This window comes from Liquorilactobacillus satsumensis DSM 16230 = JCM 12392 (genome assembly GCF_001435195.1).
In the GTDB taxonomy this organism is placed as follows: domain Bacteria; phylum Bacillota; class Bacilli; order Lactobacillales; family Lactobacillaceae; genus Liquorilactobacillus; species Liquorilactobacillus satsumensis.
Map to the genome: position 1 here is coordinate 27,849 of NZ_AZFQ01000053.1, position 49,369 is coordinate 77,217.

The 49,369-nt window shown below is 40.4% G+C and carries 41 protein-coding genes, 1 pseudogene and 3 other annotated features; of the genes and pseudogenes, 9 read left to right on the plus strand and 33 right to left on the minus strand.

What is annotated here, in order from left to right:
* Nucleotides 1-5: 5 nt before the first annotated feature.
* Nucleotides 6-632 carry a DNA-3-methyladenine glycosylase gene (locus FD50_RS09935; RefSeq protein WP_056961404.1) on the minus strand — a complete coding sequence of 209 codons (627 nt, stop codon included), beginning with the start codon at nt 630-632 and terminating at the stop codon, nt 6-8.
* 758 nt (nt 633-1,390) lie between these two features.
* Between FD50_RS09935 and FD50_RS09945 the strand changes: the two genes are divergently transcribed.
* Nucleotides 1,391-2,761 carry an MFS transporter gene (locus FD50_RS09945; protein ID WP_056961408.1) on the plus strand — a complete coding sequence of 457 codons (1,371 nt, stop codon included), beginning with the start codon at nt 1,391-1,393 and terminating at the stop codon, nt 2,759-2,761.
* 325 nt (nt 2,762-3,086) lie between these two features.
* Here FD50_RS09945 and FD50_RS09950 read toward each other — a convergent pair whose 3' ends face one another.
* The 13 genes and pseudogenes from FD50_RS09950 to FD50_RS10010 form a co-directional block, all read right to left on the minus strand.
* Entirely contained in the window at nt 3,087-3,470 is a 384-nt protein-coding gene (locus FD50_RS09950; RefSeq protein WP_056961410.1) for an HIT family protein, read from the minus strand.
* A gap of 123 nt (nt 3,471-3,593) precedes the next feature.
* Nucleotides 3,594-4,847 carry a serine hydroxymethyltransferase gene (glyA, locus tag FD50_RS09955; protein WP_056961412.1) on the minus strand — a complete coding sequence of 418 codons (1,254 nt, stop codon included), beginning with the start codon at nt 4,845-4,847 and terminating at the stop codon, nt 3,594-3,596.
* 100 nt (nt 4,848-4,947) lie between these two features.
* Nucleotides 4,948-5,589, minus strand: a complete 642-nt coding sequence (locus tag FD50_RS09960) for an HAD family hydrolase (protein WP_056961414.1) — start codon at nt 5,587-5,589, stop codon at nt 4,948-4,950.
* 264 nt (nt 5,590-5,853) lie between these two features.
* Nucleotides 5,854-6,621 (minus strand): amino acid ABC transporter ATP-binding protein, encoded by a 768-nt coding sequence (locus FD50_RS09965; RefSeq protein WP_082610512.1) that lies wholly within the window; start codon nt 6,619-6,621, stop codon nt 5,854-5,856.
* On the minus strand, nt 6,554-7,297 hold the full coding sequence (locus FD50_RS09970; RefSeq protein WP_056961416.1) for an amino acid ABC transporter permease: 744 nt from the start codon (nt 7,295-7,297) through the stop codon (nt 6,554-6,556). The genes FD50_RS09965 and FD50_RS09970 overlap by 68 nt, the downstream gene beginning before the upstream one ends.
* On the minus strand, nt 7,298-8,116 hold the full coding sequence (locus FD50_RS09975; RefSeq protein WP_056961418.1) for a transporter substrate-binding domain-containing protein: 819 nt from the start codon (nt 8,114-8,116) through the stop codon (nt 7,298-7,300).
* 34 nt (nt 8,117-8,150) lie between these two features.
* Nucleotides 8,151-8,570: a GNAT family N-acetyltransferase gene (locus FD50_RS09980; protein WP_054757019.1), complete on the minus strand. Its 420-nt coding sequence runs from the start codon at nt 8,568-8,570 to the stop codon at nt 8,151-8,153.
* Nucleotides 8,554-9,588, minus strand: coding sequence for a D-2-hydroxyacid dehydrogenase (locus FD50_RS09985; protein ID WP_056961421.1), 1,035 nt, complete (start codon nt 9,586-9,588; stop codon nt 8,554-8,556). Before FD50_RS09985 ends, FD50_RS09980 begins: the two co-directional genes overlap by 17 nt.
* The gene (locus FD50_RS09990) at nt 9,585-10,796 is read right to left on the minus strand and encodes a pyridoxal phosphate-dependent aminotransferase (RefSeq protein ID WP_054757015.1); all 1,212 of its coding nucleotides are present in this window, start codon (nt 10,794-10,796) and stop codon (nt 9,585-9,587) included. Before FD50_RS09990 ends, FD50_RS09985 begins: the two co-directional genes overlap by 4 nt.
* Nucleotides 10,783-11,958 carry an amidohydrolase gene (locus tag FD50_RS09995; RefSeq protein ID WP_056961423.1) on the minus strand — a complete coding sequence of 392 codons (1,176 nt, stop codon included), beginning with the start codon at nt 11,956-11,958 and terminating at the stop codon, nt 10,783-10,785. Before FD50_RS09995 ends, FD50_RS09990 begins: the two co-directional genes overlap by 14 nt.
* A complete protein-coding gene (locus tag FD50_RS10000; RefSeq protein WP_056961424.1) occupies nt 11,939-13,270 on the minus strand; it encodes an O-acetylhomoserine aminocarboxypropyltransferase/cysteine synthase family protein in 1,332 nt (443 codons plus the stop codon). Before FD50_RS10000 ends, FD50_RS09995 begins: the two co-directional genes overlap by 20 nt.
* Nucleotides 13,257-14,339 (minus strand): annotated as a pseudogene (locus FD50_RS10005) (Ldh family oxidoreductase). The gene FD50_RS10000 and the pseudogene FD50_RS10005 overlap by 14 nt, the downstream one beginning before the upstream one ends.
* 91 nt (nt 14,340-14,430) lie before the next feature.
* Nucleotides 14,431-14,662: a binding site (T-box leader), on the minus strand.
* A gap of 49 nt (nt 14,663-14,711) precedes the next feature.
* Nucleotides 14,712-15,851 carry a trans-sulfuration enzyme family protein gene (locus FD50_RS10010; RefSeq protein WP_056961425.1) on the minus strand — a complete coding sequence of 380 codons (1,140 nt, stop codon included), beginning with the start codon at nt 15,849-15,851 and terminating at the stop codon, nt 14,712-14,714.
* 55 nt (nt 15,852-15,906) lie between these two features.
* Nucleotides 15,907-16,144: a binding site (T-box leader), on the minus strand.
* Nucleotides 16,145-16,440: 296 nt separating this feature from the next.
* On the opposite strand from FD50_RS10010, the gene FD50_RS10015 reads away from it, so the two are divergent.
* Complete coding sequence (locus tag FD50_RS10015) at nt 16,441-19,077, plus strand: cation-translocating P-type ATPase (protein WP_056961427.1); 2,637 nt, start codon at nt 16,441-16,443, stop codon at nt 19,075-19,077.
* Nucleotides 19,078-19,083: 6 nt separating this feature from the next.
* Here FD50_RS10015 and brnQ read toward each other — a convergent pair whose 3' ends face one another.
* The gene (gene brnQ / locus FD50_RS10020; RefSeq protein ID WP_082610514.1) at nt 19,084-20,499 is read right to left on the minus strand and encodes a branched-chain amino acid transport system II carrier protein; all 1,416 of its coding nucleotides are present in this window, start codon (nt 20,497-20,499) and stop codon (nt 19,084-19,086) included.
* Between the two features lie 123 nt (nt 20,500-20,622).
* Nucleotides 20,623-20,872: a binding site (T-box leader), on the minus strand.
* A 446-nt stretch (nt 20,873-21,318) separates the two neighbouring features.
* On the opposite strand from brnQ, the gene FD50_RS10025 reads away from it, so the two are divergent.
* Nucleotides 21,319-22,950, plus strand: coding sequence for a peptide ABC transporter substrate-binding protein (locus FD50_RS10025; protein WP_056961429.1), 1,632 nt, complete (start codon nt 21,319-21,321; stop codon nt 22,948-22,950).
* Nucleotides 22,951-23,446: 496 nt separating this feature from the next.
* On the opposite strand, the gene FD50_RS10030 is transcribed toward FD50_RS10025, so the two are convergent.
* The 4 genes from FD50_RS10030 to FD50_RS10045 all read right to left on the minus strand — a co-directional run bounded on the left by FD50_RS10030 (nt 23,447) and on the right by FD50_RS10045 (nt 26,472).
* Nucleotides 23,447-24,277, minus strand: coding sequence for a DegV family protein (locus FD50_RS10030; RefSeq protein ID WP_054757007.1), 831 nt, complete (start codon nt 24,275-24,277; stop codon nt 23,447-23,449).
* A gap of 103 nt (nt 24,278-24,380) precedes the next feature.
* Nucleotides 24,381-24,884: a zeta toxin family protein gene (locus FD50_RS10035; RefSeq protein ID WP_056961431.1), complete on the minus strand. Its 504-nt coding sequence runs from the start codon at nt 24,882-24,884 to the stop codon at nt 24,381-24,383.
* Nucleotides 24,885-24,975: 91 nt separating this feature from the next.
* On the minus strand, nt 24,976-25,374 hold the full coding sequence (locus FD50_RS10040) for a hypothetical protein (protein ID WP_056961432.1): 399 nt from the start codon (nt 25,372-25,374) through the stop codon (nt 24,976-24,978).
* A 681-nt stretch (nt 25,375-26,055) separates the two neighbouring features.
* Entirely contained in the window at nt 26,056-26,472 is a 417-nt protein-coding gene (locus FD50_RS10045) for a MerR family transcriptional regulator (protein WP_054757003.1), read from the minus strand.
* 76 nt (nt 26,473-26,548) lie between these two features.
* Between FD50_RS10045 and FD50_RS10050 the strand changes: the two genes are divergently transcribed.
* Entirely contained in the window at nt 26,549-27,388 is an 840-nt protein-coding gene (locus FD50_RS10050) for an oxidoreductase (protein ID WP_056961434.1), read from the plus strand.
* A gap of 197 nt (nt 27,389-27,585) precedes the next feature.
* On the opposite strand, the gene FD50_RS10055 is transcribed toward FD50_RS10050, so the two are convergent.
* Nucleotides 27,586-28,452 (minus strand): shikimate dehydrogenase, encoded by an 867-nt coding sequence (locus FD50_RS10055; protein WP_056961436.1) that lies wholly within the window; start codon nt 28,450-28,452, stop codon nt 27,586-27,588.
* 149 nt (nt 28,453-28,601) lie between these two features.
* Here FD50_RS10055 and aroD point away from each other — a divergent pair, with 149 nt between their 5' ends.
* Nucleotides 28,602-29,360: a type I 3-dehydroquinate dehydratase gene (gene aroD / locus FD50_RS10060; protein WP_056961438.1), complete on the plus strand. Its 759-nt coding sequence runs from the start codon at nt 28,602-28,604 to the stop codon at nt 29,358-29,360.
* 11 nt (nt 29,361-29,371) lie between these two features.
* Here the strand turns inward: aroD and FD50_RS10065 are convergent, their stop codons facing one another.
* Entirely contained in the window at nt 29,372-30,604 is a 1,233-nt protein-coding gene (locus FD50_RS10065; RefSeq protein ID WP_056961439.1) for an MFS transporter, read from the minus strand.
* Between the two features lie 498 nt (nt 30,605-31,102).
* A complete protein-coding gene (locus tag FD50_RS10070; RefSeq protein WP_056961442.1) occupies nt 31,103-32,137 on the minus strand; it encodes a YeiH family protein in 1,035 nt (344 codons plus the stop codon).
* A gap of 110 nt (nt 32,138-32,247) precedes the next feature.
* On the opposite strand from FD50_RS10070, the gene FD50_RS10075 reads away from it, so the two are divergent.
* A complete protein-coding gene (locus tag FD50_RS10075) occupies nt 32,248-33,114 on the plus strand; it encodes a LysR family transcriptional regulator (RefSeq protein ID WP_054756995.1) in 867 nt (288 codons plus the stop codon).
* A 363-nt stretch (nt 33,115-33,477) separates the two neighbouring features.
* Here FD50_RS10075 and trpA read toward each other — a convergent pair whose 3' ends face one another.
* The 8 genes from trpA to FD50_RS10115 all read right to left on the minus strand — a co-directional run bounded on the left by trpA (nt 33,478) and on the right by FD50_RS10115 (nt 41,768).
* Nucleotides 33,478-34,263: a tryptophan synthase subunit alpha gene (gene trpA / locus FD50_RS10080; RefSeq protein WP_054756992.1), complete on the minus strand. Its 786-nt coding sequence runs from the start codon at nt 34,261-34,263 to the stop codon at nt 33,478-33,480.
* Nucleotides 34,256-35,473, minus strand: a complete 1,218-nt coding sequence (trpB, locus tag FD50_RS10085) for a tryptophan synthase subunit beta (RefSeq protein WP_056961444.1) — start codon at nt 35,471-35,473, stop codon at nt 34,256-34,258. Before trpB ends, trpA begins: the two co-directional genes overlap by 8 nt.
* Nucleotides 35,470-36,057: a phosphoribosylanthranilate isomerase gene (locus tag FD50_RS10090; RefSeq protein WP_054756989.1), complete on the minus strand. Its 588-nt coding sequence runs from the start codon at nt 36,055-36,057 to the stop codon at nt 35,470-35,472. The genes trpB and FD50_RS10090 overlap by 4 nt, the downstream gene beginning before the upstream one ends.
* A gap of 1 nt (nt 36,058) precedes the next feature.
* Nucleotides 36,059-36,838 (minus strand): indole-3-glycerol phosphate synthase TrpC, encoded by a 780-nt coding sequence (gene trpC, locus FD50_RS10095; protein WP_056961445.1) that lies wholly within the window; start codon nt 36,836-36,838, stop codon nt 36,059-36,061.
* Nucleotides 36,835-37,869: an anthranilate phosphoribosyltransferase gene (trpD, locus tag FD50_RS10100; RefSeq protein WP_056961447.1), complete on the minus strand. Its 1,035-nt coding sequence runs from the start codon at nt 37,867-37,869 to the stop codon at nt 36,835-36,837. The genes trpC and trpD overlap by 4 nt, the downstream gene beginning before the upstream one ends.
* Nucleotides 37,870-38,450: 581 nt before the next feature.
* Nucleotides 38,451-39,026, minus strand: a complete 576-nt coding sequence (locus FD50_RS10105) for an NADPH-dependent FMN reductase (RefSeq protein WP_054756984.1) — start codon at nt 39,024-39,026, stop codon at nt 38,451-38,453.
* The gene (locus FD50_RS10110) at nt 39,016-40,227 is read right to left on the minus strand and encodes an MFS transporter (RefSeq protein ID WP_056961450.1); all 1,212 of its coding nucleotides are present in this window, start codon (nt 40,225-40,227) and stop codon (nt 39,016-39,018) included. Before FD50_RS10110 ends, FD50_RS10105 begins: the two co-directional genes overlap by 11 nt.
* Before the next feature lie 11 nt (nt 40,228-40,238).
* A complete protein-coding gene (locus tag FD50_RS10115) occupies nt 40,239-41,768 on the minus strand; it encodes an FAD-dependent oxidoreductase (protein ID WP_056961452.1) in 1,530 nt (509 codons plus the stop codon).
* Between the two features lie 148 nt (nt 41,769-41,916).
* Between FD50_RS10115 and FD50_RS10120 the strand changes: the two genes are divergently transcribed.
* Nucleotides 41,917-42,831: a helix-turn-helix transcriptional regulator gene (locus FD50_RS10120; RefSeq protein ID WP_054756982.1), complete on the plus strand. Its 915-nt coding sequence runs from the start codon at nt 41,917-41,919 to the stop codon at nt 42,829-42,831.
* Nucleotides 42,832-42,928: 97 nt separating this feature from the next.
* On the opposite strand, the gene FD50_RS10125 is transcribed toward FD50_RS10120, so the two are convergent.
* Nucleotides 42,929-44,215, minus strand: coding sequence for an NRAMP family divalent metal transporter (locus FD50_RS10125; RefSeq protein ID WP_082610516.1), 1,287 nt, complete (start codon nt 44,213-44,215; stop codon nt 42,929-42,931).
* A gap of 174 nt (nt 44,216-44,389) precedes the next feature.
* Here FD50_RS10125 and nrdD point away from each other — a divergent pair, with 174 nt between their 5' ends.
* Complete coding sequence (gene nrdD / locus FD50_RS10130) at nt 44,390-46,579, plus strand: anaerobic ribonucleoside-triphosphate reductase (protein ID WP_056961454.1); 2,190 nt, start codon at nt 44,390-44,392, stop codon at nt 46,577-46,579.
* Nucleotides 46,580-46,836: 257 nt separating this feature from the next.
* Here the strand turns inward: nrdD and FD50_RS10135 are convergent, their stop codons facing one another.
* Together FD50_RS10135 and FD50_RS10140 are read right to left on the minus strand one after the other, a co-directional pair.
* Nucleotides 46,837-47,301 (minus strand): DUF3021 domain-containing protein, encoded by a 465-nt coding sequence (locus FD50_RS10135; protein ID WP_056961456.1) that lies wholly within the window; start codon nt 47,299-47,301, stop codon nt 46,837-46,839.
* On the minus strand, nt 47,298-47,741 hold the full coding sequence (locus FD50_RS10140) for a LytTR family DNA-binding domain-containing protein (protein WP_054756980.1): 444 nt from the start codon (nt 47,739-47,741) through the stop codon (nt 47,298-47,300). Before FD50_RS10140 ends, FD50_RS10135 begins: the two co-directional genes overlap by 4 nt.
* 312 nt (nt 47,742-48,053) lie before the next feature.
* On the opposite strand from FD50_RS10140, the gene FD50_RS10145 reads away from it, so the two are divergent.
* A complete protein-coding gene (locus tag FD50_RS10145) occupies nt 48,054-49,235 on the plus strand; it encodes an SAM-dependent methyltransferase (RefSeq protein ID WP_056961458.1) in 1,182 nt (393 codons plus the stop codon).
* The last annotated feature ends 134 nt before the right edge of the window (nt 49,236-49,369 follow it).

Genomic DNA, 49,369 nt, shown 5'->3' on the forward strand with positions numbered 1-49,369 from the left:
CTATACTATTTTTTCCAACCATAATCGGTGAGCTGCATTTCCCTTTTTCTCAAATTAGACACATATGGATTTCCTGCAACATAAAAGCGTAAGGGAGCAAAAGTCGCTGTCCCTCGTTGACTAACACCAATCCTTGGTCCAGCTATTATTTGCTGAGGTTGTCTGCGCTGCCTTAATGTCAGCGACAAAGGTCCTGTACCGATAAGCGTCCCATTAAGTTTTTTATCTCTAATCCCCCAGGCTTCCATAAATTTAGCTGGTCCATTAGTCAATTCAAAACCACTTTTAGGCCGGTGCCGCTCCATCAAGTCTCTCCCACAGCAGGGTTCAACCGCACGAATCAAAATTCCTTGTGGCACATCTTTTTCTTGCGCCACAAGATTAAATAAATACAAACCGCGCAAAGTATAGATATAAATTGTTCCAGGTGGTCCATAAAGTGCCTCATTAAAAGAGCTTCTGCGTCCCTTAAAAGCATGTGCCGTTGAATCTTCTTCACCAAGATAAGCCTCTGTTTCAACAATATAACCACCCACGATTCCTTCACTACTCGCATAAGTCAATTTCCGTCCTAGCAGATCTTGTGCAATCACCGCTGTAGAACGCTGACTAAAAAAAGAGATGCTTGTCATCACCGTTTTCACTTCCTTAAATTCCGCTAGTCTGCACCTGATTCTAATAACTTCGTGGGTTATTTTTAAAAATTAGCCTTGGCTCAAAAAATAAGCTTTCAAAAACAAAGCTGTTCCCGCAAAATAATTAAGTAACTAGCACTTAATCATCATATAACTTAATTTTCACAGTTTCATCCTAAAAGAAGTTGCTAGCTATTGAAAGCGCTTCTATTATGTGTATAATACAGAGTGTAAGGGGTTATAGCAAACGCTATAATCGAAGGTTCGGCGATCTGCTTGCAGATTGGTCGAACAAAAAGAGCTGTCGCAAGGCAGTTAGAAAAGAGGTTAGAGTTTGGCAATCCCTTATTCTTCAGCAGTCCAGTGAGATAATTGATAGAGTTGTCGATTTTAGCGGAAACAAAAAAGTCGATGGTTAGATTGGTTAGATCAAAAAAGATAGAGTTTAAGTAGCTTGTTAGTGAAAGAAATTTATCTTGCTGGGCTGTTTTTGTGTGCCCTTTTTTAGTTTACCCTTCTTTGGTGACTGCATTTTAGAGTTATATTAGTCTTTCAAATTCTAATTTCCAAAAAAATTGACTTAACTGAGCGACTTTTACACTATTTTTTATTTTTATTGGATAATAATAAAAGCTAGATAATAATTTTTTAAGTTTAGAGCCTTATCCTTATTAAAATCCCCCTTGAATGAACTAGAATAGAAGAGAGGAATACACAAATGGTATACCAGCGCATTAGAGGGGGATAATTAAATAATGCAACTTACAACAGCACATCTCAGCGAAAGCAAGCGCAAGTGGTTTATTGCTACACTTTTACTGGGAACTTTTACAATGTCAATTAGTCAATCTTCACTGTCAACCGCCTATCCGACCTTTATGAAATATTTCAATCTGCCAGCAAGCACAATCTCATGGCTTACAACCGGCTTTATGCTGATTATGTCAGTGGTTATGCCCTTATCGCCCTGGTTGATGAATAATTTTAGATTCAGGCCGCTCTATCTAACTCTACTTACGCTTTTTGTTGGTGGCACAATCATTATTATTTTGGCCCCCAACTTTCCGATTATGATGTTTGGGAGGTTGTTAGAAGGCGTTAGTGTCGGAATTCTTTTCCCATCTTATCAATCCATTATCTTGGAAATTACAGCTCACGCACAACGTGGTGGAATTATGGGAACAGTCGGTTTAGTAATGGGCTCTGCACTTGCCGTTGGCCCCATCATTTCAGGAATTGTCCTTCAATTTCTTGATTGGCAGGCAATTTTCTTTTTATTTCTCATAATACTTGTCGGCGTCTTCATAGTTGCGCTTAAAACCGTGCCTAGCCCACTTAAAAAAAAGAAGACTCCTTTTGATTTTATCTCAGTCTTCATGTCCCTTGGAATAATCGGACTGTTATATTTTATCAACGAGCTCGCTCATATGTCGGCAAACAACTACGTCAATTGGCTAATCCTAGTAGTCTCAGTTATCTTACTTGTGTTGTTTGTAAAAAGACAATTGCAGCTGCCAGAACCTCTATTAAGACTGGATATTTTGAAAATTCCTAATTTTGATCTTGGAGTTGCACTCACCTTTCTCTCTTATATGTCGTTGATTACTGTCACTATTATTATGCCATTATACTATCAGCAAGTTTTAAAAATGTCGCCCCTGTGGTCTGGCCTTGCACTCGTTCCCGCAGCCGCTTTGCTTTCATGGCTAAACCGACGCAGCGGATTATTAGCGGATCGCATCGGCTTCAAACCTGTCATCATGAGCGGCTTTGTACTCTTTATCGTTGGCTGGGGAATGCTTCTCCTCTGGGCCTCATTTGCAAATGTCTGGATGACGATTATCTGTTCAATGTTAATTGAAGCTGGAAATGCTTTTGCAATGATGCCTGCAACTACACTAGGAGCAAATTCCTTGAACGATGACTTGATCCCGCATGGCTCTTCAATCATTGCAACTTTCCGCCAGGTCATGGGTTCAGCTGCGATCGTACTTGCTACCGTAATTTTAGGCACGCGTAATTTCACTGGCGTTTTCTTCACATTTTTAATACTGGAAACCATTGCACTAGTCCTTGTCTTTTTTATCAAAGACACCCAAGCTACTTCTCAGCATGTAAAACCTTAATTCGAAAATAATAGAACGACTGGGGCTGTGACAAAAGTTAAATTTTGTCACAGCCCCGCTTTTGTTCTGGATAAACGTGTTCCATAAGTCAAAATTCTCCGTCTACCTTCGAATTACTCATAGCAAAGTACTCGCTCTGTTCGTAATTTCGAGTTAGCACTCAAATTTTTCCGACTTATGTCACACTCTCAGTCCCTTTTAGTTTAATACTTAAAAAACAGTAATTAACATCTTTGAAAAAATTATTTTTCTGTGTCTAGTGTATATCACAACGTTAATACTCTATGAGCCCAGCACAAAACCTCTCAGTGCTTAATCCAGCAGCTTAACTGTTCTTCTTGTGATCTGCTGGTAATAATTTACGAATCCCGCCAGCTGGATTGGGATCATCCCCAATATAACGTGGAATCAAGTGAAAATGACAATGCATCACTGTTTGTCCACCAGCCTCTCCAACATTAACACCGATGTTAAAACCCGCTGGATTGAATTTTTTAGTTAGCATTCTTCTACCAGCATGCAATAATTGTTTCATTGCCAGGATTTCGACATCACTGAGTTCAAAAAAAGTTTCTCGGTGCACCTTTGGAATAAACAGCAAATGCCCCTGACTAACCGGATTAAGATCCCAAAATGCCGCAACCAGTTCATTTTCTAAAATATATTCATTTTGATCTTTCTTACAAAAAATACAATCCTTTTCCTCCAAATTGGATGCTCCTTTCACAAGCCGCAAATAAAAACGCTAATGCACAAAAATAGTTCATTGCCAAGGACCTGCAGTGAACTGTTAAATTCCTTCAAACCTTTTTGTTTCAACTCAATTAAATTACTATCTAACCGACTCAGGTGCATATACCGGATGAGCTTGAGTTAATTTACCAACTTCTGCTTTAACTTTTTCTAAGCATGCAGGTTCTCCAGCACACACCAGCACCTCTAAGATTAGTTGCGCTACTTTGCGCGCATCGGCTGCATCAAAACCACGGCTTGTAATCGCTGGCGTTCCAATCCGAATACCACTCGTCTTAAATGGACTAAGTGTCTCGAAAGGAATTGCATTTTTATTGACTGTAATATTGACACTATCAAGCAACTTTTCAGCTTGCTTGCCATTGATGCCAAAGCCACGAACGTCAACCAAAAGAAGATGATTCTCTGTTCCACCTGCCACCAATCGAGCCTTATCACTTTGTGAAAAGACCTGTGCCATTGCCTGGGCATTCGTAATCACTTGTTGACAATACACTTTAAAGTCTGGGCTAAGTGCTTCTTTGAGCGCAACCGCCTTCCCAGCAATTACGTGCTCTAGCGGTCCACCCTGAGTTCCCGGGAAAAGCGCACTATTAATTTTTTTAGCCAATTGCTCGTCGTTGGTCAAGACCATCCCACCGCGTGGTCCGCGCAGTGTTTTATGTGTCGTTGTTGTGGTGATATCTGCATAGGGAACAGGGCTCGGATGAAGCCCAGCTGCCACCAGCCCGGCGATATGTGCCATATCAACCATTAATTTTGCACCGACTTCATCGGCAATTTCTCTGAATTTAGCAAAATCGATTTGATGTGAATAGGCACTCGCCCCTGCCACAATTAACTTAGGCTGCTGCTGACGTGCTAATTCAAGAATCGCCTGATAATCAAGTTGCTCGCTTTTTTGATCAACCCCGTAACCAATAAAATGATAAGTTTTACCACTAAAGTTAACCGCTGCACCATGTGTCAAATGACCACCTGCAGCTAAATCCATCCCTAAAACAGTATCACCTGGTTTTATCAAAGCCAGATAAGCAACCTGGTTTGCCTGAGAGCCAGAATGCGGTTGTACATTTGCATATTTGGCACCAAAAAGACGCTTTGCTCTTTCAAGCGCCAGGTTTTCAACAACATCGACAAATTCGCACCCACCATAATAACGTTTACCAGGGTAGCCTTCTGCGTACTTGTTCGTCAAAACACTGCCTTGCGCAGCTAAAACACCCTTCGAAACAATATTTTCAGATGCAATTAATTCTAAATTATTTTGTTGCCGTTCTGCTTCATTTTCAATCGCCGTCCATAGTTCGGGATCATAATCTTTGTAATCCATCTGCTCACCCCTTGTCTGCTTTGTTTGAATTGTATCATATGTTAGGTTCGTACCCCATCGACTTTTTAAAAAATTAGACTTTTAACCCTGTTGTTGAACTTTACGATTGTCTTAAAAAATCGATCACTCCAAAACCATCCTGACACTGAAACGTTTGCGCAAGCTTTTTCTTTGCAGCACTTATCAAAATTACTGGAATTCCAGCTGCAAGTGCAGCTTGACAGCCCAACGTGGTATCTTCAAGTGCAAGTGCAGTTTTTTCATTAAACAAGGGTGATTTTAAAGCATTTAGATAAATATCCGGCGCTGGCTTGGGGTGTTTGACAGTTTCAACTGTAACCAATTCAGCAAAATAATCTCTAACGCCGTTACTTTTAAGAATATGTTCTGCCCGTTTTTTGCTGGACATTGTTGCAACTCCCAAATTATAGCCATCAGTTCGTAAAAAAGTGAGTAGTTCCTGCATTCCTTTTTTTAAATGAATTCTTCCAGTATCAATGGCCTCATTCACCAGTTGCTCGCGCTCTTTACGCAATGCTTGAACCGGTGCTTTATTTTGAATAATTTCTGCAATCAGCTGATTATTAGTCTGCGCATCTCGCCCTTTCATCTTTGCCAGCGCGTCTACTTCAACTTGAAAGCCATGTTTTGCCAATACTTCAACCCAAAGCTGTAGATAGATACTTTCAGATTCCACCAGCGTTCCATCCATATCAAATAAAACACAGTCATATTTCTTCACTGCCGTTAACCTCTTTTCAGCATTTAAAAAATCTATATAGTAACAATACCACAGTCAAAGACTGCAATCAGTTAAAATAGACATGGCTGTCAACTCCAGACACTTCAAAACAACAATCCAGTTCAAGTAAGCGAATTTTGAAGTGCGGTAATCACCGACAGCTGCTGCAATTCGGTAGCCCAGAAAATAAAGAAAATAAACTGTGTTATTTTTAGTAATTTACAAATTTTTGCCCGCAACGCTTGCATTTTCAAACTTTAAATTCTAATTGCCGGCAACTTCTATTTGTCCTTGATTAACCAAGGAATTGACAAAATTAGCAATGCGTCCGTTTCCTTGAGTTGAAAGTAGTTCCTTGGCAACACCTTGGTCAACGATTTCACCATCTTCGACAAAAATTGCTTGATCCGCAATTTGTCGTGCAAATTCAATCTCATGAGTAACTATGACCATCGTAATATCTTGTTCAGCTAGCTTGGCAATTGCATTTAAAACGCCTGCAACCAGTTCAGGATCTAATGCAGAGGTGGGCTCATCAAATAACACGACTTTCGGTTTAGCCACAATCGCACGGGCAATTGAAACTCGTTGCTGCTGCCCGCCTGAAAGTGTAACCGGATATTGTGCAGCAATTTTTTCCAACCCAAAATCCTTTAGCACAGCTAGAGCCGTTTTACGCGCCTCATTTAGCTTCGTTTTTTTATTATAAACTAATGGTGACATTACATTTTCAAGCGCCGTTAAATTTTTAAAAAGATTAAACTGCTGAAAAACCATGGTTGACTTTGTTCTGATTTGTTTAATCTTTGCACGTTCAATGTGTTGTGCATCTATTTGGGCATCATCAATCGCAATGCTACCATCGCTTGGTAACTGCAATAAATTTAAAGTTCTTAATAACGTTGTTTTTCCTGATCCACTCGGTCCAACAATCGCAGTAACTGACCCTTCTGGGATCTCTAAATTAATGTTGTTTAAGACCTTCTTCTTTCCAAACTGCACTGCGAGGTTCTTCACTTTTATCAATGGCATTTTCAACCCTCCTATAAGGTGCTTCTAAAATATTCTCAACACTGCGCTGCGCCCATGAATAGAGCACAATCAAAAACCAGTAAATTAATCCCACCGCAACATAGACCTCAAAAAAACGTAGCGATGCACTTGCAAGCAGCTTGCCATCAGCAAAAATTTCGGTGACTCCCAGCGTAAATGCCAATGAAGTTTCCTTTAACAATGAAACGAAAGTGTTCCCAGTTGCAGGCAGTGCATTCAATGCAGCTTGAGGCAACACAATGTTGCAAAAGATTTTAGCATAACTGAAGTTTAATGATTCACCTGCTTCAATCTGTCCTTGATCGACAGAAGTAATCCCTGCTCTAAAGATCTCAATCAAATAAGCTGATTCCTTGACCCCTAGACCTGCAATCGCAGCTGCCGTCGCAGGAACTCCTTTAAAAACGGGAAAGATTTCCGGCAATCCGTAATAAATAATAAACAAAAGAACCAGTGTTGGAACTCCTCTAAAAAAGGAAACATACAGTTTTACTAATCCCTGAAACGGTTTGAGTGCGTACAGATAAACAAGGGTCAACGCAGCCCCTAGAACAACTGCCAGCACCATTGCTGCAATTGCCATCAAAATGGTCAGCGGAATATATGGAATCAGTTGCGGAAACAAGTTTAGAAAATAACTCCAATCAAATTTCATTTATTGTCCTCCTGACTTTGAAATTACATTAGTAATTGCATACCCAAAGTATTTAGTGGAAATCTTGTCTAATTGTCCATTGCTTTTTATCTTTTTCAGACCCCGATTAAAAATTTCCTGTGTCTTCTTTCCTTCCTGACTGTTTTTAAATGGAAAAGCCACTAATGCTGAGGCTGCATCCCCCTTAACTACTCTCCAATCAAGGTGCTGGTACTTGGCAATTGCACTAAGCGTGCCGCGAGAATAAAGCAGTCCTTCAACTCTTCCAGTCTTTAAAGCTTGAATAGCTTGGTCCCGGGTTTCAAATACTTTGATATTAATCTTAGGGTCATATTTTTGCAAAGAAGTAATGAAGTTATTCCCAGCACCACTTGTAGCAACTGTCTTGCCTTCCAAATCCTTCAATTGTTGATAACTTGCATTCTTTCTAACCGCAATGTTAGTTGTTTCATTATTATACGGTGTTGAAAAAAGATATTTTTCTTTGCGTTGCGCGGTTGCTCCAATATCATTAGCAATCGTATCAACTCTTCCCGCATCAAGCTGTCCGAAAATACCGTCAAAATCGGTGGTTACATATTTAACGGTGTAGCCCTGCGTTTTAGCTGCTGCATTAGCAACCTCAACATCATATCCCGTCAGTTTATTGTTTTGCTTGTATGCATTCGGAAAAATCGTTCCAGCCGTTGCAATCTTAATTGTTTTCGTAGTAGCTGCACTTTGCGCTGCCTGACCTTTAGTTAAGAAAAACCCTCCCCCAATAATCAAAAGTAAAACTACCACACCAATGATCCATAACCCATAATGATGCTTTTTCATTGCTAACTCCTCCTTTTAAGTTGTCCCATCCAGTTCACAGATCCAAATCTAAATACTTAATGTCAGCTCTTTCTTTGAAACCCTGATGTACCCAAAATTCCTGTCCTGCTTGATTATCAGCGACCACAAAAAGTCCCAACTTGTTAATCTTTCTGTGTTTCAAACGTGCAGTAATGGTGTGAACCAGTGTTTTAGCAAGTCCTTGACCACGTTGTTTCTTTGCCACCGCGACGTGATACAGATAACCTTTTCTACCATCAGTTGCACCTAAGGCAGTCGCAACAACTTCACCCTGCGCAACTGCAACCAGACACAATGTTGGGTTTGCCGCGATTACACGGGCAATTCCTGCAAAGCTATTATCCAGTGAGCTAAGATGCATTCCAGGGACGCTTTCCCACAGAGCATATGCTTGCTGATAATCTTGCGTTGTCATTTCACGTATTTCTACCATTTTTGCTCGCTGCCACCTTTTTAAAATTAATTTCATGTGCACTAGTGTGTCCCATAATAATTGTCAATGCATCATCAAGTGCTTGTTTGACCATATTTTCAACCGCAATATCTGTAAAGAATCCGATATGCGGGGTTAACAAAACATTAGGTAACTTTTTTAACTCGTTGTAATTAGCCACTGGTGTTTCTTGCGCAAACTTCAAGTTGAAGATCTGGGTTTCACCTTCGACTACATCCAGCGCGCACGCTGCAATTTGTTCATTTTTTAAAGCTCTCAGCAAATCCTCGGTATCAACAACTGGTCCACGTGAATCATTTATAAAATATGCTGAATTTTTCATTAAAGCGAATTGTTCTTCAGAAATTAAATGCTGGTTCTGCGAATTATAATAAACATGCACTGTCACTATGTCTGCTTGCCGTAACAGTTCTTCTTTTGTGGTGTAGCGCAAAATTCCTTCAAGCTCAGCTCGGGGTTGGGCGATATCATTTCCCAAAACGGTTGCTCCTAGAGCATGAAAAATCTTCGCCACGGTTCCGCCAATTCTGCCAACCCCAATAATTCCAATCGTCAATTCTGATAATTCACGCGCTCGCAGGCCGTTAACGCAATAATTATTCTCATTTATCCTGCTTTCAAATTGCGGCAGCTGTCTTACTAATTGCAGTGTTTGAGCTAAAACCAGTTCCGCAACGGCTGTGGGAGAATATGACGGAACATTTGTCACGGTAATTCCATTTTGTTGTGCCCATTCCAAGTTAACCGAATCAATCCCTGCAGAGCGACATGCCAATTGTTTGATCCCCAAAGCACGTAATTGTTCATAAAACTGCACATCTTTACTCAAAACACTGCGTTGTTTGTAAACCACCCCGTCATAGCCCTTTGCCCATGAAACCGTGTCTGCATGCAATTCATCAGGAACACTGTCAACCTGAATTGCATGCTCTTTTGACCACTCATCAATCAAAGGCTGTTCATCATCACGGACATGATACACTAATATCTTAGTCATTTACGGACCTCCTGAATGTGACTCTTGTCAGCAACTGTGTTGTGTACAAAGACTGTCAATCTTTGTACTGCTAGCTGTAACTTTTCCATACTGACAGCGTAACTAATTCTAAAATAACGCGACCCAGCAGCCTCAAATGCTGAACCTGGAATAACTGCAATTAAAGCTTCATGTGCTAATTTATCTGCATAAGCTGCAGCATCTTTTTCAAATGTCGTCGGAATACGTACATAGACATAAAAAGTTCCTTGTGGTGGAACAAACTCTAGGCCGATCTTTTGCAGTTCTTTACATAGATATTTTCTTTTTTGCAGATAAACTTTCTTCATTTCATTAATAGCAAGATCGCCATGCTGCAAAGCTGCAGTTGCAGCGTCCATGTTAGGTGTTCCCACCGTAGCAACATTAGCTTGGTGAACTTTGGCCAGTTCTTTAATAATCGCTGCATTGCCGCAAAGGTAACCAATTCTCCAACCAGTCATTGCATAAGCTTTAGACACGCTATTTACTAGTAAAACCTGCTCAGGCAGATAGCGTGCCAAGGAAACATGTTGCTGAAAATACGTCAATTCGCTATAAACCTCGTCACTCAAAACCGCTACCTGATATTCACGCAAAACCGCTGCCAAAGCTTCAAGTTCTGCAGCAGTATAAGTAACTCCAGTCGGATTATTAGGATAATTAAGTACCACGAGCTTGGTCCGCTTGCCGTAGTGCTCCAAGGATTGTTTTAGGACACTTGGCGTCAGCTTAAAGTGCTCATGCGCTGCATTGAGCGTAATCGGAATACCATTGTTAGCCAATGTCAAAGTACGATATAAGCTAAAAGCCGGTTCCACTAGCAATACAATATCTCCCGGTTCAATAAGTCCGTTAATTACTGTGCTAATTGCTTCACTTGCTCCATTAGTCGTAATGATTTGCGTCTGCGGATCATACTGTAACTCAAAATGTTTTAGTAAATAGTCACTAATCGCTTGCAGCAGCTGCGGTGTTCCTTTATTAGGCGCATAATGTGTATGATCGGCTAAAATACTTTTAATCGCAGCCAACTTGACATCCGTAGGCGTTGCAAAATCAGGTTCACCAATTGTTAGATTTATTATTCCTGGAATTTTACTGTATTTCTCACTTAAAGTCCGAATCAAAGAGGGCGTCAATTGCTGCAAACTTCGCTTAAGTAATGGGGTAAGTTTAATTTCTGACATGCTGCTCACCTTGCTTTGTCTCAAAATACTCTAAAAGACTGTGCGCACTCTCAATAAAGTAGTCAATCCCAGCAGCAATCGTACCATCTTTTCCTACGTAACCAGGCTCATGCCAATCTGCTGCTCCAACAGCTCCGTTTGATCCGATAAATGCAAATACTCCCGGAATCTCATTTTCAAAGGTGGCAAAATCTTCTCCTGCCATCGTCAGCTCTGGAACAGCTACCTGTGTTCTTAATCCATGAATCACAGCAGCCGTTAATTCCGGATCATTATGAATGGGATAAGCTCCAACACTCCAATCAATGTCAACTGTCTGTTCAAACGCAGCCGCCACCCTTTTCACAATTTCATAGAACCTTTTTTTAACTAAGGCGGTGCTTTCAGTGGTAAAGGTACGGACCGTTCCTTCAAAAGTCGCTGTTGCCGGTAAAACATTCCAAGTTTGTCCAGCTTGAACTTTAGTTACACTGACAACGACTGCATCCAGTGGCCGAATACTGCGGCTAACAATTGTCTGCAGCTGTGTAATAATTGCAGCCTGTGCGACAATTGGATCCTTTCCCTTCTCTGGACGGGCTCCATGTGAACCGGAACCATGAACCGTCACCTCAAATTTATAGCACCCTGCCATCAAGGGACCAGCTTGGACTGCAACCTGTCCAACTGGCAAATTAGGATTATTATGAAACCCGACAATTCCTTGTACCCCATCTAAAACATGTTTTTCTAATACCTGATCTCCACCGTGCCCAGCTTCTTCTGCCGGTTGAAATAATAGGCGGACAGTTCCTTTTAAATGCTCTTTTTCTGCATTCAAGAGATACGCTGCACCCAGCAGACTAGAAAAATGAAGATCATGACCACAAGCATGCATAATTCCTTTGTGCTGTGACTTAAAAGGCAGGTCCGTTTGTTCAGCCACTGGTAAAGCATCAAGATCTGCGCGAAGTGCAATAACAGCTCCTGGTTTTCCTCCTTGGATTTCGGCTAACAGCCCCGTCTTCAAAGTCGTGGGAATAATTGAAATTCCCCATTCCGTAAGAATCTGTTTGATTTTTTCGGTAGTTGCAAATTCCTGATTAGAAAGTTCTGGATGTTGATGAAACTGATGTCGCAAGGTTATCATTTCTGCTAGAACTTCATCCTTGGTTTTTGTCATCGGTCTCCTCCTCAAAAGCTTGTGCAATAGCTGACTTTAAATCCGAAATCAGATCTTCACTATCCTCCAACCCAATTGACAAACGCAGCAATTGGTCAGTTAAGTGTCCAGCGGCCTGATATTCCACCGGGACTTCCCGGTGCGTAATCTTATTTGGATTAACAATCAAGGAACGACTATCACCGACATTTGGTAAATATAGAAATAATTTGACTGCATCAACCACCTTTTTGGTTTGTGCGGCGGTCCCTGCAATTTCAAAAGAAAGAATTGTCCCAATTCCCTTTGGAAAATATTTTTTGCGTAATTCAGCTTGCGGCGCATCTTCTAAACCTGTGTAATAGACGTTTTTAACATGTGGCTCTTGCTTTAAGTAGTGTGCGATTTTAAGACTAGTTGCAACTTCTTTATCAAGTCGCTCAGAGATAGTCTCTAATCCAAGCAGCTCCAGGTAAGCTTCAAAAGGTCCTAAAACAGCTCCCATTAAACGCAAATACTTCATTTTGATCCGTTTGATAAAGGCAGCATTCCCGAAAACACCTGCATAACTGTAATCTTCTTTGGCTGCAACCTCTTTTAAAATAAATTCTTTTTCTTGAAACTGCGGAAACTTTCCATTATTCCAATTAAATTTGCCGCCATCAACAATTAAGCCGGAAACCGCATTTCCATGTCCGTTAATTCCTTTTGTAGATGAATATAAGACAATATCTGCTCCATATTTAAGCGGCTGAAATAGATACGGCGTTGGGAAGGTATTGTCAACAATCAACGGAACTCCAGCTTGATGTGCCACAGCTGCTAGACCAGCAACATCTGAAATCTTGGTAGTTGGGTTTGAAATGCTTTCTGTATAGATGGCTTTTGTCTCTGGTTTAATGAGGCGCTTAATTGCTGCTAAATCATTGATATCCGCAACAAGATCAAATTCGATACCGTATTTTGGAAACAACGTTTTAAATTCATCAAGTGCAGCACCATAAAGATCAAAGGGGGCGATAATTCTCCCGCCACCTTCTGCAACATTCAAAATACTGTAAGTAATTGCAGCCATCCCTGAACTAACTGCAACTGCCTCGATACCACCATCCAAGATGGCAATTCTTTTTTCCAAAACAGCGACTGTTGGATTGCCAACCCGTGAATATGTGTAAGCATTTGGAACATTTCCACGTGCAATTTTTTCGGCATGTTCAGCATCGCCTAAAGTAAATGCCACATTTTGATAAATTGGAACTTCCGCTGCGTTCTGATGCTCTTCAGGTATATAGCCACCATGAATCCGAGCCGTATTAAATTTATAGTTTGTCATTTAAGCCATCCTCTTCCCTTTTTTCAGTAACTGCTAAGCTTGGAAGTCCCAACTTAGCAGCTATTTTATTAATTTCAGCATATGTCGTATCGTCAATTACAATTCCTGCCGTAAGATTCTTCAAATAATTCTGATTTTCCTTATCACCCGGAACTAATCCAGGGGCAGCTTCATTCTGCTGCAGCGCTCTAATTCGTGCCAACATCGATTCCAAGTTTTTTTCAAGGAGCGTAAGTTCTCCAAATAAGGCAGGATCAAAAACTAGAAAAAAATGACTGATATCGTAATTTCCATTGCCAAGATCAGCTGAAAGCGAACCCTAGGCTAATAATGCGGTTAAACATTCTATTACTAAGGCATTCCCGAAGCCCTTATAATTCCCATTTGCTTCATCCTTCCCACCTAGTGGTAAAAGACCCCCACTGCGTTTTTCTTGGGATAATTCTGCCAAGATTGCTTGTGGATCTTTTTCAATTTTTCCATGTGCGTCTATTGCCCATTCTCCTGGAACTTTCTTTTTATTCTTGAGCAAAACCTCGATCTTTCCGAGTGAAACAGTTGAAGTCGCTGCATCAAAAACAAACGGTTCCGTTGTTGTTGGAAAAGCAAATGCAAATGGGTTGCTGCCCAAAAAAGGCACCCTTGCATGCGGAGGAACCAGTAGTGGATTAGTATTGGTCGCTGAAATTCCGACTAATCCAGCGTTAGCAGCCATTCTTGCATAATATCCTGCTGCTCCAAAATGAGTAGCGTTTCTGACAACACCAATTGCAATTCCATTTTTATGTGCCTTTTGAATTAATTGCTGCAGCGTAAATACCGCTACTAGTTGTCCCGACGTCCGTTGCGCGTCTATCAGCACACTTGTCTTTGTCTCTTGCAAAATGTGCCAGTGACTCCCAGGGACAACTTTTCCAGCTGCTATTTTTTGTGTATACATTTCCAGCCGTTGTACCCCATGAGAACTAATTCCTCGCAAATCAGCATCAATTAGTGTTGCCGCAATCACGCTGCTTTCGGCCTGCGAGAAACCTTCTCGTTTAAAAATATTTGCGATGAAACTCTGCATATAATTTGCTGCGATCCTCACTGTTATTCACCTCACAATTTTAAAAATTCAGCGTTTTTATTTTCTAACCCAAACAAAAAACGCCCTCATTCATCAGGACGTTAAGTAACGTGGTACCACCTTCTTTTAAATATTTTTCACAAAATATTTCTCATTAAGAAAATCTTTCTTCACCGTGTAACGGCGGTTGCCGACAATATCTAATTATTCGATATTCTTCATGCTCCCAGACCATCTTCACTAAGTCTTACTCGCTCTTTTTCACCAAGCAGAGCTCTCTGTTGGGGTAACAACTTACCTACTCATCTGTTCAATGCACCTTTATTATTAAAATTTCCAAATTGTTTTTTCAGATTTCATGTATTTTTTGACCTATTCCCCAAGCGCTTGGGCTAAGTCTGCAATCAAGTCCCGCGGGTCTTCAATTCCCACTGCTAATCTGACCAATTGAGGTGTAATCCCCACTGCCAATTGCTCTTTGGGGGAAAGCTCAGCATGCGTCATCTTAGCGGGCAACTCAATTAAACTCTCAACTGCGCCGAGGCTAACCGCTAATTTGATCAGTTTTAGTTTCTCGACAAAGCGCTGTGCATCAAGATCCTGACGCAGTTCAAAGGAAAGAACACCGCCGTATCCCTTTGCCTCTGCCGTTGCAATCTCATAATCCCGTGTACCCGGAATCCCGGGATAATAAACATGCGTAACTTGTGCTTGTTTTTGCAAAAAAGAGACCACTTTGGCGGCATTACTAGTATGTTTTTCCATTCTTAACGCTAACGTTTGAATCCCTCTGCGAATCAAATTTGCATTTTCAGGAGATAACACTGCACCAATTCCATTTTGATTAAAATAAATTTGCTGCGCGAGTGTTGCACTTTTTGCCACTGCAATTCCAGCAACTGTGTCTGAATGCCCTCCCAAATACTTTGTAGCTGAATGAATCACGATATCGGCCCCCAAAGCAAGTGGTTGTTGCAGATAAGGTGTTAGAAATGTATTATCCACGATCGTCAACAAATTATGCTTGCGCGCAAGCTGTGCAATCTGTTTGACACTTGTCACTTTTAGTAGCGGATTAGTAAAGGTTTCAAAGTAAATTGCTTTAGTATTTTCTTGTACTGCAGCTTCTACTTGTCGTGGGTCCTGCGTATCAACCGCTGTAAATTCCAGCTGCCAGCGTTTAAAAAATTGATTAATCAGCCTAAAAGTCCCCCCGTAAATCGTATTACCGATTACTAAATGGTCACCCGGTGAAAAAATTGATAGCACTGCGTGAATTGCAGCTAATCCCGAAGAAAAAGCAAACCCTTGAGCGCCGCCTTCAAGAGCAGCAAGCTGATCCTCCAAATAATTTCGCGTTGGATTCCCTGAACGGGCGTAATCCCACCTAATCTTTGCTGCTACTTTTGGAAAGATGTATGTTGATGAATTATAGACAGGTACATTAACAGCACCTGTTTGATTATCATTTTGCGGTATTCCGTGCACTAATTTGGTTTCAAATTCAGTCATGCTTACTTTTCCTCGCTTTCTAAAATAAAAAAAGCCCCTGCGCAGAAAAATCCTGCACAGGGACGATTTTAATCGTGTTACCACCCTTTTTTGTATAGCCGTTGCCAAAAACTATACCTCAAAGACACAAACATGTCCGGAAACTATAACGTGTCCCCACGTATTGCTAGGCTTGCACCTGCAACATTGCTCTGAGTTCATCTTCAGGAAGCCTTCTAGGTCTATCTTTTCACCAATTCAGATAGTCTCTTTAATCCAATTGACTCACTTACTCTTCTCTTCATCACATTATTATTAAATTTCAATTAAACTACTGTAATGAACAATAACTAAATAATTTGCAGATGTCAATACAATTTTTTGGAATTTTGGGATTATAGCTTTTTTACTGCTTTAAAATACCGCTAAAACAGCATTTTTAAAAAACAATAATAAAAAAATAATTTATTTATCTTAAATTATTTGTAGATCTCATCAAACTGCGCTCTAATTCAAACTTAACTTTTTTAATACCTCAATTGCTGAACTATGCCTAATATTTGACTAATATTTTTAATATTCTTTAAAATACAATTAAGGAGGTTATCAAATGAAAAAGGAAGCAGCCGCTTTAACCCAGCTTTCCCCTTCAGAGGTCACACAGCTTTGTGAAACTTCTGGGACACACGGCTTAACATTGTCTACAGTAAAAATGCGCCAGCATAAGTACGGCGCTAACGCATTGGTTGAAGCCAAAAAGCCCAACTTAATCATGCAGATTCTGCATCACCTCAGCGATATCACTTCACTCATTCTATTATTTGCAGTTGCGCTTTCAATATATCTAGCACTTACTACTGCTAGCGACTGGACAAAGGCTAGCGTAATTGGGGGCATTGTCATTTTAAATGTTGGTATTGCCCTCTTTCAGGAACACAGCGCTGAAAGAGCACTTTCTGCTCTCAAATCAATGACTGAACAGACTGTTACCGTTATTCGCTCTGGAAAAAAACAAATTACCCCTGCAAGTAACCTAGTTCCTGGTGATTTACTTAGTCTAAAAGCTGGAGACGTGGTACCAGCTGATTCACGTCTGATCAAGGCCGTTTCACTCTCAGCCGATGAAGCTATTCTAACAGGAGAAAGTTTATCTGTTGTAAAAACGGCAGCTGCCATGCCTCACATTCCAGAAAGTCTTGGAGATTCACAAAATATGCTTTTTTCTGGAACAGCACTTACCCAAGGAAGCTGTACTGCAATCGTCACTGCAATCGGTATGAAAACTGAACTTGGGAAAATTGCAACATTGCTCAATACGACAGAAAAACAGCAAACCCCTTTATCTCGTCGTTTGAATTCTTTAACAAAAAGACTCTCACTTGTAGCCATCTTAGGGGGCGTCACAACAATTTTAATTTCAACGCTTTTCCACCATGAAACCTTTACTGAAAGCCTAATGGTCGGTGTAAGTCTTGCAATTGCTGCTGTTCCAGAAACGCTTCCTGTAATTGTCACACTTAGCATGGCTTATGGGATCCAAAAGATGGCTAAAAAGAAGGCAATTATTCGTCAAGTCACTGCCGTTGAAACTATTGGTAACGTCAATGTAATTGCTTCTGACAAAACGGGTACATTAACCCAAAATAAAATGACAATCACTAAGTACTGGCCTGGAACCGGGGAACCACGAGTTGTCAGTAATTTAACTAAAGAACAGCTACCCGTTCAAGATACTCGCTTTCTAACTTATTTAGGGCTAGCAACCAATGCAGAACTCACAGCTAAAGGGCTAGCTGATATCGGAGACCCTACTGAACTGGCAATTGTTAGCTTGCTTGCACATTTTGGCATGACGCGTTCAAAAAGTGAAAAAAAATATCCGCGAATTGCCGAAAACCCGTTTGACTCAGACAAAAAGACAATGACAACGTGGCATCGAACCCCTTCTGGTAAGTGGATTGCAATTATTAAGGGCGCTATTGATCGGCTCCCCTTTGCTACCAATGTAGATCACACAGAATTAGACTATTTCCATGATCAATTTGCTGCTGAGGCACTTCGCGTCCTAGCTGCTGGCTTCCAAGTTTTTGAAACTGAACCACTAAAAAAGGATGATACAGCTTTAACAAATCTTCAACCTTTAGGCTTAATTGGTATTATCGACCCTCCGCGCCCAGAGGTTATTCCTGCAATTACCGCCGCTAAAAAAGGCGGAATTACAACAGTTATGATTACAGGAGATCATCTGGAAACAGCCAAAGCGATTGCACACGAGATTGGAATTTTACAACCTGGACAAGTTGCACTTACAGGAAAACAGTTAAATGACATGAGTGCGTCGGAACTCGCCGCTAAAATTGATACTATTCGCGTGTATGCTCGAACGACTCCTTCAGATAAAATTCGTATTGTAAAAGCTTGGCAGCAAAAAGGGGCAATCGTTGCTATGACAGGTGACGGTGTCAATGATGCACCAGCATTGAAAGCTGCTAATGTTGGAATTGCAATGGGCGTTACTGGCACGGAAGTTTCAAAAAATGCCGCCGACATGATTTTAGCCGACGACAACTTCGCAACAATCATTGCAGCTGTTAAACAGGGACGCACAGTTTACGAAAATATTTTAAAAGCAGTTGAATTTTTGATTTCTGTCAACTTCGCCCAGATTTTCACCATGATTATTGCCATCACATTAGGTTGGGGAGCTCCAATGACCCCAGAGCAATTATTGATTGTCAACGTCTTAGCAGATGGAATCCCTGGCTTCTTTCTCAGCCGTGAAGTCGCGGAACCAGGTATTATGCGGCAGCCCCCACTCACAAGGGCTGCTAGCATCTGGGCACGAGGCTTAGGTAAACGGGTGGTTGTACGGACAATCACCTATATGATCATAATTTTGGGAATTTATGCTCTTGGACGTTTTGGACTAAACAATGATACTCCAGGAGTTGGTATGACAATGTTATTTCTGGTTCTTGCACTTGGTTCAATGCTAGATATCTACCCAATCAAAACTCGTCAAGCTCTTTCAAAACATGCTTATCTCAATAACCCCGCTCTAAATAGCAGCCTTGTGCTCACTTTTTTAAGTATCATTGTCATTGTACTTTTTGAACCTTTAGCAAAAATTTTTCAGCTCTCCTCGCTGAATCTACTTGAATGGCTAATTGTTATTTTCGTACTTTTCATTCCGACAATCGTAATCGAAGCCGCTAAAAAAATCGAAAAACAGACACGTACTAGGTAGCACTAACTACCTGCTTTTTTCATCTTGTCTTTTATAACTCGCAGTAGCCTTAACACTGGAAAAAAATGGTGCAAAAACATGGTAGCCAAGCCCCAATATTGTCCCGAGTAAAGCTGGCACTACCCAATCCATCCCTAACGCTGCAAAAGGCAAAAAGCTATGTTGTAAGGCTGCAGCAGCTTTACCAAATGCGCTTTGACTCACGACTGGTGGAAATGCAGCTATCATATCTAAGAAAGCCGGCAGAACGGTAAAAGCAACTACGAAGGCATAGACATGCGGATCGCGTTTAAACAACGGTGAACAAACCGACAATAAAATCAAAACCATTGCAAAAGGATAGAGGAACATCAACATTGGTGTCGACCATGCGATAATAGTATCCAAGCCAAAATTTGCGGTGATAAAAGAAGCCAAACACATCAAGCCTAACCAAACACGGTAACTAATTTTAGCAAAATGTTTGTGAAAATCTTGTGCAAAGGCTGCCACTAACCCAACAGCAGTTGCCAGACAGGTAACAGTCAATAACGTTGCTAAAAGTGCATGTCCAAATCCGCCAAGATAATATGTTACTAATTGATTAAATGCAACTCCACCATTATCTGATAATTTGTAAACTGTTAATGAGGTTGCGCCTATCCAGATCAGCACGATATAAATTAGTCCAATTGCACTTGTCGCCAATAGCCCGGCACGCGCAGTTACCTTTGCATTGCTGCTTGGAGTGGTTTTACCCAGTTGCCTGACCGCACTCACAACTGTTACTCCAAAAGCCAAACCGGCCAGTGCATCCATTGTATTGTATCCTTGTAAAAATCCATTAAAAAAAGAATCATGTTGATAGGCAACACTGACCGTTGCACTTGCTGCTTTGCCTAATGGGCTGGAAAAAGCAAGCAAAAAGATTCCAAATAATAGCAATAAAAATAGTGGATTCAAAATCTTACCAATGCTGGCCATAATATTCGATTCCCGATAAGAAATGAAAAAGGCAAATCCAAAGAATAATGCCGTGAAGATCAACAAACCAGCAGATCCCCATGAAGCAGGTAACAGTGGCTGGACTCCGACAGTAAATGGCACAGTCGCGGTCCTAGGAGTTCCAAAAAGAGGACCGATGGTAGCATGGATCAAAACCATAAAGGTTAATGCAAAAACTGAACCCAGCGGTTTACCAATGTCGTAAACCCCTTCTGCTCTAGTCACACTAATCGCTAATACTGACAGCAAGGGCAAAAGGACAGCTGTTAAAAGAAAACCAACTGTTGCCCATCCCCAATGTGAACCTGCCAACTGTCCTAGATGAATTGGAAAAATCAGGTTGCCTGCTCCAAAAAAAAGTCCGAATAATAACGAACTAACAACTAAATAATCTTTTTTTGATAATGGTTTATCATTTAAATCACGCATCTTTTGCATATTAACTACACTCCCACTTTTTTTAAGGTTCACTTAGTATTGATACTACTGCTTTTATTTCTAATCTGGGGTTCCATGTACCCACCTCCTTTAAAATAAAAAGCACCCTCTGATTCAAATGAATCAGAGGGTGCTTTTTGCACGGTACCACCTCGTATTTGCAACAATTACCTGCATTTCAAAAACTGTTGCCACTTCACGTACAGTCAAAGACGATACGCTAACACTATAATGGGTGTCACCAATGTACTTTACTAAAATTCAGAACATCGCTCAAAAGGGATTTTCCTAATGCAAAAGTTATGCTTTCTCTCACCAAACAAAGCTCGCTTAATACTTTTTGCATCGTACTCAACTTTTTCACAGCGCTTTTAAATTATATTTTTAATAATTGTAAAAAAAAACTTTTAAGTTGTCAATGCTAATTTATTGCTTAAAATCCAGCATTTATTTTTTAAAATTAGTCATTGCTTTTTTTAGATAACCCGCTATAATTGAGTCATTCGTTAAAAAAGCTGCTTTGCGGCAAAAAATAAAGGGAGGTTAGATAACGATGCCATGTTTACATATTCGAAAAGCCATTAATTTATTAGCAATTTTAATTATTAGCCTAGTCATTATTAGCACGCATGGTGTGTTATCTAATGTCTCGGCTTTTTAGAGAATTCAAATTAGAGCTCACCATGCGTAAATGTTTTTCCTAGCTGGTGAGTTAATGGTTATTTTATTTCTTTAACTAACCCACCTGCTAGTCCATAGCAGGCGGGTATTTTTGTTTTCTTCTGAAAAGTTGAGCGTGCTTCCAAGAGGGAATTTTTTATGAATTGGAAAAAATTTTTATCGGCATCACTAGTAGTCACAGCTAGTGGTCTACTGCTCGCCAGTTGTGGGAGCGCAAAAAGCTCAGCACAAACTGCTAGCAAACAGGTCTTACGTTGGTCGGAGCCATCCGAAATGCAAACTTTAGATCCTTCTAAAGTCGTTGATACTGTAAGTTCCGATATGATCAGCAACAGTAATGAAGGTCTTTATCGTCTTGGGAAAAACAGTAAAGTTCAACCAGGAATTGCTACTAAAGTCAAAGTCTCAGATAACGGTCTTAAATACACCTTCACACTGCGTAAAAATAGTAAGTGGTCTAATGGGGATCCGGTCACTGCCGCAGATTTCGTCTATTCTTGGCGTAGAACCGTGGCTCCTAAAACTGCATCGGAATATGCTTATATTTTCGAAGGCATCAAGAATGCGGCTGCAATCACAGCAGGACAAAAACCCGTCTCAGATCTTGGTGTACAAGCTGTCGGAAAATATCAACTTGTTGTGACCCTAGAGCGTAACATTCCCTACTTCAAGCTGTTGATGGGGTTCACCCCCTTCTTCCCACAGAATCAAAGAGCAGTTGAAAAGTATGGTTCAAAATATGGCACAGCTGCAAAATATATGGTCTACAATGGTCCGTATAAAATGACTGGTTGGTCCGGCTCAAATCTGAAATGGAACTTGGTCAAAAACAATCAGTATTGGGATAAAAAGCATGTTAAACTTACCGACATTTCGTTCCAGGTAACCAAGAGTCCTACAACCTCGTACAATCTTTATCAAGATAACAAATTGGATGAAACATATTTAAATGCTGAACAAGCAAAACAATTAAACACCAATAAAGAATATGTATCCTTAAAGCAAGCACGAACAACATACTTAGAATTTAATCAAACCAAAAAGGAGTTCCAAAACAAAAAAATTCGTGAGGCACTCTCTTATGCTGTTAATCGACAGCAACTGGTCAATAAAGTCCTTGGCAATGGTTCACTTCCTGCTAAAAGCATCGTTTCAAAGGACCTGGCCCTTCACAATGGCAAAGACTTTGCAGACACAGCTGCCACTACAGCTGGTGTCACCTACAATAAGGAAAAGGCACAAAAGTTATGGAAAGAAGGTCTTCAAGAATTAGGCGTTAAATCATTAAGTTTTTCATTACTGGGTGATGATGACGATGTTAGCAAATCCGTTTCTACTTATCTTCAAAGTCAATTAGAAACAAATTTACCTGGCGCCCAAGTTTCCGTGTTGAATCTTCCTAAAAAAACAAGAATCACACGGTCAACTACTGGTCAATTCGATGTTGTAATCTCCGGTTGGGCAGCTGATTTTTCAGATCCAATCAGCTTCTTAGATCTCTTTACTAAAGACAATTCGTATAACTTTGGTAAATGGAGTAATGCACAATATGACAAGTTGGTCACAGCTTCAAAAACTACTGACGTTAATCACGATACTCAACGCTGGAATGATTTGGTCCAAGCCGCTAAATTGCTGAGTACGGAACAAGGAGTTGCACCACTTTATCAAGTTGCACAGGCGCAGATGTTAAAATCCAAGGTTAAAGGTGTGGTTTATAATACGGCTGGAGTTGCTTTTAACTTTAAGAATGCGTATGTAACACAATAAAGAAGTGTGCAAAAAGGCGCTAGGTTTTGAGGCTTAGCGTCGGATCGCAGTGGTAACTGAACTTGTTACCGGTGTGATCTATGCTAAACACAAAAACCTGCCTTTAATAGAAGTGTCGACAACCAGCGCTTAGCCGCCGTAGACTAAGGCTTAAATTACAAAGTAACCCGAACTTGGTTACGCGTAATTTAGTCTTAGGCACAGGGGGCTGCTGGATGGAGCATGTTATGAAGAAGTGCCGACAAGCAACGTTAGACTTTGAGCACTAACATCAAATTGCAAAATAGTTGGGCTGTAACTATGCGCAATTTGTGGTTAGGCGCAAAAGGCTGGTGCTGGGAGCACGTTATGAAGAAGTGCCGACAACCAGCGCTTAGCCGCCGTAGACTAAGGCTTAAATTACAAATAAGAGGTGCTGTGACAAAAGTTAACTTTTGTCACAGCACCTCTTTTATTCCGGATAGACGTGTTCCATAAGTCAATCTTTCCCATTTAATCAAACAGTAATAATTGCAAAGCCCGCATGACCAACATGCGCCATGATCACCGGACTAGTTAGTGCACAAAAAATTTTAAGTTCAGGCCGCGCCTGTTCAAGTTGCCTTTTAATGTCAAGAACCGTTGTTTCTTCGTCAACGTACGAAAGACCCACTTGAGAAATACTGCGATCGGCAATAATCTGCTTAACAATCTCATTAATTTTCAAATTAAATCTCTTTTGTCCATGTGATTTTCCGATAACTTTAAACTTGCCTTCTTCCAAGGTCACCAAAAGCTTTAGCTTTATCGCAGATGCAATAAAACCGGTTGCCCGACTAGCACGTCCGTTCTTGACAAGATAATCAAGGTTGTTAATAAAACAGTCAAGTCTAATTTTTTTTGCATATTGATGAATTTCTTTAACAAGCAGATTCACATCAGTTGTCTTTCGTCCAAGTTCGGCTGCTTTAATGACAATCAGGCCTAACGCGCGGTCAGTGAAATTACTGTCCAGGACTGTCACTGCAGCCTTAGTTTGGGCAGCAGCAATTCGGGCCGTTTTCACCGTACCACTCAAAGTTTCAGTTAAATGAATGGATAAAAGCGGTGCTGCTTGTTGTCCCAAACTATCATAGACCTGTAAAAATTGTCCTAGTGCCGGTTGGCTAGTCTGAGGCACATCATCACTAACAGCTAGTGCTTTCGAAAAGGATTGCCGTGAAATGTCTTGACCATCTAACCCTGACTTTCCTGCAAGCGAAACTTGAAGTGGAATGACGGTTATTTGATACTTTTCAACTTCTTGTTCTGATAATTGGGCTGTTGAATCGGTGATAATATGTATCATTTCTATCTCCTCCATAAACAAACGTGACCGCACTTTACTAGTAAATATCATCTTAGCTAGTAATTAGAAATTACCCACCCTTCAGCAAAAACACTCCCGCACCCTAAAAGTCATCATGTGCTTGTACAATCTCACTAGTGATTGTTGCAAAAAAAGTATTGGTTCCGCCCTTAGATAACCTCCGCTCAGCGCTGTTTAAATAATCTTTTTCTCTCCACCAACTTTGCAAAAGCTCAGTTGTAAAAGGTTGCGGCTTTTCATTGTTATGCTGGAGTGTCACCTCAAAAGGAACATCAAGATAATACATACAAACATTCCCCGCAAAAATTCGGCAAACCCGCTGTAGCATCTTTCCATAAACGTCGCGCCGCAAAATCCCCTCTAAAATTGTAATCTGGTAGTGGGACTCGCCAAAATGTATTAGAGTTTCAAGCAGATCAACTGCAGGAGTCCCTAGATGATCATTGGTATGCAAGAAATCACGGCGTAAGACATCCTGTTGTAACAATAAACACTTTTGACTGCCAAAATATGTTTGTAGTTTTTGTGCTAGCGTGGTTTTACCGCTTCCTGAATTTCCACGAATTATAATCAAGTATTTATTCATTAAAACACCTCTATTTGATTTACAATTAAACACAATAAAACAGGATTCCAAACTAAAGATGCACCCGTTTGAAATCCTGCAGTTGATTTAGCTATTTCTTTTTAAGAGTAACTTTTAGAATAACACCGTCACTGCAAGGCTGCTCCCCGGCTTTATGCTGTTGTCCCGGTGCATTATGGAATGCCAAAGGAACTGGACGCGGGGCAGCTGTCTGAGCCGGCTTAGCAGCACTGCTGCTCGCACCAGCACTAACTTTTTGCACCTTTTTTGTAACTGTTTTAACAGTCTGAATATTTTTAAGCTGCGCTCCACTGTATTTTCGCGGTTGGCTGAAATTCGTAAAAAGGAGCGAACCTGAAAAAATTACGCACACAGCAACAACACACAAAACAAAAGGCTTCCAAGAAGTTTTGGTGGATAATGCTGTATAGAGAAATATGATTGCTGCCAAAAATACTACAACAGAAATTGAAGCAAATAAGAAAAGCATTTCTACCTCCTGATTTTATCGGTACATTTGTTTAACACTAAATTCAAAATAAATTCGAATTGTGGTGTTATCCTTATCTTGTTTAAAAGTACATATCGACTTTTAAACTATCCTATATTCCTGTGAGGGAGACTCTGTTGTAAAACAATTACAGCAGGGTCTCTTTATACAAAAAGAACTACAGGAATTAAAAAGTCCCCCGACTTTATAGTCACCCCGAATTACCTATCTTCACTTGATTAAGTTCTATCAGTTAATGTTATGCAGCTAAAATACCAACTGCACCACACTTTTTCGAATTCAACTACTACGTTAAGTATAACATTATACAGCATACTACAAAATCTATTTCTGTTCACTGTTATTATACCCAAAAATCTTCTAAGATAAAACAAATTTTAATTTAAACTCCACTCAAAAAAACGTGTTATATATTAACCTTTTCACCATTTTTCAAAGCTGTCATACTCCAAAACAATCCGCCACATCCATAGCTCATATTAGCAAAATCATAGACTGTACTCTTGGCATGTAGCAATTTAATAACGTACGCCGGTGCTAAAACATTAAATAACAGTGTCTGTCGCAATTGATAAAATTGAAATCACACCTAACCTCAGCAACACTTTATGTTGCCAAAGATATTGAAAACCAGCCAGCTAAAAAGCAGCAAAATTAGTTTTAGTCTTCGTTAAACACGGTCCACCTATGCTGCGGTGCCCACATGATCTGTTTTTCTCCCTTGAGTCGTGCTTGTTGATAGTACTTTAATTTTTCCGCTAACAGCTCATGTTGTCTGTGACTTTCTGCGAGCTTCGCAGCTGATTTATCAACTTCCGCTTTCATAATCTGATAGCGTTGTTCAACTGTCGCTTCACCTTGTTCGCACAAATCAATATACTTTTTAATGTCTCTTAAGGACATGCCAGTCGTACGTAGCGCCTTGACAATTTCAACATATTCCAAATCTTTGTTTGAAAACAAACGTACATTGTGTTGGTCACGTGTAATTCTCGGAAAGAGTCCTTTTTTAGCGTAAAATCTGACTGTGTGAGGTGATAGCTGTACAATTTCTGCTACTTTTTGAATTGTATACATTGTGCTCCTCCTCTTGACTGAGAGTTACTCTCAGGATTTATAGTAACTATTATTCAATAAGAGGAGGAAATAAACAATGAAAAAGAAAGTATGGTTTGTGACTGGAACTTCAACCGGTCTTGGCAAAGAGCTTGTTAAATACCTTGTACAGCAAAAATGCAATGTCGTTGCGACTGCCAGAAATATTGCTACCATTAAAGAGTATTTGCCAAATTGGCAAGCGCTTGATAATCTGTTGCTACTAACATTGGACATCACAGATCCACATCAAATAAAAAATGCGGTTCAAAAGTCCCTTGAAAAATGGCACACAATTGACGTACTTGTAAACAATGCCGGTTATGCCTATTTCTCACCGGTGGAAGGAGCTGCTGAAAATGAAATTGCCGCAATGTTTAAAGTTAACTTGTGGGGTGTAAAAAAAATGCTGGATGCTATACTACCAATCATGCGCCAACATAAAAGCGGACATATCCTGAATGTTTCCTCACTCGGTGGATTACGAGCCTTTGCGGGTTTTGGCTACTATCATGCCTCTAAATTCGCACTCGAAGGTCTTTCTGAAAGTTTATCTCTAGAAGTTGCCCCTTTAGGAATTCAAGTGACCTTGGTGGAACCTGGCGATTTCAAAACTGATTTTGCAAGCCGTTCGGCAAAAGAAAATCCCAAACCACTTGCTGATTATGCCGCAACTGCTGGACAAAACATTGCAAATCTTAAAAAGTTGTCTGGTAATCAACCTGGAAATCCCGCAAAGGCAGCGAAAATCATTTATGCGTTGACTGAAGAATCCTCCAAAGCCCCTTTGCACTTATTATTAGGTCAAGACGCGTATATTCGTGCACTGGAGAAGCTTCAGGCTATGCAGGACTCTTTCAATGAGAATTATGCACTAACGATTCAAACGGATGATTAAGCAGCAAGTGCGACAACCACTGGGAGCCTTTGAGCACTAACAACAAATTACAAAATAGACGGGCTGTGTCTATGCGTAATTTGTTGTTAGGCGCAGAAGGCTGGTGATTGGAGCACGTTAATAGAAGTACCAATGCAACGCTTTCCTCGACAGCTATGGCGTGCAGTCTTTAAAAATTTAGAGTTCTTCACCTGAACTTAAAACAACAGTTTTCTAATATAATCTACTGGCATTTTTGCACCCGTCCATAAATTAAATGCTGCTGCCCCTTGTTCAAGCATCATCTCCAAGCCATTAAAAACATGCTTGACTCCCGCTGCGTGCGCGACAGTCATCAATTTTGTTACGCGCGGAGCATAGACAGTGTCGTAAACAATCATATCTTTGCGAAACCAAGCTGGATCACTAACTAATGTTTTATCTTCTAGTGGTTTCATCCCTACACCTGTAGCATCACAGTAGATCATTGAAGAAGCAATCTCTTGTTTAAAAGCATTCTGCTCAGTAATCTCAAATAAAACAGCATGACAGTCGGTTTTTTGATTGATAGTGGCAGTCATTCGTTGTGCATTCTTCCAAGTTTGATCATGACGATTGAAAATCGAAATTTCTTTTACACCATCTAAGGCAGCTTGAATTCCAATCGCCGTTCCCGCACCCCCGGCACCTGCCAACGTCATTTTTTCGCCACGAATATCTAGTCCTGCATTGGCCAAGGATTGCATAAAGCCAATTCCGTCCGTTGTATATCCGGTCAATACGCCATGATCATTCACAATTGTATTAACTGCACCGATTAATTCCGCTGCCGGATCTAATTTATCTAACAGCGGAAGCACCTTTTGCTTATTTGGCATCGATACATTTGAGCCGCGCATCTCAAGTGTCCGGATAGCGTCAACTGCGCCGGTAAGTTTTTCATTGTCAATTTCAAAAACTAAGTATGCATAGTTCAAACCTAGTTTTGCAAAGGCACTATTATGCATTGTTGGCGACAGCGAATGCCGAATTGGATCCGCCATTAAACCGATTAAAAGCGTATGTCCATCAAGTCGATCTTTCATTAAAAAAAACTCCTTTTGAATTTATAATTAATATTAAAACAAATATTTTAGTTTGATTTAAGCAATGGTGGACTAGCAAAACCCCATTGCTTTTTGCTTCAGCCTGTTGTTACACTAAATAAAATACAACAGAAAGAGGATGTCCTATAATGCTCAAAAAACTCCAAGTCAAACAAACACTTTTCAAATCCGGTGAAACCAAAATTGCCGTTCCTTTGACAGCACCAACCCCCAAAAAACTGCTTGAAGAAGCAAGGAAAGCTGTTGCTGCAAAGCCAGATGTAATCGAGTGGCGAATCGATTTTTATAAAAATGTATTGGATCAGCAAGAATACCGCAACACACAACAGCAGTTAATCCACATCTTAGGGAAAATCCCCTTGCTAACAACCTTCAGAACGCAACATGAAGGTGGAGTTGCACCGCTCAGCGATGAACAGTATTTTAAACTGATGCAATGGATCAGCTTAAATCAACTGACCGACCTCCTTGACCTAGAGCTTAACCGTGATGCATCACAAACCATTCCAATTATTTCTGCTGCCCATCGTGCCGGCTTGAAAATTATTATCAGCAACCATGAATTTCAGCAAACTCCGTCTGAAGAAGAAATTATCACACGTTTGCAGCAGATGGCCACAATGCATGCAGATATTGCTAAAATTGCGGTTATGCCCAAAAACGCAGCTGATGTACTAACATTGTTAAACGCCACCTATCACGCAGATCAGCAAATTAGTATTCCACTTATCACGATGGCAATGGGGCAATTAGGTAAACTTTCCCGCATTTCGGGTTCACTCTTTGGTTCTGTTCTTTCATTTGCCAGTGTTGGAGAAGCTTCTGCCCCCGGGCAACTAACTGCTGCTACGTTACGCAAAGCACTAGAAATGCTTTCGGCTAAATAGAAGTGCGATCTTTATTTAATATTTGTAGGCAAGCGCCTATTGACTGTCTGACGTAAGAAGCTGGCAACCTTTGAAGTCTCCAGTAAAAGTGCAGTCACAATCACCAAGGCCGCCCCAAGCGCACCTACCAAGACATCAAAGTTCATTACTGCATATAAATTAATCTTAGACAACATCCCTGTTACTAGTGGAATTGTAAATGCCGCAACACTGCCAAACATAAAATATAACCCTGTGATAACGCCCTTATGTTTTGGAAACATCTGCAACAACAAGTTCAATGCAACTTGGAGTACTCCACCTGCAGCCGAAAAGCCAAAAATAAACGCCGCAAGCGATGTGACCCACACAACAGATGCATGGATAACTACTAACAATGCCAGTAAAGAAAGCACATTCATTGCAACCAGAATCTTGTTTTTGGAAACGTTGAATTTTAATAACGTGAAGATTACCAAGACCCCAGTAATTGAACCTGTACTGTAAAGCGACAGCAATGCATGTGCAGCTAGACCTGAATAGCCCAGCTCTTTTGTAGCAAAAAGACTGATCCATTGAGTGAACAGAATCATCAATGCCATCGTAGTATAACCATAAATCGACAATGCAATTGTAGCCGCAATACGCCGTGCTTTTGAAACTGGCTGCTGCTCTTCAAGTTCTGCAGGCTGTTCACTATTTTGGGCTGGAAATTTGGTCCCAGCTAATAAAAAGAAATTGAACAACAGTATCACCGCAACAATCATAAATGACCAACCGTACCATAATGCGTGTATATCTAGGAAAACAATGAACAACGGTAGAATAAACTCACCAACGGCAACGAAAGCTTTAATAAAGACACTTGAAGCATCTGAATTACCGCCCATCTCCATAAATGTCGGATAAGTTCCCGAATCTAATGCTGAATTCGCGACCCCTGCCAAAATTGTCAACAAGTATGCAACTTGAATACTATGTGTAAACGGAATTCCAATAAAGAAAATCATGTAGCTTAAAATTCCCAAGGAAATTAATTGTTTACGTCCAAAGCGATCTGAAAGGTAGCCAAACAAAAAATATGAAAGCAAGCGCCCAATGCCAATTCCAGAAACTACATATGAAACGGTCGCAAGTGGTACATTCCAAAATTTTTCTAAAGACTGCATGTTTTGTGTTAAAATAATTAACCCAATTCCGTGAACTAAGTAATTCAAGTATAAGCTTAAAGCTAATCTGCGCTGATTGCTGCGTGTCGTTGCCATCAAATAAATTCCTCCTAAATGTAAAGTACAAAAAAAGCCAACTGGACTAAGAATCCAGTTGGCAATTCTTTACTACATACGTAAAAGAATTAACTTATCCAACTAGACTCAGACGTCTAGCTGGCAACAACCAAAGGTAACGGTTAGCTCCTGTTAGACGCGAACGCGTGGGCGCCCGCATCTCAGCAGGCGCTACCTAAACCAGGCATAACCGTAATAATACGCATTAAGTTGTTGGACAAATTTTGTCATAATTAAATTCCTTTCATTTACTCAATGGCTAAATTAAAACATAATAATAAATGTTCGTCAACCATAATTTTATTTTTTTAAGCTGCAAACAATTTCCCCAGTTGTTCTAAAGTATAATTCCTGCTAAACCATGACTTGTCACTTTTCTTTTACCTAATTAGTCATACAGTTTGATCGGGTAGCTAACAGTTGGCTTTCAATTTAAATTTTTATTAAATTAAATAGTTCTCATTTTAAAGCAAAAAGCTAGAACAAGAATTTGCTGGCAAGCACGACTGCGACCATCAGGACACAAGAAGATAGAAAAGCTGCTAAGAATGCTTTACCACCCCGCTGAACAATCACTTTAAAATTAACACTCATTCCTAAAGCAGCCATTGCCATTCCGAGTAAAATGTAGGCTAATTGAACTAATCCAGCCAGCATAGCTGCAGAAAACGGCAAAAAAGTGCCTAAGATACTTGTCAAGATAAAGCCTACCATAAACCAAGGAATTGGTAGTTTAGCCTTCTCACCGGTTTGTGCAGAAGTACCTTTAGTTGTTCTTTGATACCAAATACCAACTAAAAGTGCAACCGGAGCCAGCAAGAGAACACGTGAAAGTTTAGTAATAATTGCGGTATCCAAAGCAACTGGGCCAGCTGCACTTCCAGCAGCAACTGCATGCGCTATCTCATGCAATGAACCCCCAGTTAACACTCCGAATTGTGTAGGTGTCATATGTATTAATGGTTTTAATCCAATTTCAATTAATGTAAAAACAGTTCCCAAAATACAAACGATTGCAACTGCTAAAACTTCATTTTCCGCTTGTCTTTCTCTTTTTTCTGCTGGCACTTTGATCTGTGGGGAAACACCCATAATTGCAGCAGCACCGCAAATACTTGAACCTGTCGCAGCAAGAATTGCAAGCTCTTTTTCTACCCCGAATTTGCGTGAAACCCAATAAGTCAAGGTAATCATTCCAGCAACAATACAGATAGCTAATAAAATTGACTTAACTCCTGCTTGAGCCAGTTGAATCAGATTTAACTTAAATCCCAACAGAATAATTCCAAGACGTAAAAATTTATTCGAGATAAATCCGGTCCCATCCTGCGCTCCACTCAATAAAACTGGACTAGTGTGCAGTAACATTCCTAACAGCAATGCAAGAACTAACGCACCTACTAGCGATAAATACGGTAGCTGAGCTAAAAAAGAACCAGCGAATGCACAGACGAGTGTCAACCCAAATGAAAGCCAAAACCCGCTTTTTTTAAAGATACTAATTATTGTCATGATACTTCCTCCCTTAAGCAATACTTAAAGTATACCCGCCATCTTGCATAACTTAAAATAATAGTTTATTATTGCATAATAATTTACACTTATATAAAGGAATTGATTAAATGCTTACTCAACCCTACATTACATTTTTATCACTGACACAAACTCTTTCATATACTCAAACGGCGCAACATTTATTCATCACTCAACCCGCAGTTTCTCAGCAAATTCAACGTTTAGAAAGCGAGTTGAAGCTAAAGTTAGTTGAGTATCATCGTCCGCATTTACTGATTACTCCTGCAGGGCTGCAACTGGCTGATTTTCTCCAAAGAACCAATGTTCAAGCTGAGCAACTCTTACAGCAGCTGCAAACACCTAAAAAAGCGCAAAAAATCACCTTTAGTGCCACACTTTCTTTAAGTGAATTCTTGGTTCCTGAAATCATCAAGAAAATGTCAGCACAAGGTGATTTTACCAAAATAAACTGTCGCGTCGGAAATACACAACAATCTCTGGCTGCAATTAAGAAAGGACAAAGTCAATTCGCCCTGATTGAAGGTAATTTTGACAAAAGTGAGTTTGACTACCAGGTTATTCGTTCAGAACCTTTCAGTGCAGTCGTGTCTAAACTCCATCCCTTAGCCAAAAGAAAGTCCTTGTCTTGGTCGGAGTTGCTGCATGTTCCGTTAATTGTCAGAGAAACGGGCTCCGGTTCTCGCGAGATTCTAGCCAGCTTAGCTTACGCAGAAAACATTAGTCTACATGATTTCACTCAAATTATCACGGTCTCTGAGCCTGTCTTGATTCGTCAATTACTGCTGCAAAATGTTGGCGTCAGTTTCTTGTATCATTCTCTAATTGGAAGGCAGCTTGCCCAAGGAGAACTCGTTGAATTACCGCTGGCAAATGGGCGCACGACGCATGATCTTTACTTAGTCTATCCTAAGGGAAGCTATTTTAAGCAAGATTATGAACGTTGGTTAAAATAAGAAGTGCGCAAAAAGTGAAGTGCCGACACTCAGCGTTCAACCGCCGTGGACTAAGCAATGAATTACAAAGTAACTCGGGTTTGGTTACGCGTAATTCAGGCTTAGGCATCGGGGGATGCTGGGTGGAGCACGTTATGAAAGAAGTGCGCAAAAAGGCGGGAGGCCTTGAAGATTAGCGACAGGTAACAAGGGTAACTGGCCTTGTTACCATTGTCACCTAAGCTAAGCATAAAGGGCTGCCTTTTGGAGCACGTTAAATAGAAGTGCCGACAACCGCCGGGAGACTTTGAGCACTAACAACAAATTACAAAATAGACGGGCTGTGTCTATGCGTAATTTGGACTTAAACAGTTTTATACCAACTTATTGCTCTACCTTTGTTCTGAGCGCCGTACAAATTTCCTGAGTGTACTTCTCAAGAGCCTGCGGAGCATTTGTTTTTTCCTTTGCCACAATATCTACAATTGCGCTCCCGATGATGACACCATCGGCAATCTTTGCCATTTCAGCCGCTTGTTGTGCCGTATGGATTCCAAAACCAATTGCTGTCGGTACATCTGTATATTCCTTAATTTCAGCAACTAAATTGCTTAAGCCGGCAAAGAAGCTGTCGCGTTCTCCTGTGATTCCTACTGAAGAAACTACATAGATAAAACCTGAAGCTGCTTTTGCTATTTTTTGAATTCTTTGTCCAGAAGTCGGCGTTATGAGAGGAATAATGTCCACATCATATTTAGCTGCTAGCGGAACAATTTCATCTCGATTCTCATACGGTAGATCAGGAATCACCAGTCCGGAAACTCCTAATTGCTGACATTTTTTCAAAAAACGTGCATAACCGTACTTAAACACAATATTCAAATAAGTCAAAAAGACAAGCGGTACATCTGTTTCCTTGCGTGCAGCCGCAACAATCTCAAAAACAGTTTGGGTAGTAACTCCAGCTTCAAAGGCCCGCAAATCAGCTTGTTGAATGACAGCCCCATCTGCAACTGGATCCGAAAATGGAATTCCTAATTCAACAATATCTGCCCCGCCTTTAGCTAAAGCTGTGATATTTTTAACTGTCGTCTCAAAATCTGGATCGTCTGCAACAATAAAAGGGATAAATACTTTTTGGTTTTTAAAAATTTGAGCTAAATTACTCATCAATCTGCACTCCTTTATATTTGGCAATACTGGCAACATCTTTATCTCCACGCCCTGAAAGTGTACAAATAATGATTTGGTCCTTTGCCATTGTCGGTGCAATCTTTTGCACGTAGGCCACTGCATGACAGCTTTCAATCGCAGCAACGATGCCTTCTTCTTTTGCAATATAATCAAAAGCAGCAACTGCCTCATCATCTGTAATCCCGACATATTGTGCGCGATTGCATTCTGCCAGCGCCGCATGCTCCGGTCCAACACCTGGATAGTCAAGCCCCGCCGAAATCGAATAGACTGGATTAATTTGTCCATCTTCATTTTGCATAAACATGGATTTCATTCCATGAAAAATCCCAACGGTTCCACGCTCGATGGTTGCAGCCGTCTTGTCAGTCTGAACTCCTTTACCTGCAGCTTCGACTCCAACCAGCTTGACAGTTGGATCCTGAATGTAAGCTGCAAAGCTGCCAATCGCATTGCTCCCACCGCCAACACATGCCACAACCATGTCAGGTAAACGACCTGCTTGTTCTTGGAGTTGCTTTTTTGATTCTTTTGAGATCACACTTTGAAAATGTTTAACCATTTCTGGGAACGGAGCTGGTCCCACCGCCGAGCCCATTACATAAAAGGTATCTTCACTGCGGCTGGCCCAATCCTGCAAAGCTGCGTTAACCGCATCTTTTAAGACACGCGAACCTGTCGTAACAGCCTTCACTTTGGCTCCCAATAAATTCATCCGGTAGACATTCAGCCGCTGACGTTTTGTATCTTCTTCACCCATGAAGACTTCACATTCCATCCCCATCAGCGTCGCAATTGTTGCAGTGGCAACTCCATGCTGACCCGCACCCGTCTCACAAATCAATCTTTTTTTCCCAAGATGCTTAGCTAGTAATACTTGTCCAATAACATTGTTAATTTTATGCGCACCAGTATGATTTAAATCTTCACGTTTCAGATAGATTTTTGCGCCACCAAGATCTTCTGTCATATTTTTAGCATAATACAGCAATGAGGGTCTATTCGCATAGTTATTCAATAATTCATGCAATTCAGCTTTAAAAGCAGCATCATCTTTGAGTTCATTGAATACCTTGTTAACCTTTTCAAGCTCAGTCATCAATGTTTCAGGTACATATTGCCCACCAAAATTTTTACCATAACGTCCAGCTTTTACTTTTTGTTCCTGCTCGTTCTTTAATTTCATAATTTTTGCACTTCCCTTACATTTTTTACAAACTGTTGAATCTTTTCAGCATCTTTTTGTCCATGAATTTCAACACCACTTGAAACATCCACTACTGCCGGTTGAACCTGATCGATCGCAACCCGTACGTTCTGTGGTGTTAGGCCTCCCGCCAAGACTAAGGGACGCTCAGTCTGGGGAATCTTCCGCAAGTCCACTAACTTTCCTTTACCGTGACTTGCATCAAGCATCAAATAATCTGCAGTAAAATATGGGTCAAAATACTGATAATCAAAAACTCTGATTGTTTCAAGTCCTGCACTTGCTAAAATTGCACTTGCGGTCTCAGAATAAGTGCCATGCAATTGTGCCACTGTAATTGCACCTGCATGATAGATTTGTAAAATGTTTGCTACCGGTTCATTCACAAAAACACCAACTCTTTTGATATGCCTGTCGAGCCGTTTGCCCAACGCAAGGGCCTGTACCAGTTTTATTTGATGTCTGCCACTAGCAAACACAAAGCCTGCAAAATCAGGCTGCGCATCGTTGACTGCCTGAATGTCAGCCATATTCATTAATCCGCAGATCTTTACTTTTACCATTTTAAAACTCCTTAAATGCCCGAATCATTTCCCGCTTATTGGTGGCTTTCATCAAGGCTTCACCTACTAGGACACCTTTGAAATCCGCTTGTGCAAGTCGCTTAACATCAGCTGGACCACTGATTCCACTTTCGGCTATTACTGGAATTTTCGCTGGAACCAGTGACCGCATTTTAAAGCTATGTCCAAAATCAACTGCAAAATTCTTTAAGTTTCGGTTATTAATGCCGATGATTTTCGCGCCAGAACGAACCGCTCTGGTAACTTCAGTCTCAGTATAAGCTTCAACAATTGCTTGCATGCCAAGACTTTCAGCTAATTTTCGCAGATTACACAGCTGTTCATCAGTCAAAATTGCAACAATCAGCAAAATGATTGCTGCTCCATTCAATTTAGCCTCGTAAACCATGTATGGATCAATTGTAAAATCTTTGCGCAAGGTCGGAATTGAAGTTGCTGCACTAATTTCATTCAAATAGCGCAATTTTCCCTTAAAATAGTCGGGCTCAGTCAGCACTGAGATTGCGTCTGCCCCCGCTTGCTCGTATGTCCGCGCCACCTGCAGGTAAGGAAAATCGGTTACAATTGTCCCCTTGGAGGGCGAAGCTTTTTTAACCTCCGCAATCACATGGATTCCTGGCCGTTGTAACACCGCTAAAAAATCAAGTTTAGCAGTTGCATTCAATTTAGCAACCTCTTGCTTCAATTTAGGCAGCGAAACTTTTTCTCGCTGTCGTTCCAACCGATTATGCGTTGCCGTCACTAATTCATCAAGAATCATGCAATCACATCCTGTGAGCTTTGATTTTGCCGTGAAAACTCAATTAATTTATTTAATTCAGCTAAAGCTGCACCGCTATCAATTGTTTTAGCCGCAAGTTCAATGCCTGCTTGAATTGAAAGCGCTGGATGTGCTAAATGCAATGCTGCGCCAGTATTTAAAAGCACAACATCTCGTTTAGGTCCTTTTTGCCCCTGTAATACTGCACGGGTAATTTGAGCATTTTCGTTTGGATCGCCTCCCAGCAAATCAGCAGCGCTGCATTGCTTAAGTCCAAATTGCGCAGGGGTTATCGTATATTTCGTTAACTTGTGCTCCTTTAACTCAACCACTGCAGTTTCCGCGGCAGTTGTCAGCTCGTCTAAGCCGTCACGTCCATGAACTACCATAGCAGTCGCAACCCCCATTTTCTTCAATACATTAGCCAACGGTTCGAGCAATTGTTCATCATAGACCCCCAGTAATTGGTAAGCTGGTCGTGCTGGATTGACAAGCGGACCTAGAAGGTTAAATAACGTGCGAAATCCTAACTGCTTTCTTACCGGAGCCACATACTTCATTGACTTGTGGTATTCCTGAGCAAATAAAAATGCCAAGTTATTTGCCTGCAAACTCTGGTAACTCACTGCCGGTTGTTCTTGAATATCCAAGCCTAAAGCTTCAAGCACATCAGCTGCACCGCTTTTAGACGAAGCAGCCCGATTACCATGTTTAACTACTTTTGTTCCTGTCGCCGCAGCTACAAGCGCACTTGTCGTTGAAATATTGAAAGTCCCGGCTTTGTCGCCGCCAGTACCTACGATTTCAAGGACATTTTCTACTTTTGGAAATGCTAGTGCATGTTCGCGCATTGCAGTTGCAGCACCTGCAATCTCGTTAATCGTCGGTTCTTTAAATGCTAATGCAGTTAATAGGCTGGCTGTTTCCGCATCTGAGGTCTTGCCACTCATAATCTCATTTAGGATGCTTTTACTTTCTTCAAAGGTCAGGTCATGGTGGGCAACAATTTTATTAACAGCTTCTTTTATCATTTTGAATCCTCCATTTTTTACGTTAAACCAAAGTTACGCTCATTTAATCAAATCCCGAGCTGCCATCGCTTAACTCCCGTATAATGGATTTGAATACGTCTTTTTAATCTTAACCACAAACAATTTTGCTCCATTACACTTCTTCCCTTCCGCTGCAAATAATTTTACGACAAAAAATCCGCCCTCAACTAGTAACTAGTTAAGGACGGACTGCTCCGTGGTGCCACCTTAGTTCAATTAATTAGACTACTCCAAAAAAGACTTCTTTTTTACATCTTTTTTGCTAATCAATCACTCTCTATAGAAGACCAACATCTTCCTGACAACTGACGTATGTCTTGACGTTTCCCCATACTATAATTCAGGGGAACCCTCAGTGGTCCATTTAATCATCTGCGTCCGATTGCACTCACAGCAGCGGCAACTCTCTTGGCGTGCACGATGATTTTGATCTCCACTTCAACGGTTTCATGAATGAGTATTAAATTAACAATAGATTAAACCCTACTTTCAAAATTGTCAACTAATTTTTAAATTAAGCCACACAACTTTTTACAAAGAATGGCAGCACAATTGCATCCTTATTCGCGAACTGCAATCAAATTTCTTTGATTGTCCAATACAAATTGTTGAAAATGCTTAAAACACTCGTCTAAAAAACTCAGTGTTGCTTGATCTGTCAATTGACCTTCACTATCGAATTTTTCTTTTGCAAGTCCAAGTAAAAACTCGTATCCAGGGAGTACAAATGCATTGATTCCTGGAGAATTAAGAATCTGTCGCAAATTATCTTGGGCTCTGGAAGTTCCCTGGACCCCAAGTGAAGTTCCCACAATCATAACCGGCTTAGTTGTGAGCGCATTTCCATAACAGGATAACCATTCTAACGTACTCTTGAGGCTGGCTGGAATGGCATGATCATATTCGGGAGTTGCAATAATAAGTCCATCTGCCTGCTTAATATCTGCAGCTAATTGTTTTACAACTGCTGGGACCGTTTCTAAAAGTTTTTCACTAAACAATGGAATTTCTGTGATCTCTTGGACTGTCAGTCGGACATTAATATTTTGATAACGTTCTTTCATGTAGCGCAGCAATAAGCGATTGTAAGAAAAAGGTGCATTATTACCAACTAGGCCAATCAGTTTAATTGTCATGCTTCACAACTCCTTTAGTTAAATTATGTGGATGATTTTTGGTGTCGATTAGCGTATAGACTGCATCGACAAAAGTCAAGACTACAAACCCAATGCCGCACATTATCAAAACGGCCTGCGGACGATCATTACCCAACATTTTGGCAATTGCATTAACAATTGTGGGCGATAAAAATGCACCCAGGTTAATTCCCATCAAAATAACAGATGTTGATAAATTTTCAGAATTCGCAGGCGCAATTTGTGCCATTCGGAAAAAAGCCTGCGGAAAGACCCAACCAAAGAAAAGACCTGCAATGACTACTCCCATCGTTACCGAAACAACTGACGTGGAGTACGCAATAATGAAAAAACCGACAGCGATTCCAATAAACGCTAAGGGCATGACATAATTCCCGATTGCACGACTAAGTCTGCCAAACACGATACTGGAAAACATTGAAGTGGCTCCCATAACTGCCAAAATAACCGAGGCTACTGCCGGTGTTGTAATATTTTGAATAGTTACAAAGCTTGCCAACTTGATTGTAATCATCATAAACATGCCAAACACTAACAATAACAGCAAAGCCAGCAGAAATACTTGCCCATTTACATGTTGCTTTACTGTTTTTTCTCCTGTTCGTTGTGCGTGTTCTTTTGGTATTTTAACAAACATGCCAAACAAAATAAGCGGAATCAAGGCTATTAAGTATCCACTAAAGGCTGCTTTCCAACCAAACAACACTAAAATCCCAAGTAAAAGTCCAAAACCGGCGTTGCCTAAGTTCTGCGCGGTATTTTGATATCCAAGCATATCCGCCAATTCTTGTTTTTGATAAAACAGATACATTAAACTCACCGAAAAAGGATTGAATAACCCAATTCCGCATCCCATTAAGAAGCGAAAAACGACAATTGCTACATAATTCGGAATAAGGATAGGCACTAAGCCGCCTACTAAATAAAGGCTTAATCCTAACATAATAGTTCTTTTAACTCCCAATTTTTTAGCAATCACCGTTGAAAACATAATCATCAAGAGCACACCTAAATTGGGTAGAGTTGCTATCATCTCAATTTTTGCAGTAGATTCTTGCGCAAATGTTTTTTCTAATAATGGATTAGCTACCGCAATTGAGGGAGCTGTCATTGCTAATATTGAGATTGAAAGCAGTGACAACTTAAAAAGCCAACTATGTGTTTTCGTTAAAGTTTTCATAAACTGTCCCCCTATTTATAAACGTTTTTAGCTGGCTGGCTTGGCAAAGTCTGCTTGTTTTTAACATACTTTGCTGCACTTAGACCGGCAATTCGGCCTGATGTCCAAGCAAACCCCGAGGCTAACCCTTCATATGCCGGATAACTGTGACCCTCATAGTAGCCGCCTGCATTCGCACCTCCAGTATAAAGTCCTGGGATTGGCCGCATTTCAGCATCCAGTACGCGCAAGTGTTCATCCACGCGCACTCCACCAATTGTTCCTAGGTGTGCTACTTGAGTTGTAAAAGCGTAGAAAGGGGCCTTTTTAATTGCATAAACTAAGGACTTTTTCGACTTTCCAAACTGTTGATCGACACGCAACTGCACACTGTCGTTATATTTTTTAACAGCTTCATAAAATTGTGCCGTCTCAAAATGAGCATTTTGTGCTAGTTCAGCAAGTGTATTGCCTTTATACGCCGTCCCATCTTTTACTGCTGCTTCTGCAAGTTCTACAAAATTACCGGTTGTTGTATCCGCGCCAGGTCCAGCCTGTGAGACTTCCAATTTTCCACCATGCTCCGTAAAATCATTTAAAGTTGCAGTATCCACAACAAAATAATATTGGCCTCCAACTGACCAGCCTGCATTTGCCCACTCGACTGTGTCATAAACTACATCCTCATTTGTAAAACGCTCCCCATTCATATTTACCCAAAAAAGTGGAGTTAGTAATAATTGTGTCAATGGATTTTTCACAAATCCAGCTAAGTGCTGCTTCGAAGTTTTGCGCGTAATTTTCGATTTTGCTAATTGGGCTGCATGAATTAATGCCGTTGCATCAATATTTTTTCCTCCCGCTTTGACCATTGCATCCAAGCCTTCACCCATGTTTGGCACACCAATCGTACGTAAATAGGGCGTCTGCATAACCGTCGCAACTCTTTTTTTGTCTCCTCCAAAACCACCTGTGGCAACAACCACGGCTTGAGCATGAACTTCAAACCGCTCCCCCGCTTCATTCACTGCACTAATTCCTGTAATCTGGCCTTCACTGCTTAACAGTTCCTGCATCGTGATTCCAAACTTGAATTCCACTCCTGCACGCTCTAAAGTCTGTTGAATTTTCTGATATCCTTGCGCTTTATCTTGGTACATGTGATAAGATCCACCCTTGTAATCATCTTCACGATGAGCAAATTGAGTTGTCGCAGCTGTTGGATTCAATTTAATCTTCATGCCCATCTGCTCTAATGTTTCCAAAGCTTCTGCAGCGCTATTTACAATTTTGTGAATCAATGGTCCATTAGCCAAAAAATGATTATAATTCAGCAAACGTTGCACAGCGGTTGCTTTTGAAAGCTGCAAACCAGCCGCTTTTTGTTCTCTAGAATTAATTGCAAAAAAGCCGCTCGAAATACGAGTATTGCCTCCAATTTGCTGCAATTTTTCTAAAACAATTACTTTTAGGCCCGCCTTAGCTGCAGCATATGCAGCTGCCAACCCTGTACCCCCGGAACCAGCGACAACAAGCTCGGTCATTATTACCTTTTTTTCCATAATATTTGCTCCTTTGCTAATTTTATGCTGTCTTTAATTTCTTTTCTTTGACAGTTCTAGTATAATGTTATCTATTGAACAAGCATATGTTCTAAATAACCTATTTTAATTGTCAAATCTATCTTTTTAAGATTGGAGGGTTAATTAAATGTTCCTTACAATCACATCTAAACCGCTTAATAATAGTAAGGTAATTCCTTATCAAGCACTTTTAACACACCAAAGTGCGATGATGTCTAAAAATAGCTCAAAGTTTCACATTTTCTTATTGAGAGCACTTACAACGTGCTTGCTAAAAATCGATGGTCAAAAGTTACTTTTAAAACCAAATGAAGTCATTTTAATCAAAAAAATCAGTTCTTTAACGTTACAGTCACTTTCAAAAAAATCTGCGCTGCAAATCTTGCTTGAAAGCTATTCCGCATCTTATCCCTTCGACTTTGTCACAATGGGTGGTTCACCACTAATTCACGATATGATGCATAACACCAACCCGACTAAAAGTGTCTATATTGTTTTTCGCCATTTACCCGCTCAAATTATTCGTTCCTACTACAACCTTTTAGCCAACTTGGAGAACCAAAACGCGGTCGCGGATCCCACAATTACATTTGAAAAAACCACCTTAATCGGTTTGCTTTTAGCTGAACTAATTCGCAATTATCAAAAAACTGTCTCACTCACAGACTCACAATTTCCAGATCAGAATATCCACCATGCTTCTGCCGAAACACAAGCCGGGATTATTTTTCAATATATCGTCGATCATATTCAAAATATCTCTGTCAAAGAGGCGGCTCACCATTTTGGATATTCGCATAATTACTTTTCACGTCTCTGTAAGAAAGTTTTTAAAGCGAATTTTTCTGAAAAAGTAACCGAAATTAGACTTGAGCTTGCTTGCAGAATGCTCTCATTAACCAGAAAAAGTGTCACTGAAATCAGTACAGAAATTGGATACGCTGATCCTACTAGTTTCTATAAAATTTTTAAAACTGCTACAGGAACCACCCCTAGTTCATTTCGCAATCGTTTCAATGCTGCTCATGCATTTCACAAATAACAACTAAAAAAGAGAGAGTGTGACATAAGTCGGGAAAATTTGAGTACTAACTCGAAATTACGAACATAGCGAGTACTTTGCCTAAATCATACGCTGCTTACCAAATTCCCACTGTTGGTCCCACCATATAAACTCCAAAGGCCATCACAAGGAGACAAAGAAACGTTACGATCCACTTATAGCAGCCGTGCATGCGATACTCTTTTGGCAATACTTTAGCCTCCAATGCAAGTAAGAATCCCAGAACAATTGGCAACAAAAGTGCGTTCATAACTTCAACTGCAATTGCAATATTGACTAAATCAAAATTGGCTAACACCAAAATTGCACCAATTACATGCGCCAAAGTATACATAGCATAAAACCCGCTATTTTTACGACTTAAGGGCTCATTTAAACTATGCTTCCAATTTAAAACCTCAGTGATTCCCCAAGTACCAGCTAATGCCACTACCAAAGCAGCCACTAGCGCCCCACCTAAAATACTGGCACCAATCAGCAAATTAGCAGCTGTTCCTCCAATAAAAGGAGTCAATGCACCTGCCAGATCCCCAACCGTATTTAAAGACTTCGGATTTGTTGTATTTCCAACCGTGGCCGCAAAAGCGATCACAAAAATTAACATAATTCCCTGTGTAATAAAAGTTCCAACCAACGTGTCACGCCGTTCCTGTGGGATTGCATTCGTACTTAATTTTTTATCAACTACCGCCCCTTGCTGATAAAAAATCATCCAGGGCATAATAACAGCACCAACATTGGCAGCTACTAAGTATATGTAAGAAGAATGTCTCCATGGAATTGTCACTAATCCTTGTGCCATTTGAGCGATATTCGGTCGAATCATTATCACAGCGATGATAAACGCTAGTTCAGCTAATCCGAGCGCAACCCCGATTCGTTCAACCCGTCGGTAACTTCCGCTAAAAGCAATCCCAACTAACAGAAATGTTGCTAAAGGTACTGTAATCCATTTAGAAATTCCAAAAAGTTCACCGACTCCTGCAACCCCCACAAACTCAGTCAACAAAGCTCCAATCGCAGAAACTGCCAACGTTCCTGCTGAAAGCCACGCCCAACCAGTTCCAAAATTTTCGCGGATTAATTCACCATGTCCTTTGCGGGTCACAATGCCCAAACGAACTGTCATTTCTTGAGCCATATAGAGAATTGGAATTAACAATAATTGGGGCAAGAGCATTGTATACCCCCACTGCGTTCCTGACTGTGCTGCTGTAATCAGGCAACCTGCGTCAGTATCTGCTAACATAACGATCAATCCCGGACCCCAAATTTTCAACCAGCGATATTTGGCGTGTTTTTTCTCTGCTGACGGTAATACCTGTGCGGACTTCTTGATTCCATGAGTGACATTTGACTGCATTTTGACCAACTCCATTAACTGACTTATTTAATTGAATATCTTAGCAGGAATTGGGGCAGTTTTAAAGTCCAATCACAATATATAGTAAATAAAATGATATCGTGTACAACATATGGTTGACGAACGCCGCAAAATAATTAGAATAGAAGTTGAAATCATATTGGAGTGATAACTATGAACGAGATCAAAACAGCGCCCACAGCCCGTCTTAACCGCACACTTTCGACTACACTGGCGGTCATTAAAGCCGATGGTGAACACAGCAAATTTTATGCTTATAAAATCAGTTTGGTTCTCCAGGCCTTAACGCCTGATATTCATTTAAGGGCTCAATTAGAAGCGCAAATTTTCAATGAGATCACTAATTATACACACGAAATCAAAACCAGCAAAATTCGGGAAATTATTGTCACAGCCTTATTAGATACTGGACACTCCGAACTTGCCACAGCTTATAACGACTATCGTCAAAAAGATTTAGAACGCTGGGAAACTGCCACAAATCCGCAAGTCAAATTAGCGCAGCTTTTTGGCAGCAAAGATAAAATTGTGCATGAGAATGCTAACAAGGACAGTGAACTTTTTAGCACACAACGGGATTTGACTGCTGGAATGGTTGGCAAATCATTAGGCTTGAAAATGATGCCCGAAACAGTTGCCAAAGCACATTTACGTGGTGAAATTCATTACCATGATCTGGATTACTCACCCTTGACCGAGATGACAAATTGCTGCCTGATTGACTTTAAAGGGATGCTTAGAGATGGCTTTAAAATTGGCAATGCTAACGTGGAGTCACCCAAATCGATTCAAACTGCCACTGCGCAGATGTCGCAAATTATTGCAAACGTTGCTTCTAGTCAATATGGCGGCTGTTCTTCTGATCGCACTGATGAATTACTTGCACCATATGCGCTGCTTAATTATCGGAAACATTTGCGCGCTGCTGAAAAGTGGTGCCTTCCTGAAAAAAGATTAAGCTATGCCCAAGAAAAAACTAAAAAAGATATCTATGATGCCATGCAGGCCTTAGAATACGAAATTAATACCTTATTTTCTTCAAATGGTCAGACGCCCTTTACTACAGTAGGCTTTGGGCTGGGAACTTCTTGGATTGAGCGTGAAATTCAAAAAGCAATTTTAAAAATCAGAATTAAAGGTCTCGGTCAACAACATCGAACAGCTATTTTTCCTAAACTCGTGTTCACACTCAAACGCGGATTGAATTTAAAGCCGGGTGATCCTAATTATGACGTTAAACAATTAGCCGTGGAATGTGCTACTAAACGGATGTATCCAGATATCCTAATGTACGATAAGATTAAAGAACTCACTGGTAGTTTCAAGGTACCAATGGGCTGCCGCAGCTTTTTGCAGGGCTGGAAAGACGAACATGGTCAGGAAGTTAACTCTGGACGCATGAATCTCGGAGTTGTCACGCTTAACTTACCCCGCATCGCGCTCCAGGCTCAAGGTAATCAACAACTCTTCTGGGAGATTCTCAGTGAGCGTTTGGAAGTTGCCAAAAAAGGATTATTGAATAAAATTGCCCGCTGTAAACAGGCCCAGCCGCAAAATGCGCCAATCTTATATGAATATGGTGCATTTGGAAAACGGCTGAAAGAAAACGAGGATGTCGATCAGTTATTCAAACACCGCCGAGCAACTGTTTCCCTAGGTTATATTGGTCTCTATGAAGTCGGAACAGTTTTCTATGGTCCCCGCTGGGAACATAACAAAAAGGCACATGACTTCACCGTTGCGATTGTAAAGTGTTTGCATGATCACTGTGTTACCTGGGAAAAACAATATGACTATCACTTTAGTGTCTACTCAACCCCAGCAGAGTCTTTAACCGACACCTTTTGTGCCTTAGATACCGCAAAATTTGGCAAAATCAAGGACATTACGGCTAAGGAATACTACACAAACAGTTTTCATTATGATGTTCGCAAACATCCAACTCCTTTTGAAAAACTTACTTTTGAAGAAGATTATCCTAAATACGCCTCTGGTGGTTTCATTCATTACTGTGAATATCCTAATCTAAAACAAAACCCTAAAGCTTTGGAAGATGTTTGGGATTGGGCTTATGATCACGTGGGCTACCTCGGAACCAACACTCCGATTGATCATTGCTACCAATGTGGCTTCAGCGGTGATTTCAAACCCACGGCTCGCGGCTTCGAATGTCCAACCTGTGGCAACCGTGATCCGAAAACCTGTGATGTTGTCAAAAGAACCTGTGGTTATCTAGGAAATCCACAACAGCGTCCAATGGTGCATGGCAGACATAAAGAAATTACTGCGCGTGTTAAAAATATGCGGCCTGGTCAAATCAGGGCTGAATCAAAGCATGAATAGCTCCTGATGCTTGAAGCCGCTCTCAAAAAGTTACACAAGTAATGGTCAAATTATTAGAAAAACGCTCCCTAGTAATCACTCCAATGTATGAATCTGCGTTCTACTTCACTAAATATCATAAAAAAGAGGCTATTATACAAGCCTCTTTTTTTGATATTATTTTAATTAGTTCACCCTGAATTTTTCAAAAAAGTTACTGTTAAAACATACTGATTCAAACTAAAAATAGCCTACATTAATCAAAAATCAGCTTTGTCTTACTTCTCCAAATTATTTTTTTGCGCAACCAACTGATTGAGTTCAAAAATTGCATTTTTAGCGGCTAACATAAAGACACACCACATTATAAGATAGACACCGCTAAAGATTAATGTGTAACCGCCTAACCACGCTGCATTTAACGGAAACCATCCCGCCAAAATTGCAAGGGGGGTAAATCCAACGTAACTGACACAAAAATGAATAGTGGTCTGCCGTGTAACACTCCAGCGTTCTTTTTCAAAAATTAAACTCGAAACACTAAATACAATTCCCATTCCGGCCCATAGCAAGGCTGAAGCGGCCGTTGCCATCGTATTAGATGAAAAGTAACTCACAAAAGTTGGCGCCGAAGGAACAAAATTATTAGTCCGATAAATAAACGAAAAGATGAGCGCTATCATGAACCCGATAAAAACTCCAGTAGGAATTCCTACCAAGGTGTACTTAATTATTTTTTTCATTTTAACAAAGCCCTCCTAATTTTTTGAGTGTATCTTCTTGAAGTATACGTCTGTCTCCCGTTGATTAAGTTAACTTGATAAATCCCAGTTTTGCTCAACGAAAAATCTTTGATTTGAGCAATACTCACAATTTCCGCGCTTGACACTTGAATGAATAATTCCGCCGGTAATAATTCGATTAGTTCATAAATCCTTTCCTTCAACCGATAAACACCCGTTTCCGTTTCACAAACTATCTTCTTTCCAGCAGTATGCACACTTACAATTTGATAGAACGGAATTGCTTTACGACGACCATTTTGATAACCCACCACGGTTTTGTCGTTCACTAAGCGATCAAGCACCCCAGCCAATGTAATTAATTCATCTGTCTTTTGTTTGGCGTTAATTGCAATAAAGGGAGCTACACATTCTTTTAATAGATTAAACCGTATCAGCATTTTCTTCCCTCCTTTCAAATTTAGCTTAAACAAATTTCTTAATCAGAACTATCTTTCATGCCTAATTGGTCATTTTTCAGTCATAATCGGTTAATGCCACTTCTAAAATTTATTCCAAGTCACATTTTAAGTGCAGATTTAAAAAAAGCATGCGCTTACTTGGATTTATTGATTTTAAAGTGCTTTTCGTTGGTTTATAATAAAAATAATTGGTATGTTAGATTCTGGCTTCAACTACGAAAACAACACACGCACTGAAGCAGATTTCCAAAAAGTAGGATATTCAGTCTTGAATCAGGGGGGTTCTTTTCAATGTTGGAAAAAACAGTGTATCGCCAGTTACTAAGTAGAGCCTTTGATATTCCCATCAAAGTTACTTATTGGGACGGCAAAACAGAGTCATATGGAACTGGTACACCTGAGGTTAAAATTAACCTCAAACAAGAAATTCCTTTAAAAGCCATGACATCACAACCAACACTTGTTCTTGGTGAAGCATACATGAACGGTGTTATTGATGTGATCGGAAACTTACAGGAATTAATCGCGTCTGCTTATCGCCAAGCAGGAAGTTTCTTAACTAATAATCCATTTTTAAAACACTTGCCTAAGATCTCTCATTCAGAAAAAGAGAGTAAACAAGATGTCCAACATCATTATGATATTGGTAATGACTTCTATCAGCTTTGGTTAGGTAAAACAATGACTTATTCTTGCGCCTATTTTGAGCATCCGGATGATTCGCTAGATCAAGCTCAGCTGAATAAGGTCAGACATATTCTAAACAAATTGAAACCTGAACCCGGCAAAAAACTGCTAGACATTGGCAGTGGTTGGGGAACACTTCTCTTTGTAGCTGCAGAGGAATTCGGTTTAGAGGCAACTGGTGTCACCTTAAGTAAGGAACAATATCAGTATACGCAGCAAAAGATTAAAGAAAAAGGGCTTGCTGGTAAAGTTACAGTTTTGTTGACGGACTACCGTGAAATCAAAAAAACTTATGATTATGTAACTTCTGTAGGAATGTTCGAACACGTCGGTCAGGAAAACCTGGCGCTGTATTTCAAAAAAGTGCAGGAAGTGCTTGTACCTAACGGACGTGCCTTGATTCATGGGATCACTGGTCAGCATCAAGGTGCTGGGGTTGATCCCTTCATCAATCAGTACATCTTTCCGGGAGGTTATATCCCAAATGTAGCTGAAAACCTGACACATATTATGAATGCCAACCTGCAACTGGCTGACTTGGAACCGTTACGCAGACATTATCAAAAGACGCTTGAAATCTGGTACACCAACTACACGGCAGTCATTGATCAGGTTCAAGAAAAATATGGCGAACCCTTTGCAAGAATGTGGTCCTTGTATTTGCAAGCCTGTGCTGCTTCTTTTGAGGCTGGCAATATTGATGTCATGCAATATCTGCTTACTAAAGCACCCAGTGGAACAGGACTGCCATTGACTCGTAAATATATGTATCAACTTGAAGATTAGTCAAGCTGCTAAAGTTGCTTACTAGTATTCCATTGTTTTTAATTCGAAAATCATAAAGAGAGTGTGACATAAGTCGGTAAAATTTGAGTGCTAACTCGAAATTACGAACATCGCGAGTACTTTGCTATGAGTAA

Coding starts and splice junctions, on each gene's coding strand:
- FD50_RS09935 (WP_056961404.1), bottom strand. CDS start 632: ATGACAAGCATCTCTTTTTTTAGTCAGCGTTCTACAGCGGTGATTGCA.
- FD50_RS09945 (WP_056961408.1), top strand. CDS start 1,391: ATGCAACTTACAACAGCACATCTCAGCGAAAGCAAGCGCAAGTGGTTT.
- glyA (WP_056961412.1), bottom strand. CDS start 4,847: ATGGATTACAAAGATTATGATCCCGAACTATGGACGGCGATTGAAAAT.
- FD50_RS09965 (WP_082610512.1), bottom strand. CDS start 6,621: ATGCCATTGATAAAAGTGAAGAACCTCGCAGTGCAGTTTGGAAAGAAG.
- FD50_RS09970 (WP_056961416.1), bottom strand. CDS start 7,297: ATGAAATTTGATTGGAGTTATTTTCTAAACTTGTTTCCGCAACTGATT.
- FD50_RS09975 (WP_056961418.1), bottom strand. CDS start 8,116: ATGAAAAAGCATCATTATGGGTTATGGATCATTGGTGTGGTAGTTTTA.
- FD50_RS09980 (WP_054757019.1), bottom strand. CDS start 8,570: ATGGTAGAAATACGTGAAATGACAACGCAAGATTATCAGCAAGCATAT.
- FD50_RS09985 (WP_056961421.1), bottom strand. CDS start 9,588: ATGACTAAGATATTAGTGTATCATGTCCGTGATGATGAACAGCCTTTG.
- FD50_RS09990 (WP_054757015.1), bottom strand. CDS start 10,796: ATGTCAGAAATTAAACTTACCCCATTACTTAAGCGAAGTTTGCAGCAA.
- FD50_RS09995 (WP_056961423.1), bottom strand. CDS start 11,958: ATGACAAAAACCAAGGATGAAGTTCTAGCAGAAATGATAACCTTGCGA.
- FD50_RS10000 (WP_056961424.1), bottom strand. CDS start 13,270: ATGACAAACTATAAATTTAATACGGCTCGGATTCATGGTGGCTATATA.
- FD50_RS10010 (WP_056961425.1), bottom strand. CDS start 15,851: ATGACTGAATTTGAAACCAAATTAGTGCACGGAATACCGCAAAATGAT.
- FD50_RS10015 (WP_056961427.1), top strand. CDS start 16,441: ATGAAAAAGGAAGCAGCCGCTTTAACCCAGCTTTCCCCTTCAGAGGTC.
- brnQ (WP_082610514.1), bottom strand. CDS start 20,499: ATGCAAAAGATGCGTGATTTAAATGATAAACCATTATCAAAAAAAGAT.
- FD50_RS10025 (WP_056961429.1), top strand. CDS start 21,319: ATGAATTGGAAAAAATTTTTATCGGCATCACTAGTAGTCACAGCTAGT.
- FD50_RS10030 (WP_054757007.1), bottom strand. CDS start 24,277: ATGATACATATTATCACCGATTCAACAGCCCAATTATCAGAACAAGAA.
- FD50_RS10035 (WP_056961431.1), bottom strand. CDS start 24,884: ATGAATAAATACTTGATTATAATTCGTGGAAATTCAGGAAGCGGTAAA.
- FD50_RS10040 (WP_056961432.1), bottom strand. CDS start 25,374: ATGCTTTTCTTATTTGCTTCAATTTCTGTTGTAGTATTTTTGGCAGCA.
- FD50_RS10045 (WP_054757003.1), bottom strand. CDS start 26,472: ATGTATACAATTCAAAAAGTAGCAGAAATTGTACAGCTATCACCTCAC.
- FD50_RS10050 (WP_056961434.1), top strand. CDS start 26,549: ATGAAAAAGAAAGTATGGTTTGTGACTGGAACTTCAACCGGTCTTGGC.
- FD50_RS10055 (WP_056961436.1), bottom strand. CDS start 28,452: ATGAAAGATCGACTTGATGGACATACGCTTTTAATCGGTTTAATGGCG.
- aroD (WP_056961438.1), top strand. CDS start 28,602: ATGCTCAAAAAACTCCAAGTCAAACAAACACTTTTCAAATCCGGTGAA.
- FD50_RS10065 (WP_056961439.1), bottom strand. CDS start 30,604: ATGGCAACGACACGCAGCAATCAGCGCAGATTAGCTTTAAGCTTATAC.
- FD50_RS10070 (WP_056961442.1), bottom strand. CDS start 32,137: ATGACAATAATTAGTATCTTTAAAAAAAGCGGGTTTTGGCTTTCATTT.
- FD50_RS10075 (WP_054756995.1), top strand. CDS start 32,248: ATGCTTACTCAACCCTACATTACATTTTTATCACTGACACAAACTCTT.
- trpA (WP_054756992.1), bottom strand. CDS start 34,263: ATGAGTAATTTAGCTCAAATTTTTAAAAACCAAAAAGTATTTATCCCT.
- trpB (WP_056961444.1), bottom strand. CDS start 35,473: ATGAAATTAAAGAACGAGCAGGAACAAAAAGTAAAAGCTGGACGTTAT.
- FD50_RS10090 (WP_054756989.1), bottom strand. CDS start 36,057: ATGGTAAAAGTAAAGATCTGCGGATTAATGAATATGGCTGACATTCAG.
- trpC (WP_056961445.1), bottom strand. CDS start 36,838: ATGATTCTTGATGAATTAGTGACGGCAACGCATAATCGGTTGGAACGA.
- trpD (WP_056961447.1), bottom strand. CDS start 37,869: ATGATAAAAGAAGCTGTTAATAAAATTGTTGCCCACCATGACCTGACC.
- FD50_RS10105 (WP_054756984.1), bottom strand. CDS start 39,026: ATGACAATTAAACTGATTGGCCTAGTTGGTAATAATGCACCTTTTTCT.
- FD50_RS10110 (WP_056961450.1), bottom strand. CDS start 40,227: ATGAAAACTTTAACGAAAACACATAGTTGGCTTTTTAAGTTGTCACTG.
- FD50_RS10115 (WP_056961452.1), bottom strand. CDS start 41,768: ATGGAAAAAAAGGTAATAATGACCGAGCTTGTTGTCGCTGGTTCCGGG.
- FD50_RS10120 (WP_054756982.1), top strand. CDS start 41,917: ATGTTCCTTACAATCACATCTAAACCGCTTAATAATAGTAAGGTAATT.
- FD50_RS10125 (WP_082610516.1), bottom strand. CDS start 44,215: ATGCAGTCAAATGTCACTCATGGAATCAAGAAGTCCGCACAGGTATTA.
- nrdD (WP_056961454.1), top strand. CDS start 44,390: ATGAACGAGATCAAAACAGCGCCCACAGCCCGTCTTAACCGCACACTT.
- FD50_RS10135 (WP_056961456.1), bottom strand. CDS start 47,301: ATGAAAAAAATAATTAAGTACACCTTGGTAGGAATTCCTACTGGAGTT.
- FD50_RS10140 (WP_054756980.1), bottom strand. CDS start 47,741: ATGCTGATACGGTTTAATCTATTAAAAGAATGTGTAGCTCCCTTTATT.
- FD50_RS10145 (WP_056961458.1), top strand. CDS start 48,054: ATGTTGGAAAAAACAGTGTATCGCCAGTTACTAAGTAGAGCCTTTGAT.